The sequence below is a fragment of the Streptococcus marmotae genome, from assembly GCF_001623565.1.
Classification (GTDB): Bacteria; Bacillota; Bacilli; order Lactobacillales; family Streptococcaceae; genus Streptococcus; species Streptococcus marmotae.
Map to the genome: position 1 here is coordinate 57672 of NZ_CP015196.1, position 57671 is coordinate 115342.

Annotated in this window: 56 protein-coding genes and 1 pseudogene (2 of these 57 cut by a window edge); 9 read left to right on the top strand and 48 right to left on the bottom strand. The window is 40.2% G+C overall.

Annotated features, from left to right (window positions below; all coding sequences use genetic code 11):
- The 14 genes from A4H00_RS00265 to A4H00_RS00330 form a co-directional block, all read right to left on the bottom strand.
- A protein-coding gene (locus tag A4H00_RS00265; protein ID WP_067085868.1) for a branched-chain amino acid ABC transporter permease crosses the window boundary here: on the bottom strand, positions 1-838 show its 5' portion. It extends 113 nt beyond the left edge of the window; 838 of the gene's 951 nt are visible here — the first part of the coding sequence; it begins with the start codon at positions 836-838; its stop codon lies off the left edge, out of view.
- 2 nt (positions 839-840) lie between these two features.
- Entirely contained in the window at positions 841-1728 is an 888-nt protein-coding gene (locus A4H00_RS00270; RefSeq protein ID WP_067085871.1) for a branched-chain amino acid ABC transporter permease, read from the bottom strand.
- A 146-nt stretch (positions 1729-1874) separates the two neighbouring features.
- Positions 1875-3059 carry an ABC transporter substrate-binding protein gene (locus A4H00_RS00275; RefSeq protein WP_067085881.1) on the bottom strand — a complete coding sequence of 395 codons (1185 nt, stop codon included), beginning with the start codon at positions 3057-3059 and terminating at the stop codon, positions 1875-1877.
- Between the two features lie 88 nt (positions 3060-3147).
- A complete protein-coding gene (locus tag A4H00_RS00280; RefSeq protein ID WP_067085883.1) occupies positions 3148-3423 on the bottom strand; it encodes a YlbG family protein in 276 nt (91 codons plus the stop codon).
- Between the two features lie 177 nt (positions 3424-3600).
- Positions 3601-4209, bottom strand: a complete 609-nt coding sequence (locus tag A4H00_RS00285) for an ATP-dependent Clp protease proteolytic subunit (RefSeq protein WP_082815563.1) — start codon at positions 4207-4209, stop codon at positions 3601-3603.
- A 155-nt stretch (positions 4210-4364) separates the two neighbouring features.
- Positions 4365-6023 carry a KAP family P-loop NTPase fold protein gene (locus A4H00_RS00290; protein ID WP_067085888.1) on the bottom strand — a complete coding sequence of 553 codons (1659 nt, stop codon included), beginning with the start codon at positions 6021-6023 and terminating at the stop codon, positions 4365-4367.
- 439 nt (positions 6024-6462) lie between these two features.
- Positions 6463-7092, bottom strand: coding sequence for a uracil phosphoribosyltransferase (upp, locus tag A4H00_RS00295; protein ID WP_067085890.1), 630 nt, complete (start codon positions 7090-7092; stop codon positions 6463-6465).
- Between the two features lie 99 nt (positions 7093-7191).
- The gene (locus A4H00_RS00300) at positions 7192-8802 is read right to left on the bottom strand and encodes a glycoside hydrolase family 13 protein (protein WP_067085893.1); all 1611 of its coding nucleotides are present in this window, start codon (positions 8800-8802) and stop codon (positions 7192-7194) included.
- A gap of 28 nt (positions 8803-8830) precedes the next feature.
- The gene (locus A4H00_RS12395; protein WP_418080449.1) at positions 8831-9034 is read right to left on the bottom strand and encodes a DapH/DapD/GlmU-related protein; all 204 of its coding nucleotides are present in this window, start codon (positions 9032-9034) and stop codon (positions 8831-8833) included.
- Between the two features lie 362 nt (positions 9035-9396).
- Positions 9397-10845 carry a sucrose phosphorylase gene (gene gtfA, locus A4H00_RS00310; RefSeq protein ID WP_067085896.1) on the bottom strand — a complete coding sequence of 483 codons (1449 nt, stop codon included), beginning with the start codon at positions 10843-10845 and terminating at the stop codon, positions 9397-9399.
- Between the two features lie 28 nt (positions 10846-10873).
- Positions 10874-11704 carry a carbohydrate ABC transporter permease gene (locus tag A4H00_RS00315; protein ID WP_067085899.1) on the bottom strand — a complete coding sequence of 277 codons (831 nt, stop codon included), beginning with the start codon at positions 11702-11704 and terminating at the stop codon, positions 10874-10876.
- 11 nt (positions 11705-11715) lie between these two features.
- The gene (locus tag A4H00_RS00320) at positions 11716-12588 is read right to left on the bottom strand and encodes a carbohydrate ABC transporter permease (protein WP_067085902.1); all 873 of its coding nucleotides are present in this window, start codon (positions 12586-12588) and stop codon (positions 11716-11718) included.
- A gap of 225 nt (positions 12589-12813) precedes the next feature.
- Positions 12814-14049, bottom strand: a complete 1236-nt coding sequence (locus A4H00_RS00325) for an extracellular solute-binding protein (protein ID WP_067085905.1) — start codon at positions 14047-14049, stop codon at positions 12814-12816.
- 14 nt (positions 14050-14063) lie between these two features.
- Positions 14064-16232, bottom strand: coding sequence for an alpha-galactosidase (locus tag A4H00_RS00330; RefSeq protein ID WP_067085908.1), 2169 nt, complete (start codon positions 16230-16232; stop codon positions 14064-14066).
- A 111-nt stretch (positions 16233-16343) separates the two neighbouring features.
- Between A4H00_RS00330 and A4H00_RS00335 the strand changes: the two genes are divergently transcribed.
- On the top strand, positions 16344-17183 hold the full coding sequence (locus A4H00_RS00335; protein WP_067085911.1) for an AraC family transcriptional regulator: 840 nt from the start codon (positions 16344-16346) through the stop codon (positions 17181-17183).
- Positions 17184-17244: 61 nt separating this feature from the next.
- Here A4H00_RS00335 and A4H00_RS00340 read toward each other — a convergent pair whose 3' ends face one another.
- From A4H00_RS00340 to A4H00_RS00360, 5 genes are all read right to left on the bottom strand, one after another.
- Entirely contained in the window at positions 17245-23031 is a 5787-nt protein-coding gene (locus A4H00_RS00340; protein ID WP_067085916.1) for a ZmpA/ZmpB/ZmpC family metallo-endopeptidase, read from the bottom strand.
- A gap of 168 nt (positions 23032-23199) precedes the next feature.
- Positions 23200-23469 carry a chorismate mutase gene (locus tag A4H00_RS00345; protein WP_067085919.1) on the bottom strand — a complete coding sequence of 90 codons (270 nt, stop codon included), beginning with the start codon at positions 23467-23469 and terminating at the stop codon, positions 23200-23202.
- A 12-nt stretch (positions 23470-23481) separates the two neighbouring features.
- Positions 23482-24945 carry an SLC13 family permease gene (locus A4H00_RS00350; RefSeq protein ID WP_067085922.1) on the bottom strand — a complete coding sequence of 488 codons (1464 nt, stop codon included), beginning with the start codon at positions 24943-24945 and terminating at the stop codon, positions 23482-23484.
- A gap of 11 nt (positions 24946-24956) precedes the next feature.
- Positions 24957-26132 carry a MalY/PatB family protein gene (locus A4H00_RS00355; protein WP_067085924.1) on the bottom strand — a complete coding sequence of 392 codons (1176 nt, stop codon included), beginning with the start codon at positions 26130-26132 and terminating at the stop codon, positions 24957-24959.
- Positions 26132-27226, bottom strand: a complete 1095-nt coding sequence (locus A4H00_RS00360; RefSeq protein WP_067085926.1) for a cystathionine gamma-synthase — start codon at positions 27224-27226, stop codon at positions 26132-26134. Before A4H00_RS00360 ends, A4H00_RS00355 begins: the two co-directional genes overlap by 1 nt.
- 165 nt (positions 27227-27391) lie before the next feature.
- Between A4H00_RS00360 and A4H00_RS00365 the strand changes: the two genes are divergently transcribed.
- Entirely contained in the window at positions 27392-28843 is a 1452-nt protein-coding gene (locus A4H00_RS00365; protein WP_067085929.1) for a UDP-N-acetylmuramoyl-L-alanyl-D-glutamate--L-lysine ligase, read from the top strand.
- Positions 28844-29405: 562 nt separating this feature from the next.
- Here the strand turns inward: A4H00_RS00365 and A4H00_RS00370 are convergent.
- From A4H00_RS00370 to A4H00_RS00480, 22 genes are all read right to left on the bottom strand, one after another.
- Positions 29406-30125, bottom strand: a complete 720-nt coding sequence (locus A4H00_RS00370) for a 16S rRNA pseudouridine(516) synthase (protein ID WP_067085933.1) — start codon at positions 30123-30125, stop codon at positions 29406-29408.
- A gap of 126 nt (positions 30126-30251) precedes the next feature.
- Positions 30252-30956 carry a glucosamine-6-phosphate deaminase gene (locus tag A4H00_RS00375; RefSeq protein ID WP_067085936.1) on the bottom strand — a complete coding sequence of 235 codons (705 nt, stop codon included), beginning with the start codon at positions 30954-30956 and terminating at the stop codon, positions 30252-30254.
- 630 nt (positions 30957-31586) lie between these two features.
- Complete coding sequence (locus A4H00_RS00385; protein ID WP_067085942.1) at positions 31587-31934, bottom strand: type II toxin-antitoxin system RelE/ParE family toxin; 348 nt, start codon at positions 31932-31934, stop codon at positions 31587-31589.
- Positions 31924-32211: a type II toxin-antitoxin system RelB/ParD family antitoxin gene (relB, locus tag A4H00_RS00390; protein ID WP_067085945.1), complete on the bottom strand. Its 288-nt coding sequence runs from the start codon at positions 32209-32211 to the stop codon at positions 31924-31926. The genes A4H00_RS00385 and relB overlap by 11 nt, the downstream gene beginning before the upstream one ends.
- A 99-nt stretch (positions 32212-32310) precedes the next feature.
- Positions 32311-32760, bottom strand: coding sequence for a type II toxin-antitoxin system HicB family antitoxin (locus tag A4H00_RS00395; RefSeq protein ID WP_067085947.1), 450 nt, complete (start codon positions 32758-32760; stop codon positions 32311-32313).
- A gap of 37 nt (positions 32761-32797) precedes the next feature.
- A complete protein-coding gene (locus A4H00_RS00400) occupies positions 32798-32977 on the bottom strand; it encodes a type II toxin-antitoxin system HicA family toxin (RefSeq protein ID WP_067085951.1) in 180 nt (59 codons plus the stop codon).
- Between the two features lie 185 nt (positions 32978-33162).
- Positions 33163-33576, bottom strand: a complete 414-nt coding sequence (locus A4H00_RS00405) for an ArpU family phage packaging/lysis transcriptional regulator (protein WP_067085954.1) — start codon at positions 33574-33576, stop codon at positions 33163-33165.
- The gene (locus A4H00_RS00410) at positions 33557-33979 is read right to left on the bottom strand and encodes a hypothetical protein (RefSeq protein WP_067085956.1); all 423 of its coding nucleotides are present in this window, start codon (positions 33977-33979) and stop codon (positions 33557-33559) included. Before A4H00_RS00410 ends, A4H00_RS00405 begins: the two co-directional genes overlap by 20 nt.
- Positions 33980-34024: 45 nt before the next feature.
- Positions 34025-34303 (bottom strand): hypothetical protein, encoded by a 279-nt coding sequence (locus tag A4H00_RS00415; protein WP_067085959.1) that lies wholly within the window; start codon positions 34301-34303, stop codon positions 34025-34027.
- Positions 34293-34631 (bottom strand): replication protein, encoded by a 339-nt coding sequence (locus A4H00_RS00420; protein WP_067085961.1) that lies wholly within the window; start codon positions 34629-34631, stop codon positions 34293-34295. The genes A4H00_RS00415 and A4H00_RS00420 overlap by 11 nt, the downstream gene beginning before the upstream one ends.
- A gap of 32 nt (positions 34632-34663) precedes the next feature.
- Positions 34664-35242, bottom strand: coding sequence for a hypothetical protein (locus tag A4H00_RS00425; RefSeq protein ID WP_157770960.1), 579 nt, complete (start codon positions 35240-35242; stop codon positions 34664-34666).
- A gap of 249 nt (positions 35243-35491) precedes the next feature.
- Complete coding sequence (locus A4H00_RS00430) at positions 35492-36748, bottom strand: ISL3 family transposase (RefSeq protein WP_067085967.1); 1257 nt, start codon at positions 36746-36748, stop codon at positions 35492-35494.
- 182 nt (positions 36749-36930) lie between these two features.
- Positions 36931-37182, bottom strand: a complete 252-nt coding sequence (locus A4H00_RS00435) for a hypothetical protein (protein WP_067085970.1) — start codon at positions 37180-37182, stop codon at positions 36931-36933.
- On the bottom strand, positions 37179-37430 hold the full coding sequence (locus A4H00_RS00440) for a hypothetical protein (RefSeq protein ID WP_067085973.1): 252 nt from the start codon (positions 37428-37430) through the stop codon (positions 37179-37181). Before A4H00_RS00440 ends, A4H00_RS00435 begins: the two co-directional genes overlap by 4 nt.
- 307 nt (positions 37431-37737) lie before the next feature.
- Positions 37738-39162 carry a virulence-associated E family protein gene (locus A4H00_RS00445; protein WP_237334203.1) on the bottom strand — a complete coding sequence of 475 codons (1425 nt, stop codon included), beginning with the start codon at positions 39160-39162 and terminating at the stop codon, positions 37738-37740.
- Complete coding sequence (locus tag A4H00_RS00450) at positions 39155-39670, bottom strand: hypothetical protein (protein ID WP_067085974.1); 516 nt, start codon at positions 39668-39670, stop codon at positions 39155-39157. The genes A4H00_RS00445 and A4H00_RS00450 overlap by 8 nt, the downstream gene beginning before the upstream one ends.
- Complete coding sequence (locus A4H00_RS00455; RefSeq protein WP_067085977.1) at positions 39663-39944, bottom strand: MerR family transcriptional regulator; 282 nt, start codon at positions 39942-39944, stop codon at positions 39663-39665. Before A4H00_RS00455 ends, A4H00_RS00450 begins: the two co-directional genes overlap by 8 nt.
- A gap of 9 nt (positions 39945-39953) precedes the next feature.
- The gene (locus tag A4H00_RS00460) at positions 39954-40172 is read right to left on the bottom strand and encodes a hypothetical protein (RefSeq protein ID WP_067085980.1); all 219 of its coding nucleotides are present in this window, start codon (positions 40170-40172) and stop codon (positions 39954-39956) included.
- 174 nt (positions 40173-40346) lie between these two features.
- Entirely contained in the window at positions 40347-40586 is a 240-nt protein-coding gene (locus tag A4H00_RS00470) for a hypothetical protein (protein ID WP_067085985.1), read from the bottom strand.
- 255 nt (positions 40587-40841) lie between these two features.
- Entirely contained in the window at positions 40842-41006 is a 165-nt protein-coding gene (locus tag A4H00_RS11740) for a hypothetical protein (RefSeq protein WP_157770961.1), read from the bottom strand.
- Complete coding sequence (locus A4H00_RS00475; protein ID WP_067085987.1) at positions 40999-41463, bottom strand: hypothetical protein; 465 nt, start codon at positions 41461-41463, stop codon at positions 40999-41001. Before A4H00_RS00475 ends, A4H00_RS11740 begins: the two co-directional genes overlap by 8 nt.
- Before the next feature lie 59 nt (positions 41464-41522).
- A complete protein-coding gene (locus tag A4H00_RS00480; RefSeq protein ID WP_067085989.1) occupies positions 41523-41723 on the bottom strand; it encodes a helix-turn-helix transcriptional regulator in 201 nt (66 codons plus the stop codon).
- Between the two features lie 156 nt (positions 41724-41879).
- Here A4H00_RS00480 and A4H00_RS00485 point away from each other — a divergent pair, with 156 nt between their 5' ends.
- The 6 genes from A4H00_RS00485 to queA all read left to right on the top strand — a co-directional run bounded on the left by A4H00_RS00485 (position 41880) and on the right by queA (position 47382).
- Positions 41880-42644, top strand: a complete 765-nt coding sequence (locus A4H00_RS00485; RefSeq protein WP_067085991.1) for an XRE family transcriptional regulator — start codon at positions 41880-41882, stop codon at positions 42642-42644.
- Positions 42645-42686: 42 nt separating this feature from the next.
- Positions 42687-43508, top strand: a complete 822-nt coding sequence (locus A4H00_RS00490; protein ID WP_067085994.1) for an EbhA — start codon at positions 42687-42689, stop codon at positions 43506-43508.
- Positions 43509-43550: 42 nt separating this feature from the next.
- Positions 43551-44108, top strand: a complete 558-nt coding sequence (locus A4H00_RS00495; RefSeq protein WP_067085997.1) for a nucleotidyltransferase family protein — start codon at positions 43551-43553, stop codon at positions 44106-44108.
- Positions 44109-44269: 161 nt separating this feature from the next.
- Entirely contained in the window at positions 44270-44938 is a 669-nt protein-coding gene (locus tag A4H00_RS00500) for a Fic family protein (RefSeq protein WP_067086000.1), read from the top strand.
- 172 nt (positions 44939-45110) lie between these two features.
- Positions 45111-46256, top strand: a complete 1146-nt coding sequence (locus A4H00_RS00505; RefSeq protein WP_067091309.1) for a tyrosine-type recombinase/integrase — start codon at positions 45111-45113, stop codon at positions 46254-46256.
- Positions 46257-46353: 97 nt separating this feature from the next.
- A complete protein-coding gene (queA, locus tag A4H00_RS00510; RefSeq protein ID WP_067086002.1) occupies positions 46354-47382 on the top strand; it encodes a tRNA preQ1(34) S-adenosylmethionine ribosyltransferase-isomerase QueA in 1029 nt (342 codons plus the stop codon).
- Between the two features lie 67 nt (positions 47383-47449).
- Here the strand turns inward: queA and A4H00_RS00515 are convergent, their stop codons facing one another.
- From A4H00_RS00515 to A4H00_RS00540, 5 genes are all read right to left on the bottom strand, one after another.
- On the bottom strand, positions 47450-48568 hold the full coding sequence (locus A4H00_RS00515) for an aminotransferase (protein ID WP_067086005.1): 1119 nt from the start codon (positions 48566-48568) through the stop codon (positions 47450-47452).
- Between the two features lie 103 nt (positions 48569-48671).
- Positions 48672-49277, bottom strand: coding sequence for a superoxide dismutase SodA (sodA, locus tag A4H00_RS00520; RefSeq protein ID WP_067086007.1), 606 nt, complete (start codon positions 49275-49277; stop codon positions 48672-48674).
- Between the two features lie 75 nt (positions 49278-49352).
- The gene (gene holA, locus A4H00_RS00525; RefSeq protein WP_067086010.1) at positions 49353-50384 is read right to left on the bottom strand and encodes a DNA polymerase III subunit delta; all 1032 of its coding nucleotides are present in this window, start codon (positions 50382-50384) and stop codon (positions 49353-49355) included.
- A 1028-nt stretch (positions 50385-51412) separates the two neighbouring features.
- The gene (locus A4H00_RS00535; RefSeq protein WP_067086015.1) at positions 51413-52894 is read right to left on the bottom strand and encodes a hypothetical protein; all 1482 of its coding nucleotides are present in this window, start codon (positions 52892-52894) and stop codon (positions 51413-51415) included.
- On the bottom strand, positions 52878-53771 hold the full coding sequence (locus A4H00_RS00540; RefSeq protein ID WP_067086017.1) for an ABC transporter ATP-binding protein: 894 nt from the start codon (positions 53769-53771) through the stop codon (positions 52878-52880). The genes A4H00_RS00535 and A4H00_RS00540 overlap by 17 nt, the downstream gene beginning before the upstream one ends.
- Before the next feature lie 405 nt (positions 53772-54176).
- Here A4H00_RS00540 and A4H00_RS12470 point away from each other — a divergent pair.
- Positions 54177-54464, top strand: a pseudogene (locus A4H00_RS12470) (transposase); the annotation flags it as partial.
- A 151-nt stretch (positions 54465-54615) separates the two neighbouring features.
- On the opposite strand, the gene A4H00_RS00550 reads toward A4H00_RS12470, so the two are convergent.
- Both A4H00_RS00550 and A4H00_RS00555 read right to left on the bottom strand, forming a co-directional pair.
- The gene (locus A4H00_RS00550; RefSeq protein ID WP_067086021.1) at positions 54616-56139 is read right to left on the bottom strand and encodes a class I adenylate-forming enzyme family protein; all 1524 of its coding nucleotides are present in this window, start codon (positions 56137-56139) and stop codon (positions 54616-54618) included.
- Between the two features lie 637 nt (positions 56140-56776).
- Positions 56777-57671, bottom strand: partial view of a DNA internalization-related competence protein ComEC/Rec2 gene (locus A4H00_RS00555; protein WP_067086023.1) — the 3' end only. 1343 nt of this gene lie beyond the right edge of the window; 895 of the gene's 2238 nt are visible here — the last part of the coding sequence; its start codon lies off the right edge, out of view; the stop codon is at positions 56777-56779.

A 57671-nucleotide genomic window follows, 5' to 3' on the forward strand; every position in this document is an offset into this window, starting at 1 on the left:
TCATGCTGACACTTGCATAGCTCTTGAGGTAAACATTTAAGACGCCTAGGACAATCGCTGCAACAAAGGTTCCCGTAATAGAGCCAAGTCCCCCCAATACGATGATAATCAAAATATTGACAGAGGTCATGAACGCAAAGTCTTTTGGTACAATCGTACCAACATAGCCTGCATGGAGACCACCCGCAATAGCTGCTGTCATGGCACCAAAGACAAAGGCAATGACCTTCATTTTAGTAGGATTCACCCCGACAGATTCTGCTGCAATTTCGTCTTCACGGACAGAAATAACCGTCCGTCCCATAGGACTACGTAGGAAGTTCACAGTGAAAATCGTTGTAATCACCACAAAAGCATAGACTAATTGCCAGTTGGTAAAGAGAGGAATTCCCATAATCCCAGCTGCGCCGTTCGTTACTTTTCCACCATTGATAATAAAAATACGGATAATCTCTGCCACACCAAGCGTTGCGATTGCTAGATAATCTCCTTTCAAACGGAGAGTTGGCAAACCAACCAAGAGGGCTACTCCACCTGCAAGTACCATTCCAACGAGTAGCGAAATAGCAAAACCTGCATAGCTAGGCATCATTTTCCCGAGAACACCAACTGAGTAAGCACCAATAGCCATAAAACCAGCATGCCCAAGTGAGAATTGACCTGAAAAGCCAACAATCAAGTTCAAACCGACTGCCATGATGATGTTAATCCCAATTTGTTGTACTACTTGGATATAGTAGAAGTTCAAGATACCTGTTGCAACGAGTCCTTGAATGACTCCAAAACCAGCTAGTAAAACAGCTAGCCAAATTGCATTTACTTTTAGATTTCTTGCCATGATTACACCTTCTCTTTCACGTTTTTGCCAAGAATACCACTTGGTCTTACCAATAAAATGATAATCAAGACAATGTAGACAATCGCATCACGGAAGGTATCTAAGCCAATAACATAGGTAAAGGTTTCAATGACTCCGATAACAAAGCCACCTAGCGCAGCACCAGGAATAATTCCGATTCCGCCTAGAACCGCAGCAACGAAGGCTTTCAAACCAGGTGTCATCCCCATAAGTGGCTCAATCTGGTTGTAGTATAAACCGAGTAAGACCCCTGCTGCTCCTGCCAAGGCTGACCCTAACGCAAAAGTAAAGCTAATCGTACGATTGACATTGATTCCCATTAGCTGTGCTGCATCGCTATCAACAGAAACAGCACGCATGGCTTTCCCCATCTTTGTTTTCTGAACAATCAACTGCAAGGCTACCATCAAGAAGAGAGACACTCCCAAGATAATCAATTGGATACTGTCCACGGTAATAGGGCCAAGGTTAAATTTTGTTGCATCTAAGACCTGCGGAAAAGGCTTGACATCCGCGGTGAAGAAATAAACCATGATGTATTCCAAGAAGAAGGAAACGCCAATCGCTGTAATCAAGGCTGCGATACGAGTTGAATTCCGTAACGGTCGATAGGCTAAAAATTCAATTACAACGCCTAAAATTGCTGTTCCAATCATGGTAGCAATCAAGGCAACGAACAAGCGGAGACCACCATTTGAAATAAAGGTTAGCTTATTTAAAAAATAATATCCCATAAAGGCTCCCATCATGTAGAGATCCCCGTGGGCGAAGTTAATCAGTTTGATAATTCCATATACCATTGTATACCCCAAGGCCAACAAGGCATACACAGAACCTAAAATCAAACCATTGACCAGTTGTTGAAGCATGTGTTCACCAAACTTTCTAAAAAATTGATACTAGCTCCTGTCCTAATACAGGGCTATTCTTTGACTGTCTATACATGGCAATGGAGTCTGGGACAATCGTCCTAGACTCCTTGCTTGTATCAGTAAATAATAATGACTATTATTGATTATTTAGCGGTTTCTGCTAGAGATACTGTATCAACTGTGTCTGCTTTACCGTCTTTCAAGCTCACCACGTAAACAGATTTTACAACGTTGTGGTCTTTGTCGATAGACATTTTACCAGTTACACCGTCAAAGTCTTTCAAAGCAGCCAATTTATCTTTTACTTCTACAGAGTTTTTAGTTCCTTTTGATGCTTCTGCTGCCATATAAACTGAGTCATAAGCAAGTGCTGAGAACATTGAAGGCTCTTCACCGTATTCTTTCATATACGCATCGTGGAATCCTTTGGCACGGTCGCTTGCTGACGGAACAAAGGCAGAAAGGTAGTAAACTTTGTTGGCTGCTGAAGCTGTTGCCAATTCTGCAAACAATGGTGAGTCAAAACCGTCTGAACCAAGGATTGGTTTGTCAATACCAAGACCACGTGCTTGTTTGACGATTGTCCCTGTTTCATTGTAGTAACCTGGCATGATAATGGCATCAAAGTCAAGACCTTTTAATTTTGTAAGGGCTGCTTGGAAATCTTTATCACCTGAAGCAAAGGTAATAGTTGAGACAATCTCACCCTTGTAAGCATTTTGGAAGGATTCTGCAACACCTTTACCATAATCTGAAGAGTTATCATAGTAAAGAACAACTTTCTTAGCGTTCAAGTTCTTTGTCGCATATTCTGCCATGATTTCACCTTGGTATCCATCCGTAAAGGTTGTACGGAAGAAGAAATCTTGTACTTTTCCTTCGCTGTTCACAACGAGGTCTGTTTGCGTTCCTGAAGGAGTAATCATTGGTACACCTGCAGCTGTTACGTTTGCGATAGAAGCGCCTGACGCACCTGAAGTTGCAGGGCCGATGATAATATTTACACCTTCACTAGCAAGGCTGGTTGCAACAGTCGCTGCTTCAGCAGTTTCTGATTTGTTGTCTTTCGCAACTACTTCGATTTTTTTACCGTCAACACCACCTGCTGCATTGATTTCTTTTACAGCAAGGTCAGCACCATTTTTTTCTGTTTGACCATAAGATGAAACAGCACCTGACAATTCTAAGTTATAACCGATTTTCAATGTATCTTCTTTTAATTCCGTACCAGTCGCAGATGAGTTGGTGCTCGATACATTTCCGCAGGCAGCAAGAAGCGCTGCAGAAGCAAAGCTAAGCAATGCTAATTTGAATTTACTTGTTTTCATAAAAACTCCTTAAAACTTTCTTAATTTTTGCGATGTATCTAATATACTGAATTATCTGAAAATTGTCAACAAAAAAAGAAAAATAATTTTACAAACTATTTTTCTCTTCTTCTTGACGCCATAAACTGCCGACAAAATCCCTATCCATTTCTTTAAAATGCGACGGAACAACTTTTTTCACAAACCGTTCTTTTTTTAATGTGGCCATCAAAGTTTCAACGCTCTCCTGAGGAACATATAACAGTAAATAGCGCAAACGCCTAGAATGATAGATAATATCTCCATATTGACTCAATTTTCGCGCATCGCGGTTGTAATGTAGATAAACTGCTAAACTCACTCGTTCTTGTTTTTCAAATACCATACGTTTCCTCTTTCACTTCTTCTATTTGCTATTATATCAAAAAATAGGCCATTTGATAATGATGAGCTTTATTTGTTTTGGGTAATCTTTCAAGAATGGCTGTATAGCTTAAAACAAACAAAAATGACAAATTCGCCAAGCTGGTTTGTCATTTCCAACGTGAGACAATCTCACCTCTTATTTTAACTGATTATTTTCCATAATCTGGTCAATAAAGCCATATTCAAGGGTTTCTTTAGCACTCATCCAGTAATCACGTTCTGCATCTTTGTGGATTTGTTTGATACTTTTTCCTGAATTGTCTGCTAGAATTTTTTCTAGTGTGTTACGGGTTTTTAATAGGTGCTCAGCTGCAATCGCCATATCAGTCTGTTGCGTACCACCACCAGTACCACCCATTGGTTGGTGAATCATGTACTCTGCATGTGGCAACATGAAGCGTTTGCCCTTAGCACCACTCGACGCAATAATGGTTCCCATGCTAGCTGCCATCCCCATAACAATGGTTTGGACATCTGCCTTGATAAAGTTCATGGTGTCCACAATAGCAAGACCTGCTGAGACAGAACCACCAGGAGTATTGACATAGAGATAAATATCCTTGGTTGGATCTTGCGCATCAAGGAAGAGCAACTGGGCAATGACAGAATTTGCCATATTGTCTTCAACTGGGCCTGTCAACATGATAATACGATCTTTTAAGAGGCGTGAGTAAATATCATACGAGCGTTCCCCACGGCTAGTTTGTTCAATAACTACAGGAATCATAGTATTCTCCTTTTCGATTTTGAGATTATTATACTTAAATAGTCAAAAAAGGTCAAATAAAAAACTTGGGAGAACTGAAATCCAACTCTAAAAAGGAAAATTGATGAACTGGCTTATACAGTTAGAGACTATCAGTCCAAAGAAGTAACCGCCCATTACATCATATCAGGTGGTCAATTTTTATTATCTTTATCAATAACTTCTTTAATTTTTTCCATTAGTTTTTCATAAAACGCTTCAAACTTGTCTTCATTATCTCGTAATTCTGCTGCAGGAAAGTCCTTTAATTCACTGGACTGAATATCCACTCCATCGAGCATTGGTCCTGTCCAGTTACCGTATGTATCTCCAGAAAAATAAATAGCTTGCTTCTTATCAGAACCTCTAAAATATATATAAATTCCCTGCCCCTTACCTCTCGTTAATTCAAGTTTAGAAATATTTTCAATCTCCACTTTATTAGAGATTCGATCTTCTTTTTTTTCAGTCCCAAACAGAGTTGGTTCATCTAGCGAAAATCCCTGACCGGTAGTCATTTTATTGAATAATTTTCTGATTACATATTGAACATCCTCATTAGGCGAATGATTTTGCTTTTTATTTAAATTGCCAGTAGAAACTGTCTCGGACATATCAAATAATTGAATAAAAGTAGTATCATCTGTATCGTTGCTAATGAGTTCCTCTAAAATTTGCATAAAATTTTGAAATTCATCTACTAAATCATTCCCCTCTTGTTTATATTTTTTAATTATACCCTTAATGACATCCTTTCTGGGAGGAAAATCTTCTTTTAGACTTTCTACCAGCTGTAGATATTGATTTTCATACGCATATTGCATGCATACAAGTGCAAAAAGCATCAATTCTCTATTTGATTTATCTTTAGTCGCATCTTCAAAAATGTTTAACAGAAGACTAAAAGAATTCAATAAGCGATTGATACTCCTAGGATTTGTTCCAATTGAGTATTTAATCAATGGAATAATCTGTCGCTTTATTGTTGCTTCATCCCATTTCGTATTCGTCAAATTAAGATTATTAATCGAATCTCTAATGTAATTCTCAATATTATAATGTGCAACCGGAACAGTAAAAGGTACTTGTATTAATTTATCAAAAAAGGCTCTACCTTTTGCTGAATCAACATCATCTCCATATTTATTTTTAACCCCAGTAACAATTACATCATAATCTATCGCCAGGACAAAAACACAATTCTTCGATTCAAGGAACAACTTGAGCACTTCAAGTATTTCAACAGCTCTTGATGGGACTAGCCTATCTAAGTCATCTATAAAAATCACTATTTTTTTATATTTTTCATTCTTCAAACTATCTTCTACAATTTTATTCCAATTCTCTACTAATGATTTAATATTATCATTCTTTTCGAATGTATCTTTGACTTTGTCTGTCAAATCATCAGAAATTTTCTCCATATTTAAATAAGGCAGATCAGAATAGGCAACGCTTCTTGTAAGTAATGAAGCTATATTGGCAAGAAATTCTTTTACACTCTTATCTTTTTCTGATGAAATTTCCCTCGTTAAATCATAAATCAACGAAATTGGCAAGTGAGTATCCATATCAAATTGAGAATACTGCCAGGTATTAAAAAATATAGATTTAATTCCCTCCCTTTCCAGAATATTTCTAACTTGATAAATAATACTTGTTTTACCCGTACCCCAATCACCTTGAACAGCGATAGTTAATGGTGCTTCACACTTCTTAATAAAATTAGAAAGACCAGTGATATATTTCCCTATCCCAAATTTATCTTGAGCTGTAGGACTATCTGTAAAAGATATTTGCTTCTTTTTGAACATTATACTTCCTCCAATCGGTTCTTCATTGGTGCCATCTGAGCAGTAATTACCGTAAATTCAATTTTTTCTTTATAATTTCATTATAACATGAAAACGGTCTCATTAAACAGTGAAATACAACGTTTGCACCTAGCTTTTCAACATTTTATATATTCTACATATGGTAGCTATTAAAAATATGATACATCAATCGAAATCTGTTAATAGACTCACAGCAATTATAGAAAACACCTATAGAGGTTGCTTTAGTTTCGTCTCTAAAATAGTCAAGTAAGGTCAAATAAATTTAAAGCACGAAAAATTCTACTTTTCGCAAATGGAACTCAGACCAGCTTTATTCTAAACCTATCTTTATATGCAAATGAATAAACTCCCAATGTAAAAAGAGTGAGCACAAGTGATTTTTGCGAATCACAATTGAGCTTCACTCTTATGTTTCTTATTTTGTACCGAACAATCGGTCTCCTGCATCTCCCAATCCTGGAACGATATAGCCTTTTTCATTTAATTTTTCATCTAGGGCTGCGGTGAAAATATCCACATCTGGATGAGCTTCTTGAAGAGCTTTGACACCTTCTGGTGCTGCAACAAGGCAGACAAATTTGATATTAGTTGCTCCGCGGTTTTTAAGTGAATCAATTGCCAAAATAGCAGAGCCTCCAGTTGCAAGCATTGGGTCTACTACAAAAATTTGACGTTGGTCGATGTCCTCTGGTAATTTGACCAAATATTCAACTGGTTGCAGGGTTTCTTCATCGCGGTACATTCCGATATGACCAACTTTGGCCGCGGGTACCAGACTAAGTAGACCATCTACCATCCCAATTCCGGCACGTAAGATTGGAACAATCGCTAATTTTTTCCCTGCGATTTGTTTTTGAACTGTTTTGGTAATCGGTGTTTCAATTTCAACATCTTCTAATGGCAAATCACGTAGCACTTCATATCCCATCAACATAGCAATTTCATCAACTAACTCACGGAAAGCCTTTGTTGACGTATCTGTACGACGTAAGATAGACAATTTATGCTGAATAAGTGGATGTGCAATAACTTGGAATTTCTCCATGATGTAACCTCTTCTATTTGTTTTTTCTATTTTACCAAAAAATATGAAAAAAAGCTTGCCAAAATGGCAAACTTTTCGTTAGAAATAAGATGTCGGACATTACTTTTTCTTGAAAACCAAGGCTTCATAAGGTCGAAGAACTTGGTGGATGCCGTCAGATTCCTCTTTATAGTTTCCAATGAAAATCGTACCTCGCTCCCCATCGTTCAGGCGATAATGTTGAAATTGCTCGCTAAAGTTCACCAAGACAATAAATTCATTTTGTTCATCATATTTACGATAGGCAAGAACAGCATCATTCCTCGTATCAAGTGCCTCATATTGTCCCTGTGCCAAACAAGGATAGTTTTTTCTCGCCTGAATGAGATGCTGATAGGTATAAAAAATTGAATCCACCTGAACGAGGGCTGATTCGACATTGATTTCTGGATAATTTTGATTCAGAGAAAGCCAAGGCTGACCAGTAGTAAATCCAGCTTCTGCCTGATTCGTCCATTGCATTGGTCTTCGAGCATTGTCACGCCCTTTGGCATTTATGGAGCGAATAATATCTTCATGAGTGTAGCCTTGCTCTATCCGTTCAGCATACATCCTTCTTGTCTCAATATCATCTACTTCGTCAATTGATGCAATTGGAGTGTTGACCATTCCAATTTCTTCACCTTGATAGATGTAAGGCGTACCAGACATAAAATGAAGATAGATAGCAAGCATTTTCCCACTGATTTCACGGAATTCTGGCAGATCATTTCCAAATCGTGAAATCGCTCTTGGTAAATCATGGTTATTCCAAAAAAGCGAATTCCAACCTTTCCCAATCAATTCTGTTTGCCATTTAGACATGACTTGATGGAGCTTAGCAGGTTCTAGCGGTGCCAAATCCCATTTTTCCTTTCCTTCTTGCTGGTCAAGACAGACATGCTCGAATTGGAAAATCATAGAAAACTCCTGTCGCTCTGGATGGGAATAAAGCATCGCACGCTCCGGCGTTGCACTCCAAGTCTCTCCTACCGTGACAATGTCATGCTTGCCAAATGTTTTGTCATTTAACTCCTGGATCAAAGGATGTAGAGTTGGACCTTCAGCTGTGATCAATTTTTCTGGTTCTTTACCAATCAGATCAATGACATCCAAGCGGAAACCGCCCACGCCCTTATCTAACCAAAAATTAATCATATCCCAGATTTCTTGTTTGACAGCTGGATTTTGCCAATTGAGATCTGGCTGTTTGACTGAAAATTGGTGAAGATAATACTTACCTAAGTGAGGAACATACTCCCAAGCACTTCCTGAAAAGCTGGATTTCAGCTGGTTTGGTTCATCCGCCCAGATGTAATAATCATGATACGGATTATCTGGTCCTTTTAGAGCTTCTTGAAACCAGATATGTTCATCAGAAGTATGATTTAACACCAAATCCATGATAATTTTAATTCCATGTTTACCACCGACCGCAATTAATTCCTCCATATCCTCCATCGTTCCAAACTCCGGCGCAATCGCTTGATAATCACTGATATCATAGCCGTTATCATCCATCGGAGATTGATAAACTGGACTGAGCCATATTGCATCGATTCCCAACTTTTCCAAATAAGGTAATCGGCTCGTAATCCCTTTTATATCACCAATCCCATCTCCATTTGAGTCTTGAAAACTTCGAGGATACACTTGATAAATGACCGCGTTTTTCCACCAATCTGTTTTCATTATTCCACTGTTCCTTTCTTTAACTCCTTTATGATGTGCGCTGGTTTGCTACGATAACATTATCTCCAAAAGACTTCGTGACAACGGAACCTGGTCCAACTACGGCATTGCCGCCTAAGACAACTCCTACCAAGATCATTGCTCCTTCACCAATCCATATATTATCTCCAATTGTAATCGGTTCTCCGTATTCTAGGCCTACACTCCTATTCTCTGCCTCAAGCAAATGCATGGCTGTATAGGTCCTAGCATAGTATTATTACCGATTGTCCCCAAGCAGGTATCTAAGACTACCCAGCCAGAATTAGCAAAAAAATCCTCTCCAACAGAGACATTTGAACCATAAGGCGTTTCGACAGCATTACGTTTACCAGTCCCACCTAAGATTCTTTCGTCATTTGCAAACGCTTTAAACATATAACTACTGATTTACTCGTTCGCACATTTTACAAGCCTGCAAACGAAGATAATCAATTCGTCATCAGCTGCATTATAAAGCAGACCGTTAACATCTTTTCTTTTTCTGTCATGACGACCTCCTACTTAAAAGATCGAGGAATATAACTATTTTCACTCACTCTTTCATTCTATCAGTTATAGTAAAATTTGAATGTTTTTACCCTCAACTATTTCAAGAATTTCAAAGTTTTTTGCTTGTAGATTAGCTGTCATCTGAGCAGAAATTCCTGCATCAAAATTATTCCAAACAATCTGTAGTGTATACTCATCTAACATCTGAACAGAAAATTCTCCATCAAAGGCTGGGCTAGTGTTACGGAATTTTAAAAGTTTAAAGAGAGATTGTACGACTGGACGTTCTACTTCTCGCTCAATTTCTTCTAAGTCATAATAATGGCGGTTGATATTGCGCCCTTCTTTAGAAGATTCTAGTAATTCAATATCATTTTCTCCGGCCAATAACCCAACGTAATAAATTTGTGGAATCCCTGGGGCAAAGCATTGCAAGACACGCGCTAAAAGATAGGCTTGGTCATTATTTCCTAAAGCTGAATAATAAGTACAATTAATCTGATAAATATCCAAGTTATTATAAGCTTCTGTACTGTAAACCTTTTTTACATTTGCACCTTGTGCATAGAGTGCTTCACGTGTCTCTTCTATCTCTTCATCGGTCAGTAAGTCCTTGACATCCACCACTCCAATTCCATCATGAGTATCCAATGTCGTAAATTGCTTACGAGGACAAATTTTCATCCAGTGGACCAAGCGATTAACATGACCAGAATACAGAGCATGAAGAACCAGCATCGGCAAAGCGAAGTCATAAACATAGTAGTCTTTCTCTGCAATCTTCTGCTGAATCGTATAGTGCTCGTGAATTTCCGGTAGAATCTCAATTCCTTGTGGTGCGAGGAGACGACGTGGAAAATGAAGCATCTCCCAGATATCTGGTTCTACAAAGAAACAGTTCGTCCCTATTTTCTTATTGGCATAGGCAAAGGCATCCAAGCGAATAATCGAAGCACCATGTTTGGCTAGACTCTCCAGATTTTCCTCAATAAACTGACGCGTCGTTTCTGTAGTCACATCAAGATCAATCTGTTGTTCATCAAAGGTACACCAAACTTTTTCCTCACTACCATCAGCAAACTTAGCAATACGATAAGGAGCACGAGGTTTGCGCTTGTAAATCAAGTCAATATCTTCTTGACTTGGTTCTCCATTTGGCCAAAAATTTTTGTAACGAATAAATAAGTCAGCGTACGGTGACTTATCTTTTTTCTCTAAAAAATCCAGGAAGTGCGGTGATTGAGCTGAAATATGATTAATCATGAAGTCAAACATGAGATAATATTCTTTGCTAAGAGCTTCCACATCATCCCAATCTCCGAAGGCTGAATCGACTTTCGTGTAATCCATCGGGGCAAATCCGCGGTCGCCTGATGATGGGAAGAAGGGTAGAATATGGATCCCTCCGACCGTATCCTTAAGCGGACCTTCCAACACTTTTTTCAGCTCCTTAAGATTTTTTCCTAAACTATCTGAATAAGTAATCAACATAGCTTGGTTTTTAATTTTCATAGATTCCTCCTTTTTGATGTTTGCATCTCTATTTCACCGATCCGCTGGTCATTCCTGAGATAATGTGTTTTTGGAATACCAGATAAACAATCAAGATAGGGATAATACCTACAACGTAAGACGCAAAGGATGGTCCGTAATCACTGAAATACATCCCCTTGTAATTATACTGGAAGAGAGGTAATGTCCACATCCTTTGGTCACGGTTCAAGACTAAGAGTGGTAAAAGAAAATCATTCCATACCCAAAGAGCATTAATGATGAGGACAGTGGCATGCATTGGCTTCATCAGGGGAAAAATAATTTTCCAGTACATCGTAAATTTATCACATCCATCAATCGCCGCCGCTTCGTCCATTTCCTCTGGTACAATTGTCTTGATATAGCCTACGTACAGAAAGAGAGCTTGCGGTACAGCATAAGTCAAATATAGAATGATAAGCCCAATGATATTGTTTAATCCAATGCTAGACATCAACTTAGTCATCGGTAGCATAATCACTTGAAAGGGAACAAAAATCCCGATAATTAAGAAAAAATAAATCATGTTAAAGGCAGTTCTACGATTCATGTGACGGGCAACCGCAAAAGCTGCCATCGGAATAACCAGAATCATCAAAGCTACTGCAACAATCGTGATAATCGCTGAATTCCCAAAATATTGGACAACTCCGTCTTCAAAAAGGCGGGCGTAATTAGCTAAAGTAAACTGTTTTGGTAAGCCAAAGAAATTACTGGTAATTTCTTTGGTTGGCTTGAAAGAACTCATTACTGTCACAAGAAGGGGAATAAACATAAAAAGGATGCCAGTACAGAGAATCAGATATACCCACCAATTTTTTTGTTTTGCTTTCTTCATAAGAGACCACCTTATACTTCAAACTTTTTAGAAATCTTCATCTGTACAAGTGAAATGACAATGATGAAGAGGAACAGAATAACTGCAAGGGCATTCGCATTTGAGAATTTATTATGCACAAAAGCGTAATTGTAAACTAGCAGACCGAGCGATTCTGTCTTCCCATCTGGCCCGCCACTGGTAAGAGCAAAAATTAAGTCAAAAGCGGTTAACCCTGATTTCATTGCAAGGATAAAGACTATACTAATTGACGGAAGCAAGTAGGGTAATTCGATTTGAAAGAACTGTTGAGTACGATTTGCTCCGTCAATTGCTGCTGCCTCTTTGACATCTTCAGGAATACTTTGAAGACCTGATAAAAAGATAATCACCGGCATAGCAAGCCCCTGCCATAAAGCAACAAAGAGAACAGATGGAATAACTGTATTTTCTTTCACCAATAGGTTTTCTTGTAGCCACTCAATCTGCAATAGTTCTCCAACTTGAGTAAAACCATAGTTAAATAATTGGACAAAAATCAAGCCTAGCGTCACTGTGGATAGAACTGCTGGAAAAAAATACCAGGTTCTGAAAAAACCAACTGCTTTGATTTTCCGATTGAGCAAGGTCGCAAGCCAAATTCCTATCGCAATTTCACCAACAATTAAGCCAATTGTAAAAATGACTGTAAATGCCAAACTCGTATAAAAATCAGGATTGTTTAAAATATCAATATAATTTTGAATCCCAATAACTTGGTAATTTCTAGAAATACCATTCCAGTTCGTTAAACTGTAAAAAATACCTGTAAACAACGGATAAAAGAAAAAGATGAGCTGTAAGGTAATTGGAATTGCCACAAACAAATATGCCCAATATTTTGCGATAAAACCTTTTTGATTCATTTTTGCTCCTCCTTAAAATAGTAGTAATAAAAGCGATGAAAGGTCCAGTCTTTCGCCTTTTTAAGCTGGTTTTTAGCAAACCAGTTTTAAGAGACCAAAAATCAGTCCTATGTGTACTATAGATGACATAAGATGTCCTCGTGTCACATCTATACAATGATAATACTACCAGCTGGTACCAGTCTGACTGCCTACTAATACCAGCTAGATAGATTTATCAACTCATTATTTCTTCATTGGATCAAAGAAGGCATTGAGATCTTTGACAAGTTCTGCTGAATCTGGTTTTTTCACCGTTTCAACTGTGATATTCCAAAATTCGTCTTCTGATTGCCATTCGCTTTGAAGCCATACAACATGCTTATCTGTAAAGGCATATTTTGTAACACCCTCTGTTTCCATGAATTTACCTTCTGTTTTCACTCCTTCAACAGAAACAGGTGAACCATCTACATCATAATATTTTTGAAGAACTTCTGGCCGAGAAAGGTATTCAAGAAATTTTTTCGATTCTTCTGGATGCTTTGAACTTGCGCTGACTGATAGAGCAAGGTCCGCTGCTCCGACAGTGAAATCACCGCCTTCTTTCTCACCAGGAAAGGCAAACATACCATATTCAAATTCTGGGTCCTGTTGATTTACAGCAGTAGCTGCCCATGTACCTTGTGGAAGCATGAGTGCATCTCCAGCTGCAAACGAAGCGACAGCATCTGCATAAAGAGCTCCTGCAAATCCTTTTTGACCGTTATCTGTTAAAAGGGCTAGCCGTTTGGTAACGGCTTTGGCATTATCGTCGTCTTTTACACCACCTTTTGGAGTACGAATCAATAAATCTTCTGCTCCATCAAATCCTCCAGCAACTGTCACCCAAGCTAATTGATGATAACCATTTAACGACCAAGCATCATTCAGAGAGAGGGCAAAAGGTGCTGCCTTGCCATCAGACTTAATTTTGGCCACAAGTGCTTCAAACTCTGCATATGTTTTTGGAACTTCTAGGCCTAATTCTTTGAATTTATCTTTGTTATAGTAGATACCATAGGCATTAGCCGTGAGCGGTAAAGTATAGTTTTTACCATCTACTTCATATGGAGTCACTGCTCCGCTTTTTAAGTGCTCTAAACCAGCTTCCTTGTCTACTTCTAGGAAACGACCATCTGCTGCATATTCTTTAAAATCAGCATTTTGAGGATAAATATTGATAACATCTGGTGCTTCGTTGTTAGCCATACGTGTCTTCAAGACAGTTCCTGCGTCTGGCACGTTGGTGAATTTTACTTTGATATCTGGATTTTCCTTTTCAAAATCATTGATAATCTCCTGCAACACTTTTTGCATTTCAGGTTTTTGAGAGAAGTACTCAATCTCAACTTGATCGCTACCACCTGCACTACCGCAAGCTGCTAAGAAGGTGGCAAATGTACAAAGGGTTGCACTTTTGAGAAATGTTTTCATTTTCATACAATAAAATCCTCCTAAATTTTATTAAAAATATATTGTACACTAAAATAATCTTTTTGAACAGATGGCATCGTCAAACCAATGTTCATGAGTTCATCTCCATAGAAAGTCTCATTCAACTGCGAGCAGCTATATTGAACTTCTGGGTCTAGTCCTTTCAAGCGTACTTGTATAAGCGGTGCTTCTGGCTGTGCTAAAATTTTAACAAAGGTAAAGACTGCCTGACTTCGATCCTCATTGACATAAATCGTCGACTGAGTATTGCTCGTTCTTGCTAGACGATAAAATTGTCCGTTTTGAATCGTTTGGCGAATAGATTTATAGGTCGCTACCTGCTCAGTAATTTCCTCAATTTCTTCTTTTTCTAAACTCGTCAAATCCAATTCATAGCCAAATGCTCCCCCCATCATCGCAATGTTGCCACGTGTTTCCAATGGTGTTACTCGACCAACTTGATGATTAGGTACAGCAGATACATGTGCTCCGATAGAGTTTACTGGATAAATCAAACTCGTTCCTTCTTGGATAGATAATCGACCAATAGCATCGGTATTGTCACTAGCCCAGGCTTGTGGCATGTAGTACATCATGCCCAAATCATTGCGACCACCTCCACCTGAACAACTTTCAAATAAAATGTGCGGAAAACGTGTGGTTAACTCTTCTAAAATCCGATACAGCCCTAACATATAGCGATGATGAAATTCATATCGTTCATTATTTGCCAATCTTTCTGGCATGCTAGTAATATTTCGATTCATGTCCCATTTAACATAGGTAATAGGTGCTGACTCTAAAATTGATCCAACTGACTCAATAATATAATCACAGACCTGTTCCTGTGATAAATCCAGAACTAGCTGCTCACGGCTATAAATCGGATCACGACCGGTTATCCCAATTGCCCAATCAGGATGTTTACGATACAAGTCACTATTAATTGAAATCATCTCTGGTTCAAACCATAGACCAAATTCCATTCCTAAATCATTAATCGATTGAGCAAGGCCACCTAGACCATTTGGCAATTTTTGCCGATTAACAAACCAATCCCCTAGAGAAGATTCATCATCATTTCGACGACCAAACCACCCATCGTCTAATACAAAGAGCTCAATCCCCGTTTGGCTAGCTACTTTAGCTAATTCAAGAATTTTTTCTTCTGTAAAATCAAAGTAGGTTGCTTCCCAGTTATTAATTAGGATTGGTCTAACTTTATCAACAAAAGGACTTCTCACTAGGTGATACTTGATAAAATTATGACTATCTTGAGTCATGGCAGCCAGTCCTTGATCTGTATAGGAGATCAAGGCTTCTGGAGTTTGAAAACTTTGATGCTCTTCCAATCGCCAGCTAAATGCCTGGTCATTCAAGCCAATTCCCCAACGAGTATAATGAAGAGGACTCGTTTCAGCAAATGCCTTAAAATTCCCACTATAGACAAGATGCCCACTATATATTTCACCACTATCTTCTGTAATCCTTTCATCTGCCAAGGCAAGAAATGGGGTTTGTGCATGACCTGAAGCGCCCCTAACACTACTGATTTCATAACGTCCACTTGTTAACGGTGTCTGTGTCCACTCTTTCTCATAAGCATAGCGTCCCATCAGACTGTGCACAACAAAATCTTTTCGCGGCATATCTAACGTAAACGACAAGCATTTTTCAATAGTCGTCGCATGTTCCCCTGCTGTGATTTTCACTGATCGAGCAAGAAAATTCGCACTTTCAAACACGCTATAAAGCAAGGTGACCGTCACATCTGTCAACGCATCGTAGAGATCAATTTCTAGTGTCTCCACCTCATCTTCACTACCAAAACTACTTGGAAGCCCTTCCAAAGCAAACTTACCTTTGTAGATCCGATATGTTTGAAACTTCAAATCAAGCCCTACTCCAAATTCATTTCGGAGTTCCACACTAGCCATACGAAAATCACCAAGGCCATTACCACTATATTCCAAGGAGAGAGCTTCAAGTGAGAAGGTTCTATCTCCTGAAATTGGACTTGGAGCAAAAGCACGATCCAAATATGTTATTTTGTTACCTGTACCAAAATGATTTACTTTTTTTCCAAAATAGCGATGAACCAATTGTTCGTTCTCAAGGACTTGCATCACGTAGGAAAATTCCCTTGTCTGTAAGTGAAATAGTCGATTTTCGGCGAAAAATTTAATCACTTTTTATCTCCTTTATCTTTCTTATAGTAACAATTATAACAATTGTAAGCGTTTTTAAGAATGGATTTTTGTTACTAAGACATGGTATAATGTTTCCTGAGAGGTTAAGCAATGAATATCTTAAATACATACTATGAACTTGAGGGCCACAATGTGGATTTAAATGTAGACCACTATGGGGCTGAACAATGCGACATCAACTATTCTTTTGGACCATCTGTCCGTGATAATTATGTCCTCCATTTTATTCTATCAGGCAAGGGACGGTTTACAGTTAAGGGAAATACAACTGAATTGCAAGCAGGGGATCTATTTGTTCTCCCTCAAAACGAAGTAACCTTTTATCAAGCAGATAGCAAGGAGCCTTGGTCTTATATATGGGTCGGTTTCAGTGGGTCTCGTGCTCAAGCAATCCTCCAACAAACCCAATTATTGGAAGAATATTTCCTCCATTCAACTCTTTCCTCGCCCATTTTAAAAACAATGCAAACTATTACAAAAATTCCCATTCATAAACTAAATATCGTCACCGAACTCCAATTAGTAGGACAACTACAAACTTTACTGGCACAACTAATTGATGAATTTCCAAATAAGCAACTTTACGAAGCAACTAATTTAGCTCAAAACTATGTCCAACAAGCAATAAAGATGATCCATAGTCTCTACGATAAGCCCCTAAAGGTTACTGAAATAGCGGGAAAATTATCCCTAAGTCGTAGCTACCTGTATAAAATTTTCAAAAAAGAGACGGGGTATTCCATCAAAGATTATATCATCCGAGTGAAAATGAATCGTTGCTGTGAGCTCCTTCTCCATTCTGAGTTGACAATTACAGAGGTAGCTTTTTCTGTTGGTTACTTGGATCCTCTGACTTTTAGTTCTGTTTTCAAGCATCACTTTCATATGAGTCCCAGTGACTATCGAAAACAACATATTTCTTCAGATTAATACTTTTCAAAAATCATGCAAAAAGCATTATTTGCCTAGCTGCAAATAATGCTTTTTCAATCTATTGATAAATCGAATTTCTAAAGTCATCTGTCTCAAGTAAATAAGCACGGTAAATGGCTTCTTTCAGTGCAAAGAGATTTGGTGTTGCTTTCTTCGCCTTAAAGGCCGCAAGGTCTGCCTGAATAGCCTCGTTTATCAAACGTTTCAGCGTTTCTGGAGTTGCTGTATAGGTCTGCTTATTATAAGTAAAGGTGACAGGCTTCAACTGTGCGACCTTATCTAAGCGACGTTTGTACATGGCTTTTTTAAAGTCATGGAAGTTTGAAAACTCATCGTTGGTAATTTTCTTGAGAATATACTCATCGTTAAAAGCTTTTCCTGCTGCCAACGCTTCGGCACGATATTGGTTGGATAAATAAGCTATCAATCCATCATATCCTGTTTCAGCTAGCACTTCATAAGCTAAGCGTTTGATGCTCAAGCTGTCTGAAGAGCCATTTGGATTGGTCAAGCCACTATAATTCGCTGCGAATAAAGGTGCGGTTTCGTAACCATTTTTGCCAATCTTGTTTTTATTGCTATGAAGGACATGCGTACCCAGAAGAATATCATTATCCACCAGATCGTTCACACTTGTAAAGGACAGCTGGTTCATCTCTTCCGCAGTTATTTGACGAAGTTTCGACTCACCTAGCTCATTTAAGCGTTCCAACTTCTTGTAGAACAGAGCTTGCTCTTCTTTTGGTAATTTAACCAAGGCGTTGCCTTCTAAGGCTTCTAAGGTATAGAGAACATCCATACGACCTTGGACGTATTCTTTTAAGTCGTTTGGAGTTTGGAAGCGATCCACCGACAAATTATGAACACGATTATTCACGAATTGACCTCCGCCAACTGTTGAAAAGTCTACGTGAGTGTTGAGTGCAAAAATAGCATTAGTAGCTGAAGTTGTCGATTGCAAGAGACCTTGAGCATAGATTTCTGCTCCAAATGCTTCTCGACGGCCATTTCCTCCAAGATAAATCGTCCCATCTAAATTATGGGTCATTTCATGAGTAAACACAGATTGCCCGTAGACATTTAGCATCGTATCAATGACAAAATGCACTAAGTTACCTGTCGCATACGCCCCTAAACCATTTGAAGTATAGTATTTTCCAATTGGCGCAAAGAAATCGGTCATACGGCTTGAGGCTTTTTCTCCAAAGCTCGGCATCCAATAAGCTGGCTTGTCTCCGAACCTCGGTATAGAATAACCATCCCAAGATGGAATCGGCATATCATTTCGACTAAATAACCGGTCTTTAACAGCAGGTTTTGCCATTCGATACCAGAAATCAAAATGATCTCGTTGCACCTTCGCATAGTAATCGACTACTTTATTGACACGCTCTAATTCACTTGCATACTTCTCAGGATTCGTTTCTTTGAGCGACATATCCATGTATCGGTCATACATCCCAAATGACAAAGTTGTCATATTACTCATGATGTAGATGCCTTCAGTGGTCAAGTTCAAAAGTGGTAAGATCATGCGAGGGTGGTCAATACGATTTAGTTGATCATAAATTTGATAAGGCTGGTCAGGTCGTTCCTTAGACTGTTCTTCTGCTATATGAGCTTTGGTTGCTGACTTAAACCAATCATTTTCGCTAAGAGTGGTAAATCTTGTACGGTAGGCGCTCAAATAATCACGGAGTTTCGCATAGCCAGATACTGGGGCAATCCATTTCTCATAGGTAGCTGGGTTGTTTTTTATCAATAATGAATCATTGCCCATACGACCGAGATTTGCTAGCCATTCAAGACTGTTGACTTGCTTACCAAAGAAGTTTTGATAGAAGGTAGCGAGTTCCCCAACATTCATATCACCAAATTGAATCTTATAGAGGCGGTTGAGATAGCTTGCTCCCACAAGTATCGCAACAGCATTCTTTTTCATGTAGTCCTTCATCTGCTCTTTGAGCGGTGTTGTTGTAAAGTCTCCTGCGACACTTTGGGCAAGCGCTGCTTCAAAGACTTCCTTGGCACGGCTATGAACTTCTTTAAAGGAATCCTTGAGATAAAGAACTTCTAAAATTTCTTTCTGATAAGTTTCAATTGGTGAGTGATTCGGAGTATCTATTTCCGCCTCAGGATGACCTTGGGTGACCTTCCAGACATCTTCTGAAAAGTACTCCAATCCTTCTACTCGCTTCATCGCTGTTGCAATAACTTCTGCCGGATCTGACATAAATTGTTCTGGCGTGTAGAGCAGGTCTGTTCCCGTCAGTTTATACTCTTGAATAGTATCAGAAGCGAAGGTTGATCCTGGAGTGACGGCTACGTATTCTACTGTACCGTCTCCGTAGTTTAAGAGCAGACGATTGATAGCAGACTTGTCCTTGTAGAAATCAGCCACAACTTGCTTGTCTTTCATCGGAACAACTGAGACGAGCTTGGTGGTGTATAACTTACTTGAAGAGTCAATCTTATTCCCTTGCTTGACAATATATTCACGATTGTAGAACGGCAAGAGTTTTTCCGTATTGCGATAAGCCATCTCACGCGCTGCCTCATAGTTTGGCAAGCTACTGTAATCAATGGTTTTCGATGTTTGACCAACAGATGATTCTTTGTCTGCTAAGGTAGCGGTTAGCCCCATGGCTTTGATTGTTTCAGCAGCAACTTCTGCCGTCACTTCGGAAATCTTATTGGACTTCACATTAGCCGTGGCTTTTCCTGCAACGCCATAAACTTCTGTTGCATTGAAACCGTCCCCCGTACCATTTAAGGTTGAACCGTTTGTGACAGGAAGAGCAGATACGATGCGATTAAAGACTGATCGTCCTGCATTTCCACTGACAGCACCGACTCGGCCTCCACCTTTATTTGCTAATAGACCTTCCACATAAACATCGGATACTGTGACCTTTCCTGTAGCAGTTCCGAGAACTCCACCAAATTCTTGTCCTGCCTTGACCTTAGTATCAATCATCACATGTGCATGTACTTTTTCGAGAGTACTATTGCCAATTTGCCCTACGACACCACCCGATTTCATTTCTGTATCGCTTGCTGTGGTAGCAATTTTCATATTGACATCAACATTACGAATACTTGTATTTGATTGAGCAGAATACACTAAACCAGCAATATTATTTGGAGCTGTAATACTGCCTTCAATCGCTACATTCTCAATCTTGGTTCCTGTCGCTTGATTCACAAGTGAAGCGACATTGGGTCTTGTCGACTGAATAGCCACATCAGCTAGATTGAGATTGGACAAAGTTGCTCCATTTGTACTTTCAAAGAGCGGGGCTTGCAAACCATAAATTGTGTAATTTTTTCCATCATGCAGACCATTTAGGGTTCCTGTAAACAGAGCGGTTACATAGCTCGCCTCTGGCTTGTCCATCTCTCCTGCACTCAAGTCAGCTCCCAAAGTGAATGTTCCACTTGGATTTGCATTGATCGAATTGATCAAATCTTTGAAAGAAGTATAGACACCATTTTGTGCTGGAGCAATCCGGCCAATCCTAAAGCTGTAGTCATCATCATAGTCGCCCGCTGTGTTTCGCTGAACGAGTTCAGGATGAGTAGCAACTACTTTAAAGCCATTGCCGTCAGCCACGATTGCCTTGATAGGCAGTTGAACTTCCTTGCCCGTTTCAGAAACAAAACTTGCAAAATAATCACCGACAGCACCAACTTCTGATAAACTGATAACCTTTGTCTTCACTCCATTTTTGTATGTGTAAAGCGCAAGATCACGTAGATTTTTCAGTTCAATCTGCTTGCGCTCCAAGACAAACGGTTCCACACGTTCTAGCATTTCACGCGCTTGCTCAGCTCCTGTATGATACTCAAAAATCGTTTTGAGCTGGTAGTCTACATCATAATCCAATCCTGGAATCACTGTTCCAGCCAATTTTTCCTTGGTCAAGATGACTTCTTTAACCAAGGTATCTCCTGAATAAATCTGAGCAGTAGCAGAAATAAAGGTATTGTCAGGATCAGTCAATTGATAGGTTACTCGAACTGATTTGTCCTTGTCTTGCTTTTCTAGGCTTTGCAACTCCAAGGTCGGCTTGGTGAAAGCTTTGTTTTGCAGAGCAGCTTCTGCTGCTTCTAAATTTTTCAGAGCCTCTTCTACCTTCTGCTTAGCTTCAGTAATAGCTTCTGGACTTGCAGTTTGGTCTACAATTGTAGCATTCGCCTCTGCTAGAATCGCAAGGGCTTTTTCTTTCGCTGCTTGATAGGCTGCCACACTTTCTGGTGTTTTGTTGGTCGTATCAACTTCTTTTTGTGAACCTTGATCTAATTTATCAGCCGCTACCATCAGCTCAAGTGGAGCAAGTGGTTTCGTTACAGTCAACACCTCTTCTCCCAAGACATCAACATGTTTTTCTGGTTCTGGAGTAACTGGAACGACTGGTTCAGATGTAGACGGAACTTCAGCCTCTGGCTCCGCAGGAGTAACTGGAACAACTGGTTCAGATGTGGACGGAGCTTCAACCTCTGGTTCCGCAGGAACAACTGGAACAACTGGTTCGGATGTGGACGGAGCTTCAACCTCTGGTTCCGCAGGAACAACTGGAACAACTGGTTCGGATGTGGACGGAGCTTCAACCTCTGGTTCCGCAGGAATAACTGGAACAACTGGTTCGGATGTGGACGGAGCTTCAACCTCTGGTTCCGCAGGAACAACTGGAACGACTGGTTCGGATGTGAACGGAGCTTCAACCTCTGGTTCCGCAGGAGTAACTGGAAGTTCTGACGAAGAGCCAACATCAGGAGTTGGTTGCTCTTCTGGACTGGATTCAACTGGGACTTCCTCTAATCGTAAATCAGGTTTATCAACTGTTGGAACATTTTCACGCGGGACTTCATAGTGCGGAACTTCGTCTACTGGTAAATCAGGTTTATCAACTGTCGGAATATCTTCACGCGGAACTTCATGGCGTGGAACTTCGTCTACTGGTAAGACCGGTTTATCGACCATCGGAATATTTTCACGCGGGACTTCATAGTTCTTTTCTGGTGTTGGAATAACAGGTTTGGTCGGAACAGCTGGTGAGACCGGATTAGTGGGAACGACTGGCGATGGGTTAGATGGCAGTTCCTCTACTGGAGAACTTGGTTCAACTGGCACCTCTTTGTTTGGCAATTCTGATGAGGAAGGTGCCTCTTGCGGTATAGCTGGATCTACCAATTCCTTTAACGTCTCTGTTCCCATATTTTGGACAGAAGATACTGGTGACTCTGTTCCCTTTCCTGTATCCATTTTAGGCGCATGTTCGACAATATAACCAACGAAGCGATATCCTTCAATATCACGTACCGTTTCTGGTAAAATCGTTCCATTTGCCACTGCAAATTCTTGCGTATAATTAGCAAAGAGAGTATGTGTAATAGCTGATACTTCTGCCACAGGTAGAACCTGGCCAAGACTGGTTACGACAAAAGCGGTCGCAAGCCAAGCTTTCTTTTTCTTATGAAAACTCACCGCACACACCAACAAGGCAGCTCCAGCAATAATTGTGAGGATTGAACGTTCTCTCATTCCCGTAGCTGGCAAGGCTTGCTGATCATTTGATACAGGGCGGTAAACCATGTAATAGGTTGTATCTCCAGAGACAACATCCGATGGCAAGGAACTAGTGATCAGCTTTTTCTCATCTTCTGTCAATTCTTCTTCACTAACATAGTGATAGGTAAGATGTGCTGTTTCTCCTTGCTCTTCAGCTCGTACAAGCGTTGGTGACAAGGCACCAACCAGACTCATTCCCAATAAAACAGAAGCTGCTCCAATTGAGAATTTTCGTATCGAAAAACGACTAATCTGTCGATATAATTCTTTCATTGCTTCTCCTCTTCCAGCATATTTCATAAAAGACTCTAATGAGTCGAGCTATACTTATTATCATACCATAGATTAGCACAATTAACACTTATTATTGTTTGACTACGCTAGTTCTTGGCCAACATTTCTACAGAAAGCAAAAAGGACTTTTTAAAAGCCCTTTCTTCTTTATTCATCATCCAATTGTTTTTGTTGATAGGCACGAGATAACCGCATCATCTCCGTATATAATTCTGTCAACGGCTGACGCAATGTCTCGTCATTGAGATAGCTACAAACTTTTTCAATGACTTGTGCTTCACGTCCACTATCCAAAACAGGAAGACCGTGTCCTTTCTTAATGGCTACAACTTCTAAAGCTGTCTGCATTCGCTCTTCAAACAAACGCACCAATTCTTTGTCAATCTGATCAATTTTTTCTCTTTGTTTTGATAACATGTTAACATTCTCCTATTTCTGTAAAATGACTACCCCAAGTGGATAGAAAATAGCGATGGCTGACAAGATAGACCAGATGAGCATCCAACAGCCAAATAGAAACGTATCGCGACTATTCGTCCAACCTGACCCAATCGAAATCGCTACATAGGGCATGGCTGGAGCTGTCACAAAGGCAAGTGAAGCCATAAAACCAATCGCACAGCAGATAACTGCAATATTGGCTGAAAATTGAGTTCCTGCCGATTGGAAAATCGTCAGAGCCATGGTTGTCACGACAGAAACTGTCACCAGATTAGAGGTAAAGTTGGTCTGAATACCTGCCCAAACGACAAAGAACACCACCATTGAAACTGAACTAAGCCCTACCACAAATGGTGATAATTGCTCATTCAAAAGAGCAACCACGCCTATTTTTTCGTTTGATAAAACCGTCCCCAAAGCCAAAGTTGCTCCGACTAAGAGCATACTTGGCCAGTGCACACCTTTTGAAATGGCTTCTGAAATATTCAATAGCGGCTTACCTTCTACATGCAATAAGGCCAGCACAGCTGTCATCAGTAGCGGTGGGAACATAATGCCAGCTTGTTTAAAGAAACTAGCAAATGCAGGAAAAGCACCTACTAAAATTTCAGGAACTAGCCACATAACGACCATGCCTAAAAAGAGTCCAACAATCCAGCTTTCTTGTTTATCAATTGGAGCCAAATCTCTCAAGCTATTCAGCTCCTTCAATTGAATCTCCTTGGTATCGATTTTGAACAAGAAGCGAATAGATAAGAGCAAGATGAGAAAGATAGCTAGACCTGCTGGCACAGCAAATTGCATATATTGTAAATTGCTAATGACTACCTTAGACATGGCAGCATACAGCCCCATAGCTGTTATAGCAAAGACATGGTTAATTGGCGTCATCGCTGTCCCAATCGCAATAGTAACAAACATGGCAATCAAGAGATGGGAAGCTGACTTGTCTCCTTTTTTCCAGCCAAATTGCAGGCAAATTTCCTCAAAAAGAGGTAGCAGGAACATAAAGATAACTGTCGGTGAAATCACGCTACTCAAGATAAGAACAACTCCTAAAAAAGCAGTGATGAAGCGTGATGGACGGCTCATTGCGAATCGACTGTGCACTACTTTTGACGTGACTCGTTTTAAAAACGAAGTCTGATTCAGGGCATAGGTCATCACAAAGGTAAACAGTAAAAATACAAATGTTGTATTCCCAAAAGACCACTGTGAAACCTGTCCATAAGTGATTTCTGGAATCAGTCCGAGACTAACTAATGTTAGTAAACTCGGCCAATCTGTTGCCACAAACAACCATAAAATCAAACTTCCAACTAAGGTTGCAAGAGCCGCAAAAGTCGGGCTTGGTAAACCAAATAACTGCCAATTCAAAGCTGTATTGAGAAAGGAGACTATGAGGACTCCCAATCCCAACATCGTACTCCATTCTTTCTTTTTCCACTGCATATCCCTATCTCCTATTTCGCTGTCTTATGCCCAAAGGCTGTAGCAATTCGCTCGCAGGCTTCTTGAACCGTTTCAAATGGTGCCGCTGCGTTAAAGCGAGCATGGTATAGGCCTTCTTTACCAAAGGTGATGCCGTCATTTAAGACCACACGCGCTTCCTTTCTCAACTTGTCCTGAATTTCTTCATGACTGAGAGTATAGGCTGAGAAATCGAGCCATAAGAGATAAGTACCTTCTGGCTTCATCACCTCAATCTTAGTATGACTTGATAAATAATCAGCGACAAAGCGAATATTTCGCTCCAAGACAGACCTCAATTCTATCAACCAGGGCTTGCCATAGCGAAAAGCTGCTTCTGTTGTTAAAAGACCTATCGCTGGGATTTCATGTTGATTATTGCGCAACTGCTGCTTGGTAAATTGCTTTCGCAAGCCCGCATTTGGAATCAAGGCAAAGCTGTTTTTTGTTCCAGCAATATTAAACGTTTTGGTCGCCGATGATAAAATGATGCTAAAGTCTTTAAAGGTTTCATCAACAGTATGGAAAGGGGTATGACGGTGTCCAAACAGAACTAAATCTTGATGAATTTCATCTGAAATCAGCAAAACGCCATGTTTTTGACACAAGTAACCAATTTGTGCCAATTCCTCCTTGGTCCACACACGCCCACCAGGATTGTGCGGACTACAAAAAATATACAATTTTACCTGATGCTCGATAAAGTCTTTTTCTAATTGGTCAATATCCAATTCAAACCGGCCATTTTTCTTAATTAGAGGATGAGTTACCAGCTGACGTTGATTGAGCTTGACTGTACGAGCAAAAGGAGGATAGACAGGCGTATTGATGAGAACAGCATCGCCTTCCTTTGTAAACGCCTGAAGTGCAACTGAAATCGCGGGAACTACGCCATCAATTAAAACAATATCATCTCGCTCGACCTCATAACCATGCTCCATCTTCTCCCAGTCCATAATGCTCTGATAGAGGGTATCGCTAGCATAAGTATAACCAAAGATATAGTTGGTGGCGTATTGCGTAACTGCTTCTTGAATCTCTGGAAAAGGAAGAAAATCCATATCGGCTACCCACATCTGAAGAAGATCTGGATCTTGCTCGCTGCTTTTCCATTTTACCGAATGCTGGGCTAAGCGGTTCGGCCGTGTTGTAAAATCAAATCTTCCCATTAGTCGTCCTCCAATGCCTGTTTCAAATCATCAATTAAATCTTCTGCATCTTCAATACCAATGGACAAACGGAGCAGATCATCTGTCAAGCCGTAGGAATGACGAACTTCTGCAGGAATGTCTGCATGAGTTTGGGTTGCTGGATAGGTAATTAAACTTTCTACACCACCTAGACTTTCTGCAAAAGTAAAGACTTTTAGTTGATTTAAAATAATAGGAATTTTCTGCTCATCTAAGACCTTAACAGACACCATGCCACCTTTTCCTGTATAGTAAACCTCGCGAACGGCTGGTGATTGCCGTAAATAATCTACTATTTTCTGAGCATTTTTGGTAGAGCGCTCCATTCGCAAGGAAAGTGTTTTAAGACCTCTCATGAGCAAATAAGCATCAAAAGGAGACAGAGTTGGACCCGTTGTATTTTGGTCATAAAAGAGCTTGTCATATAAGGATTGGTCATTGGTTACTAGCACACCCGCTAGGACATCATTGTGACCAGACAGATACTTGGTAGCTGAATGAAGCACCACATCCGCTCCTAGGGGGATTGGATTTTGATAAATAGGACTATAAAAGGTATTGTCTACGATGAATTTTGCCCCGTGGGCATGCGCTACTTCCGCTACTCTGGTAATGTCAAATTCTACCATTAAGGGATTGGTCGGTGTTTCAATAAACACATAGTCCGTTTCATCTGTAATCTGATTTAGTAATTCCTCCTCGTTCGTTGCATAGGTAAAGCTAAAGCGCCCGTTTGCTTCCTGCTCATTGAACCAACGGAAACTACCCCCGTACAAATCTCTAGCAGCTACAATCCGACTCCCAACTGGAAAACCACTAAACAGCAAGACTAAGGCAGCCATACCAGAACTTGTCACCAAGGCATAATCCGCCTGTTCAATAGCCGCCAGTGTCTTCTCCAAATTGGCCCGTGTTGGATTTTTCGTCCGTGTATAGTCAAAGCCAGTCGATTGACCAAATTCAGGATGTTGATAAGTCGTTGATAAATGAATCGGTGATACCAAGGCACCTGTCTTTTCATCTGCATTGATTCCAACATGCGCCAATAGCGTGTCTACTTTATAATCTGCCATGTCTTCCCTCCCTTTATGAATATACTAGTTATTTTAGCATTTATTCGGAAAATTTTCACCAAAAGCTGAAAAAATGCTATAGTCTTTTCCACCCTATAGCTATAGTTTCTTCTTATATCCTCTCTTTTGCTTGTCAATCTTTCCTAATCAGTTTACAATAGAACTATGATAAAACTAGAAACCGTATTACGTATTTTAAAAAACGATCAGAATTTCCGCCAAATCCTACACCAAGGGCATTATTTCTATAACTGGCCTGATGAGGAAGTCTTTCATCAAATCAGTTATGATAGCCGCAAAGTGGATGAAAAGACTCTCTTTTTTGTCAAGGGAGCTCAATTTAAGCGAGAATTTTTGGAAACTGCCATCACACAGGGCCTCCGCTTTTACATTGCTGAAACGGACTATGAAGTCGGCATTCCAGCCATTGTAGTAACGGACATCAAACAAGCTATGAGTTTGATTGCCATGGAATTTTACGGTAATCCGCAGGACAAGTTAAAACTCCTCGCCTTTACTGGTACAAAAGGGAAGACGACTGCTGCCTACTTTGCCTATTCCATCCTCACCCAAAGCCATAAGCCTGCTATGTTGTCCACGATGAATACGACTTTAGATGGACAAACCTTTTTTAAGTCGACTCTGACTACGCCTGAGAGCATTGATTTATTTGCCATGATGGCAGAAGCTGTTGCAAATGGCCGTACTCATTTAATTATGGAAGTTTCTAGCCAAGCCTATTTGGTCAAGCGGGTCTACGGTCTAACATTTGATGTCGGTGTCTTTCTCAACATCAGCCCGGATCATATTGGTCCTATTGAACATCCTAGTTTTGAAGATTACTTTTACCATAAGCGGCTGTTAATGAAGCATAGCAGGGCTGTCATTTTAAATAGCGGTATGGATCATTTTCAAGTAGTGAAAGACCAAGTTCTGGATATGCCACATGACATCTATGGTCCACATTCTGATAATCGCATCTTGAACTCTCATGCCTTTTCATTTGAAGCGAGCGGTATTCTCGCTGGGCACTACGACATTCAGCTGATTGGTCAGTTTAACCAAGAAAATGCCATCGCAGCTGGTCTTGCCTGCCTGCGTTTAGGAGCAAGCCTAGCGGATGTTCACACAGGAATTGCTGCAACCAGCGTTCCAGGACGAATGGAAGTGCTCACACAAACAAACGGAGCCAAGGTTTTTGTCGACTATGCCCACAATGGCGATAGTGTTCGTAAACTGCTTGATGTTGTCCTGAGCTATCAAACAGGACAAGTGATTCTTGTCCTCGGTGCGCCTGGAAATAAAGGAGAAAGCCGTCGCAAAGACTTTGGTCTTCTCCTTAATCACTATCCTAATCTGCAGGTCATTCTCACAGCAGACGATCCTAATCGCGAAGATCCTACAGCTATTGCACAGGAAATTCAATCCTATATGGAGCGACCAAGCCAAATTATTATTGAGCGTGAAAAAGCTATTCACACTGCCATGTCCATGACTAGAAGCGTAGCAGATGCTGTTATCATCGCAGGAAAAGGTGCGGATTGCTACCAGATTATCAATGAGGCCAAAGCCCCCTACGATGGTGACTTAACCATTGCCAAACGGTATTTATCCTAAATGCTACTTCTTATCAAGAATACAATACAAAGTAAGCCCCCACTAGGATTTCTCACCTAATGGGGGCTTTGTATAGTAAATTGAATAAAAATTAGGACATCGTTATACTCTATAAAAATCAAAATCTGACTAGGCAACGAAATCGTAGCTAGAACTGAAGTTCAGCAAGGTGAGTTAACGACGTCAGACTTTGATTTTTGACGAGTATAAGTCGCTTTGCTTCAATAGTCCAGTAGACTGTTGACGGTTGGAAATAGGGATTATGGAGTAATCCTCAATTAACGCTAGTCCTATTTGCAACTCCTTGCCTTGCCCTATTCCTTCATAAGATATGAGGGCGTATAAAGCACAAAGTGTACCCCTAGGGCATCCGTATCTGTAAGACGAGCAAGTTCGTAACAGCTACGGCAAAATAGGAAGTCTGACGAAGAGCCAGCAGACTCTAGGAAGACTTATCCCTAAAGGGAGCCTCAGCTGTAACCAACTGAAGTTGGAACACCTGCGTCTCTTTTTCACACAGTGCTTAGCCCGAGTTCAGTTCTCAATCCACTACACTATTTTACTAATCCAGAAATTCTTTCAAGGCTTCTTTTTCCTTGCTGGTTAATTCCCGATAAGAACCCGCTTCAAGGTCATCTTCTAAGACAAACGGCCCAAAAGCTATTCGTTTGAGGTAGGTTACCTTGACTCCATAGGCTAAAAACATCTTTTTAACCTGATGAAATTTTCCTTCTGAAATCTGAATTCTTGCACGGCTAAAGGAAACGTCTGCTGACAAAATCTCTAGAATCGCAGGTTGACAAACCGTTCCATCTAAAAATTCTACCCCATTGTTGAAAAAGGCTACCGCATCAGGAGCTAAAAAGCCATTCACCTCCACCTCATAGACCTTGTCCACATGATACTTGGGGTGGAGCATCCGAAAGCCCAAGGGACCATTATTGGTAATGAGCAACAGCCCTTCTGTATCCCTGTCCAGACGCCCAATTGGATAGAGTCCCGCTCGTCTGTCTTTTTCTGCAATGAGGTCAATCACCGTCTTGTGTGTGGCATCTGATACGGCAGAGACGACTCCAGCGGGTTTATGGAGCAAGTAATAAACAGCTGACTCAAGTTCCACCTTTTTCCCACCCACCTCTATGACCTGCAAACCAGCGTCCACAATTTGATTACCGGCCGTCGCAAACATGCCATCCACCGTCACTTGCCTACTTTTGAGCAAAGTTTTAATCTGCTTACGCGAACCCAAGCCCGCCTTTTCTAAACACTTATCTAACCGCATAATCTTATTGTACCATATCATACTCGTCAAAAATCAAAAACAGAGTAAAAAAGGAGTGGGACAAACCAGGATGAGCATGTTGCACTCATCCTGGTTTATCCCAGCCCCCTTATTTCTATTTTCCATTTATTTTAGCTGTGAAGCTGCTTCCTCATCAACAATCACATAGACGTTTGCATGGTTTTGTAAGACGCTTGCAGGAACTGCTTCTGTCACCGGTCCTTCCACCATCTGATGAACTGCTTCTGCCTTGCTTTCTCCATAAGCCATCAGCACAACTGTCTTAGCAGACATGATAGAGGCAATTCCCATCGAAATAGCTTGTGTTGGTACATCTTCTGCTTTTTCAAAGAAACGGCTGTTGGCCTCAATCGTTGACGGTGTCAAATCCACTACACGTGTCAAGCCATCAAATGATGAACCAGGCTCATTGAAGCCAATATGACCATTACGACCGATTCCCAAAATTTGGAAATCAACTGGATTTTCTGCGAGTAAAGCATTATAGCGCGCCACTTCCGTATCCAAATCTTCTGCTAAGCCATTTGGTAAGTAAGATACCTTAAATGGTTTTTTATCAAATAAATGTTCCTTCATAAAGTAAACATACGACTGATCGCTTTCAACTCCAAGACCCACATATTCGTCTAAATTGACGGACACGAGATTTGAAAAGTCAAGGTCACTTGCGACTACTTGCTTATAAAATTCAATCGGAGTTGATCCTGTTGCAAGCCCTAAAACCTTAGCTCCTGCTTTCAACTCTTCTTGGAGTAACTCAAAGGCTACAACACCACCTTCAACCTGATCTTTGACACGAATAACTTTCATGTGGATCTCCTTTTCTCTATCATTTTTTGGTATATACCATTTTCTTTTATTATATTGTATAGACCAATTTTTGTCAAGACCTAGCCTTCAATTTGTGTTATAATAAAACCATGTTTACCTTGATTATCTTTATTCTATTTATCATTGGAATTCTTTTGGATATCCTTGCCTATTTAATTAAGGAGAGAACCATCCTGTGGATTCCGTTATTTGTGATTGGAAGCCTGCTGATTGTCCTTCCGATATTCGTATTGATTTATTTCTTAACCCTACCCTCAATGAACTAAGGAAATATATGAACACTGCTGATTTTAACTAGGCATATTCTTAAATGTCCTTACACGCCCTAAACCCTTGACATTGCTGACTTTTTGAAAAATCGTATATTTTTAAATATCCTTAGATTTTCCTAGAAAGTCCACAAAAAGGTGAACAAATTTTCAATAAAAAAAGCTTATCAAATCAACGCTGATAAGCCCAAAATCAGAAAAAAGGTGAACAATTTTATGAGTTCAGCAGGCAAGACTAGCGTAGTGATCAGCTACGCTTTTTTAATTGCTGATAAGTCCATTATACCAAATTCCACTAGATTTTACTGGATACAAGAAAAAACGCCCTTTTTAAAGGCGCTTATTTTTTCTTGAACAGTCTAATGTAATCTTGTTTGCTATGGATAATATCAGATACGAAGACGGTTTTCTTATCTTCCAAAATGTGATAAAAGGCTAGGTAGTCCCCTAAAACAATGCAACGGGTATTGTAGGGCGGGTAAATAGCTTCCCCTACTCTCTCATCTGCGTTAAAACCTGCTTCTGGAAAAAGTTCAAGCCGTTCTAGCCCGTAAAGAATATTGTTTACAGTGTTAGCTCCTGCCTGATCTGAAAAGTATGTAGTTTCAATATAGCTTTTTATCGCCCGTAACTGTTCCTGCACTTTTTCAGAAATAAGAAGGCTATAAGATTTGTTATCAGATACCAAGGTTAGCCCTCACTTCGTTAGTACTGTACACTCTTCCAGCTTCTAAATCTGCAAAACTTTTGGCAATTTCAGCCCGTAAGCCTGCAAGTAGTTCCGCCCGTTCTTTATCGGTATCAGTTTCAAAAGGTAAGGCTTTATTTTGTACAATATTTTCTAAAAATAAATTAAAAGTAGCTGTCATATCAAGATTTTGGGCTGTGATAATAGCTTTGGCTTTCTCTAGTAAATCACTATTCGTCTTAAAATTGACTTGTGTATTTTTCTCTAAAACATGCATAGTAGCGCCTCCTTAACGATATTATAACACTTTAAACTATACTTGTATAGTTATATATAGTCATTTATATTCTACTGTATCAGAAAAGCCCAGCGGGTGCTAGGCTTGTATTTTTTTATCTGCAATGGCTTCGGTGAGTGTTTGAGAGAAGTTCAAACCTAACTCACGCCCCAATTTGTCTGCCCAACGCGGGATTGTTAAAGTCTTTTTTATCGGCTCTTGGCTTCCTAGATACTCCGCAACATCAACCATAACAAGGGAGACGAAAGATTTTCCAGGGTCATAAGATAAAAAATCGGGCTCATCTTTAAACGGGTTATTTTCCATTAGTGATAGGTTGTTAATTTCTGATGGTTTGGGAAGCTCTCTATTGCTTTCAATGTAGTAAGCGACCATAATACCAAGATATTCCGACGCCATAGCCATAGCGTCCGAAAGGCTTGTGCCTTGAGTACCTGAACCATCAATGTCTGGAAAATGTACAAAGTAAGGCACGTTAGTCCCATTTGTATCATCATAATAAAATAAGGCTGGATAAGTAACTAACATCTGTTTACCTCCGTTACTCTCAAAAAGCAGGGGCGGACTAAATGCCCGCTTGCTTTCTTATCCCGCGTTCGGTGTACTTGTTCAGCTCACCATGCGGGACTGTGATAGGTCTTTCTCCTTGCTTTTCCATTTTGATGTGGGAGCCTTTACCGCCCTTGGTCTTCGTCCAACCATTAGCGATTAGGAGTTTTACCATCTCTTTTTGTGTCATCGGCATAGCGCTCTACCTCCTGACAAAATTATTATATCATACGTGTTACACGTATTCAAGTAAAAAAACAAGATTTTTATCTAAAAAGTTAATCAGTAAAAAGCCCCCTAAAATCGCTTCTACGGGCTTTTAGTTTATATACGGTTAATTTATCGGACAAGCTAAAACAATGATTAAAACCTAGCAAAATTTCAATCTGGCAACGTCTCAAGTACTCCGCTTCTGTATTGCTTGGCAAAGGCAAGTAAAGCAAGGTTCTTTAAATTGTGATACTGCCTTTCTTTGATAGGCTCAAAAGGCTTGTACTTGCTTTTTATACTCTGGCGTACCTGTTCAACTGGCTTGCCTTCCAGATAGTTCAAAATAAGCACTTGGCGTTGTCTGATGTCGCTAATAGCGTTGATAGCTGACTTAATGGCGTTCAGCTCTTGCCGTGCCGTCTCTTGGTTCATCTCCAACCGCTCCACGGGTTGAAAGTCGTTTCCGTCTGCCTGTAAGATATAATCATCAGAATAGACCACGCTTCCGTCCCTTGCGATTCTCTGCCACCGTCCAAACTCTTTTAGTTTTCGGTTGGCGTATATTCTAATTTGTTTTTGTTCCATGCCTTCTCACGTCATCAAAGCTAGAACAGTCTATATAATTCTTTTTCGCTCTAGCAACGGCCTTTCTATGTTTTGCTAGTAAGTCCTTTTCTATCACTGCATACTTATCCAAAATAGCAAGCCAATTTTCAATATCAATCGCCCTTAATTTCCCACCTTCTAAAATGATATGATGATACAACTGCTGTTCAGGTTCTGACAACTCATCAAGCAACCGCTTGACTAATTTGTCTTCTAAGTTAGTAGCTTGTAACTGCTCAGCTAGTAAAACCCTTAAATGTCCTAAATGCCTAACCTGTTTCATCTTTTTTTTCCCCGTTTGTGATATAATATTAATATGGTTATTATTCACAAGGGTCAGCACTAGCTGGCTTTTTTCGTGTCCAAAAAATAACCCTGCCATAGCAAGGTTATTCTAACAAAGCTAACTTTTGGGCTTAACTGATTATCATATTCCACTATTTCCGCCCCATTCGTCTACAATCGTTATAACGTCTTTTGTTTCTCTGTGGTGATAAAAAATATCACTGACTTTGTCCAGCGACTGCGCAAACTCTAACGCTTTTTCTACAGTTGGGAAGTTGTCGCGCCTGCTTGTCGTTTTACTATCGTTCCATTCAACGTACCATGCGCCTTTACCGTTCGGAAAAACAAAACAAATAACTTCATCTTGTCCAACATGTTTCACTAGCTTTTCCAGTCGTTTCTTCAATGCTCTAGGTTTCATCTTCAAACCTCGCTTCTAGTTCCTCAATCACTTCAAGAACATTCTCGTTCTCATGTGCCTTGTAGCCAAATTCTAAAATAGTACGGGCTGACTGCTGGCGGGCATAAGGGCTAACAGATTCATCCAGCATAATTTCCCGCAAGACCTCAACCGCTTCAGTGCTTGCGGATTGTAAAAGCGCCGTAGCCTGTTGCATAACATTGTTTCTAGCTTCACGGTAAGCCCTGCGAAAAGTAAGGGACTTTAGATAACCATGCCCCGTAGTCCGTCCGATACCAGCTTTTTTTGCCGCTTCCTCAACGCTTTTAGATTCCAACAAGGCTAGCATGAACTTATGTTGTCTTGGCGTTAGTTTATCCGTCACTCAATCGGTGCCCCTAATTTACGACCCGCTTCAAACAAAGCTTGATAGATTTCGAAACCAAACGGCAAAGCATTTGTCAAAGACGAAGGAGAAGCTCCCAAAAAGTGCATCTGTCCCGCAAAAGCCTGTTTAAATTCTGGCGTTATCACTTCACTCATCGCTTGTTTTGTGATCGCTTCAGGCTTTTTCATGTATTGATTCATGAGTGTAACAGTTTCCTTAAAACTAGCAACAAGGCGTGCTTCTAGGTTTTGAACTTCTGCATCTGTTTCCCATTTTTCAGCCACAAAAAAGTCGAACAACTTTTCTAGTTCCCTCAAATTTTCGGGCAGTTTTGCCGAAAAAGCTTGTTCGGTAGTTGTATAATTGTGTTTCGAACGGCTAACAAAATTCTCTAGCTCGATGACTTTCTTGTCATTCTCAAAACTAAAAGCCTTTTGTAGTTCGTTTTTTGCTTGTTCTAGCTCCTGTTCAGCATTTGTCAGTTTCTCCTTATAGTCTGCTAGTGCCTTGCGCTCTCGTTGAATATTGACAATGATTTCAGTAATTTGCGGTAACACCTTCGAATTAACCATATTTTTTTCCTCCTTGAAAATAGAAAAAACACCTAGACAAAAACCATCCCGCATTGGGTTATTGTTTCGTCTAGGTGCTTCCTCTTTATGACTTAAATGTTTTTAGTTTTTGAGTAACTTCTGCGCCGTATGGTTCCCCTGATTTGAATTTTAGGACAAGTTCACCATATTCCGGACGCTTTACTTTATTTATTTTACCATGATCTAAGAAAAAAAGGCTCTTTGTCAACTGTAGTGGGTAGATGTCAGCTAACATCTAGAGAGGACCAAGTTGGTCTTCTCTTTTTTGATATTGATGGCAATCAAAATCCGCTTTTTGAAGTTTTCAAAGTTCCGAAATCCAAAGGCATTACGCTTGATGACTTTGATAAGATTATTGGTAGCTTCCAATTTAGCGTTGGAATAAGGCAATTCCAAGGCGTTTAAAACCTTGTCCTTATCCTTTAGAAACGTCTTAAATACCGTCTGGAAAATAGGGTTAACAGTGGCTATTTCTTGCTCAATTAGGTCAAAGAAATGATCTGAGTTTTTCTCTTGGAAATGGAATAAAAGAAGTTGATAGAGTTCATAATGTTGTCGTAACTCATCTGAGTAGGATAGGAGCTTGTCTAAGATTTCCTTATTGGTCAAATGCATGCGAAAAGTAGGGCGATAAAACCGCTTGTCACTGAGTTTACGGCTATCTTGTTGTACCAGTTTCCAGTAGCGTTTGAGCGTCTTGTATTCATGCGATTTGCGGTCAAAAGCATTCATGATTTGGGTACGGACACGGTTCATAGCACGGCTGAGATGTTGCACAACGTGGAAGCGATCCAGCACGATTTTAGCATGAGGAAAAAGTTGTTTGGCTAGTTGATAGTAAGGGCTAAACATGTCCATAGTGATGATTTTAACGCGGTTTCTGACCTTTCTAGGGTATCTCAGAAAGTGATTTCGGATGGTTGCTTGCGTTCTTCCATCAAGGATAGCGATGATGTTATTTGTGTCAAAATCTTGAGCGATAAAGCTCATTTTCCCTTTCTTGAAGGCATACTCATCCCAGGACATGACTTCTGGAAGCTTATCCCAATCCGTTTCAAATTTAAACTCATTGAGTTTTCGAATAACTGTAGATGTAGAAATGGAGAGTCTGTGTGCGATATGTGTCATTGCTTGCTTTTCGATGAGTAATTGTGCGATTTTCTGGTTGACAGCGACAGAGATTTGATGGTTCTTCTTAACAATAGGAGTTTCAGCGACCGCTATTTTCCCACAGTCTTTGCACTTGAAACGACGCTTTCGAAGGCGGATAAGTAGCGGGTAGCCAGCAGTTTCTAAGTAGGGGATTTTAGAGGCTTTCTGGAAGTCGTACTTAGCCATTTGTCCCTTGCAGGAAGGGCATTTAGGGGCTGTGTAATCCAAGTGACCGTGGAGTTCTAAGTGTGTTCCCATGTCGCATTCATTAGTGATAGTGATATTTTTGTCTTTCATTTTGAGAAAATTTGTGATAAGATTTAGTTGTTCCATATGAGTCTTTCTAAATGATAGTTTTGTCGCTTTTCATTATAGGTCATATGGAACTTTTTTTCTACACTGAAAAAGGCTCCATAATCTCTGTGGCGGGCGTACCCACTACAGATATTATAGAGCCGAAAAAAATCCAGCCTTCTTGCAATAATTCGTAAAATGATTCTACAGCCTTCACGCCCTCACCTCCTCCCATCTGTTCCATTTTGTTTAATTTTGTTCATCTTTGCTGTGTCGCATGCTTCGGCTATTCGCTCAAAAATGCTGTTCAAGTTTCGGCTGTGCTGATAGGTTACACAAAGTTCTCCCTTGCGATAGTCAATTCGATAATGTGGACGCTTAAACGTGCCAACCAAGTAGCCAATGATGGCGTGCTTACATGCTAGCATATCCGCCACGAATTGAAAGTGCCTATAATAGTGCCGTACGGTCATACTGCTCCTTTCTTGTATGTATTTGCGATCCGCTCTAGGTTCTCAGTCAAATCCCTGTCCGCTTCATATTCTGCCACCAGTCGCCAACCTGTCTCTAATTTGGTCAAGCTGGTTTCGATGTCTGGCTGTGCATACAAGCCAATAATATAGCCCTGTATCCCTAGCTTGATTCTATCAATCGTGTCAAAGCGTGTCGCCCCTGTTTGATAGTGGTAACGGTTCATCAAAACATGGCTAAATTGTTTCATTTCTCTCCTCCTAGGTTATTTTTCTCCTTTTTGTAGCTTTTGGAGCATTAAGCGTGCATTAGAAGCGGGGAATTGCTACAATGCCTCCGCCTTACTCTCCCAAGGGTTTAGGGCATTTTTGTAGCTATTGTAGCATGAAATTCAGTAAAAAACTTTTTATAGATATATCCCCACTTCTAGCCCCCTTCTCTTATATATTATTTATATTATTATATTGCTACAAATAGCTACAATAGGGTTAAACCCTTGATATACCTGACTTTTTCGCTGTAGCATATCTGTAGCATCTCTGTAGCAATTAGTAGCATTAACGCCTTATTTTAAAATAGTAGTGAGTTGGTTTCCCATTCTTCCATAGTCTTTTTTTGGCTTCTGACCGTTCCCAGTCCTTGTGATTATCTAGTACATCCCTCGCTTTTTGGCTATAGCGTCCCCCTCGTCCCTTGGTTGGATTTTCGTTAAAGACAACATAGGCAACTTCGTTAGGCGTTGTCAGCTCAAGCTGAGCAGACCCAAATGCAAGCGGGTATTCCTTGTATTGCTGGTTATCGTCTAAAGGCTCTTGCAGATGTTTTAGAAAATACTGACGGCGTTCATGTGGTGATAGCTCGTACCAGTCTATCGGCGGATAAAAATAGCCCAAATACTCTAAAATCGCTTCTTTTTCTGGATCTTCCACCTTGTAAGCTTCTTGAATTTGCTCTAGCTCCTTATCTAGTTCCGTTGAGACGGTCAGGGGTTGCCCTTTATCGTACCACGCTTTAGCCTCTGCCAACACTTGCAAGAAGTAGCCTTCTTCCTTCTCCATCGGGTGACAAGCGACATCATTAACTCCGCATTGGAGAGGATAAAAACGTCGCTCCTTGCCCTCGTCCTTTAGAAAGCCTTTGGCGTTTGATGTCCCGATGAAAACGCAATGGCGCTCCACCTTTTCAGGCTTTCTGCCATATAGCGCCCGAATATCATCACTAGAAGCGCTGATGAAGTTCTTAACAGCTTCAATAGCCGTCTTTTTAAAGCCCTTCAGCTCTCCGAATTCAATCACCGCATTTGTCTGTAAAATACGATAGTCTTCTGTATGGTCGCCAAATTTCCGGACGCTATCCGAATGAAAGTCAGGCAACAAGCGCTTGGTAGCTGTACTTTTCCCCAAACCTTGCCCGCCGGTCAAAATCGGCACAATTTCAAACTTAATTCCAGGCTGATAAATGCGGGCAACTAAACCCGTCAACCATAATCTTGTGACCTCACGGGCGTAGCTTGTATCGGGACAACCTAGCAAGTCTATAAAATACCGTTCCGCCCGTTCTACTCCGTCCCATCGTTGCGACTCTATACGGTCTTTTACGGGGTGATAAGTGTTTTCTTTTGCGACTTTCAAAATCGCTATTTCTACATTCTCCCTAGTTGGCGCAAAGCCGTATTTTTCATCGATGAAAGCAATGGCTAATTTTGTATCCTCGTCACTCCATAAGCCCTTGTTTGTCCCCCACGGGGTTAACTCAGTCTTTTCAATTGCCTTTGAAAAATCGTTGTATCTAACGCCCTTGAAAATACTTTTATGCTGTTCAAAAACCAAAATAACATTATAGGGGCTTCTGGCTGGTATCTTTGATTTTCCATACGTCCGAAAGGCGGGGATCACTTCTTGATAGGCTGTTTCTGTTTCGCCTTGTGTCGTTTCCTTTTCGTCTTGCTGGATAATAGTGTCTACGATTTCTTTTTTATCCAAACTCTACCCCCTTATAGATTTTTCTTGCGGTTGTTAGAAAATAGCTTGCCAATTCTATCCGCTTCACAATAGCGCTAAATAAGCTGGTCAACTGCTCAAAATCGTAACCATGTAGAAACATCAGGCGGATAAAATAGGCCGTGTCCTGCTCTGTATATAAGCCGTTTGCGATGGTGTCAAATATCCACCCGCCAAGCTCCAGCCCAAGGCCCTGCCGTGCTTGCTCCAGTCTATGGCGTTCCAAATCCTCCAACACCTCTACAAGGTCAGCACCTGCCATAGCAAGCGGTAGATCTCTGACCAGTTGCCAATGGTTTTCTGTGACCGCGTCCGCTAGGTGAACGATAATACCCTTATAACTAAAATCCATCAGCCCAACGCCTGACGGCAACAAGTATACAAATTTATAATAGTTCCCCTTTTTTAATGCTCTGGTCGGATTCTTCTTCAAAAAGCCAAAAAATGATAACTTGTCACGGTGTAAGGTTAATTCTAGTAAGTCATACATTATCTACCCCCAAAAAAATCAAAACATCAGCGATTTTATAGAATACCTTACGTGTATCATCTATCGGCGGTTCATAGCGTTTTAAGCCTGCGCGTTCCCAACGTTGCAAGGTTTTCCATTTTATCCCTAATTCGTCCTGCACCTCTTGGGCTGTCATCAATCCCAATATTTTAGGCTTTGGCTTGTTGTAGTGTTCCAGAAAGGCACTAACGGCCTTTAGGTTCTGTTCTAGTAGTCTTTGTTCATAGCCTGTACTAAAAATACCTTCGTCCATGTTACCCCCCTAGTTGTATCTTTTACCCGCTAATTGAATATACGCCCCATAGTTGGGATTTTGTAGCTTCCTAGTATCTTTAGCGTCTTCTTCCACCGGCTTCTTTTTAGGCTCTACATCAATCTCAAAATGCCCCAAATCACGCCATAAAAAGATGTTCACAATACCTAGGATAATCACAAGGGCTAATAGTTGTTCGATCGGCAAATCAAGCTCATATATTATCATTTTTACGTTTCCTTTCTTGTCTGATTCCTGCTAGCTTTCCCATCTGGAAAACATGCAAGACGGCGAACGCTACACTATTTGTTCGCTTGCGGCATTCGTGGTAGAAGTCTATAACTTCAAAGTCTTCGGTGTTTACTTCTTGTCTATCTGCTATATCATTCAACTCTTGAAAATTCATTCTTTTATCACCTCTTCAATAATTTTATAGTGTTCACTGGCCAACCGTTGCAAGTCGTTCATGGCTAGATTGATAATATTCGCATAACTCTCTTTTAAGGCGATAAAACCATAATAGCCTTCATCGCTCTTCTTGGCGTTTTCTAGCCAACGTCTGACAATATCCAAGGCACTGACCGCCGTCATCATGTCACTTGTTAAACTTTCATAGTTGTCTGCAATTTGTTCTGTTGTCATTTTGCTTTTTCCCTCTCTTTTCGACATTCTTGTCGTAAAGTCGCTAAACAAGGCCGTAGAATGGCAATGTCAGCGTCTGTTTTTTCCGTTTTTTTACTGTTTACTATCCGATTTTTTTACCGCCGTTTTTAAGGTTGGCGCTCCCTGTATTTTTGTGATATAATGGAAATACTAAAACCCCTTTAACAACGGCTTGCCTGCTGTGTTAAATTGTATTTTAGTTAGTTCCTGAAGGCTAGTAAGTTTGGTCGCTCGCTAGGCCTTTTTTTGTTGCCAATTTTTTACGGCTACTTCGTGATGTATTCTGTTTTCTAAGCGGTGAAAATCCTTGATAAACGTTTCTTTGTCTAGCTCTCCGTGCCAATATTTGCTAATAAGCATCACTGACCGCTGATATAGTCTTGGTAGATGTTCAACCATTGCTACTTACCTCCTGCCATGGTAGTGTAAAGCCTATTTGTTCCTCGTAAAGTTTGGCAAAATTAACAGCAGACTTTTGTAGACTGTTCAAAATCTTATAGCGCAATTGCCTAGCCTTTACTTTGTCGCTTGCCTTGAGTTGTCCAGACTGTAGATCATCTTCTAAGCCGTACAAGTCACGAACCAAAAACCATGACTGTAAGCGCCCTAGCTCGTTATCTTTAATAACAACATCGTTTTTTATCGTCCTAGGGGCTAAGATTTTGATATTTGTATATTTTTTTCCATAGTAGATTTGACCGGCTCGCCGTTTTTGGTTTAGCTTTTGCGTGATGTCTCGTCTGGATAAAAAATCAAACTCCTCCATAATGGCCGAAAGTGTCAGCTCGCCATGAATATCTTGGATCTCGTAAAGACGGTCAATCGTGAAAAATCTTTCTCTGTGTTTTTTCGTCATCTGTTTCCCTCCTGTTTGTTTGGTCGCTCGTGGTGGTTTATATTCGCCTTAAGTCTCTTTTAAAGCGACTTTCTAGGTAAAAAAATATCGTTTATAGGTTTATCAAACAATTGTCCAAGTAAAAACATTTCATCTTGAGTGAATTCTTTTTTACTTCGTTCTTTATCACCATACGAAGTTACAGAAATTCCTAAATATTTGGCTACTTGGTTTTGTGATAAACCTTTTTCTTTTCTTAATACCAAAAGTTTTCCCTGCATTCGGTGCCCTCCTTTATTTTCTAGTCGCTTATCAGGCGACAAAATATAATATCGCTTTTTAAGCGACTTGTCAACAACTTTTTTTGACAAAAAGCAAAAAAAGTTGCTTTTTAGGCAACTTCTGTTATAATTGGATTATAGAAAGGCGGTGTTTTTATGGAGCATTTAGCGTTATTCATCGGCTCAAAAATAAGACAATACAGAAAACAAAGCGGCATGACTCAAACGGATCTCGCTGACAAATTGCACACAAGTAAACAAACTATCAGCAAATATGAAAAAGGGATAATAAAAGCTAATCAAGATGTACTTTTTAAATTAGTGACTATATTCAATGTATCCGTTGATGATTTTTTTCCAACAGAAACATCTTTAGCCACCACCTCACCAGACGCAAAAAATGGCACCGTACAAGCGATAAATGATAAGGTAGTACAATTACACCCCGAACGCCAAGAAATCGTTCTGGAGGTCGCCACGGAGCAACTAAAGGAGCAAGAAGAGGAAGCAAGAGAAATACATGAACCCCTTGCCCTGTATTCAACCAAGGCAATAACCGAACTAGCGGCGGGGCTTGGCTATTCCTACGATGACAACGATATAAGGACGGTACAAGTAGAAGAGGAACCCCCGCGACATGACATCGCTAGCATCGTCAACGGTGATAGCATGTTACCAGATTATGAAAATGGCGACATTGTCTATTTAAAAGATACGGGCTTTTCTAGCTACTCTGGCCAAGTCTGCGCCGTAGCGATTAATGATAAGTCTTATCTAAAAAAAGTCTATACAGAAGATAATTGCTTGCGCTTAGTTTCCATCAATCCAAAATATGATGATATTATTATTGATTTTCCACCATCAGCAGATACCCATATCAAAATATATGCCGTCGTTGGATCTGGTAAGGTGGTAGACTGACCAAGTGCAACCATTTAAATATACAAAAAAGGAGAAAAAACAATGAAAAATAAAAAAATCTGGCTTGTTGCCACATCAGTGATTATAGTCTTAGCTGCAGTTGCTTATTATTTATATATCTTTACCCCTCACCAGAATGCGGTAAACACTTTTGAAGTAGCTAAAGAAATGGTTAGCAATAAAAACAAAAAACTAGAAAGCTCAATTGCCGAAGCTCAAGAACTCGTAAAAGCTGACGAAAAGCCGTTAGAGGATAAGACCCTAGACAATTTAAAAGCAACCTTGGAAGCAGCAAACAAAGAAAAAAGAAAAATCCCTGAAATAGCAAAGAAAACAGAAGATATTTTAGAGCAAGCAAAGGAACTAGAACAGCCGTTAGACTATACGGAAACCGAAACCAAAATCACTGACGCTATAAAAGAATACCAGAACAGCATTACCCAACTAAAACAAATTACAAATCCTTCCCAAGCGTTCATCGAAGAGCGCTTAAAAGAAGTTGATACCGTTACAGAAGTTCAATCTGTTACAGAAGCCAATGATCCAAACGGTAAATTAAATAAACAAGGAGGATATACAGCTTCCGTTTATTTTGCAGATAACCAAGTCAACATACCTGTTGATGGCGCTGATATTGTAGCTAAAGGAAATGACGTTGGAGGGAATATTGAAGTTTACAACACAACCGAAGACGCCGAAAAACGTAACACATATCTCAGTGCTTTTGACGGTCAAGGATTTTTAGATCCAGGTTCGCATTATGTTTACGGCTCTATTATAATTCGTACATCAAGGCACCTAACAGCAAGTCAACAAAAAGAACTAACGGACAAAATTTATAACAAACTAATTGAACTGAAATAAACTTTTCCACCTGCCATAACCCACGAAAAAGGAAAGACCAGCATGCTAGAAAAAGTAGAACGCTTAATCGCTGAAATTAACCGAATCCATCTCGCTTACTCGCAAGATTATTTTGAGACGGGAAAAGTTGAAAAAGTAAATTTAAAACACACCTTTTCAAAAGTACCAGTAAAGGCAATTCTGGATTATCGCCTAAACCTACACGAATCCATCAATGACTATTTAATGAAAGCAGATGTAAAAGATATCGCCTATGTTTACCGCGTCAAGACCTCCGAAAGTATCGTAGACAAGATAGAACGCTTTTCAGAAAGACAAGACGGCTACCCAGTCAACTCCATTCTCAACGATATTTTCGGCGCTCGTATCATTCTTTCATCGGCAGATATTGCGCTAGTCATGGAAAAGCTAGACGACTGGAAAGAACAGTTCGGGCTAAAAAATTGGTACTTACGGGACAAAGACAACTATACTGGTATCCACGTCTACTTCAAAAATAAAAGCAATCACTATTACCCGTGGGAGTTACAAATTTGGGACGAAAAAGACGTTGATAGAAACATTGAAAGCCATAGACTATATAAACGCAATTTTGTATAACCTATTAGCCCGTTGTGCATAGACAACACAAAAAGGCGTAGCAAACGCCACGCCTTCGGTATAGTAGAAAAACCAATCATCGGAATTGCTCCCAATAACTATAGTATAGCATAAATTTTTAAACTGTACCAGTACAGAAGACGCAAACAGAAAGAAAAAACATGACGTATAAACCCGATTACCTAGACGACATACTTGTCCGCATGGCTTATCACTCAAGCGGTATAGAAGGGAATACCATCTCACTCCCTGAAACGGTCAGCATCATCATTGAAAATAGCCTACCAGGCAACCATAAAAGTATTCGGGAGTTCTATGAGATTGAAAATCACAAGCAAGCATTTAACTTTCTTCTGGATCAGCTAGACGTCCTACCACCGCTTACCGTTGGCTTGATACAAGACTTTCATGCACTTCTAACAGATAGGCTACAGCATGACCGCGGACGCTTTAAAACGGCGCAAAACGCCATTATCGGGGCAGAATTTAAGACCGCAACCCCAGCAGAAACACCCTACTTGATGACCCAGTGGGCAGACAATACAAGCTACCGCCTAGAAAGCGCCAAAAGTATCCCCGAATTGCTCAACGTGCTAGCAGATACCCATATCCAGCTGGAGCGTATCCACCCATTTTCAGACGGAAACGGACGAACAGGGCGCCTAATTCTGATGTATCTGGCCATGAGATACTTAAAAGCTCCCATAATCATCAGCAAAGACGACCGCGCAAAGTATATGGTGCTTCTAGCTGATCAAGACACCGGTGGACTAGCCGACCTACTCAAACAGTCGCTAGACTATGAGAAAGAAAGAATGAACCAGTTTTAATCGATATTTTCAAGCCCTCTACGGCGTTTTAATGCTTTACGGTATAATCTACCACCCAACACAAAACAAACGAAAATAGGGGCATTCTCGTAACGCTCAGCGTGATATAAACCTTATTCAATCTAAAACCCCTTTAACAACGGCTTGCCTGCTGATGGAAAGGTTTATGATCATGAAAATAACAGAAGTAAAAAAGAAAGACGGCAGCATCGTCTACCGTGCCAATATCTATCTAGGAGTAGATAACATAACGGGTAAAAAGGTAAAAACCAGCGTCACGGGACGAACAAAAAAAGAAGTTAGCAGAAAAGCCCAGAATGCGCAACTGGATTTCAAAATAAACGGCTCAACAGTCTACAAGACGGTACAAATTGAAAGTTATAAAGAATTGGCGGAACTTTGGCTAGAAAGTTACAAGTTGACCGTAAAGCCCCAAACCTACCGTAACACAACACTATTCTTGAAAAATCACCTACTACCAATGTTTGGCGACATGAGACTTGAAAAAATAACCCCTCACATCGTCCAACGTTTCATCAATCGCTTGGCGGTAACGTTAGCAAATTTTAGGGTTCCTGTTTCCATCAATAGCCGTATACTCCAATACGCGGTAACGTTGCAACTTATCCCCTATAATCCCGCTCGTGATGTCATTTTACCACCCAAACCAGCGAAAGACCCTCAAAAAATAACATTCATCGATAAACAAGACCTAAAAAAATTGTTGGATTACGTAGAAAAAATAAGTATTCAGCATTATACCGGTTATTTCGATATGGTTCTTTATAAAACCTTGCTAGCTACTGGGTGCCGTATCGGGGAACTGCTCGCCCTTAATTGGTCTGATATTGATTTCAAAGAAAAAACACTTAACATTTCAAAGACCTATAATGGTGAAATGGGGCTAATTGGCACCACAAAAAGCAAAGCGGGAAACAGAACTATCAGCGTTGATACAAATACCCTCAACATGCTACGACTGTATAACGCCCGCCAACGGCAAATGTTTTCAGAAATTGGGGCGCCACGCCCTAGCGTTGTATTTTCTGCCCCTACTAGGCTGTATCAGTTAAGGACTACCATACAACGTAGATTAGACGACTATTGTCATACGATTGACATTCCACGCTTCACCTTGCACGCCTTCCGCCATACTCACGCTAGTTTATTGCTGAACGCTGGCATTAGTTACAAAGAACTTCAATACCGCCTAGGCCATGCGAATATCTCCATGACATTAGACGTATATTCCCACCTATCCAAAGACAAAGAAAAAGAAGCCGTTACATATTATGAAAAGGCCATCAATAACTTGTAGGTGAACAAAAAGGTGAACAAATTTATTTTTTTTAAAATCACAAAACACTCAAAAAGCCTATAACAAAGGCTTTCTAGGCACAAAAGAAAGGAAATATATGAACACTGCTGATTTTGATTTTCACTTGCCTGAACACCTGATCGCTCAGGTTCCTCTGAAACAACGAGATGCTTCTCGTTTATTGATTCTTGACCGTAAAAAGCAAACGATGGTCGATACCCATTTCGACCACATTATCGATGAATTAGAGCCTGGTGATGCGCTCGTCATGAACAACACCCGCGTTTTACCAGCCCGTCTATATGGCGAAAAACCAGAAACTGGTGGACATGTTGAATTGTTGCTCCTAAAAAATACCCAAGGTGATCAATGGGAAGTTCTTGCAAAACCTGCTAAACGATTGAAAGTTGGAAGCAAAATCTCCTTTGGCGATGGTCGCTTGATGGCAACAATTATTGAAGAATTAGAACACGGTGGGCGTATTGTAGAGTTTGCCTATACCGGCATTTTCCTTGAAGTGCTAGAAAGTCTTGGAGAAATGCCACTTCCACCCTACATTCATGAAAAATTGGACGATCGTGAGCGCTATCAGACTGTTTATGCGAAAGAAAATGGCTCTGCTGCTGCACCGACTGCCGGACTTCATTTTACCCAAGAATTGCTAAAAAAAATAGAAGCAAAAGGCGTTAAACTTGTTTATTTGACCCTTCATGTCGGTCTGGGAACTTTCCGCCCTGTATCTGTTGATAATCTAGACAAACACGAAATGCATTCTGAATTTTACACCTTATCAGAAGAAGCTGCGGCTACTTTACGAGAAGTAAAATCATCTGGTCACCGAATCATTGCAGTAGGTACAACTTCGATTCGCACCCTAGAGACGATTGGAAATAAATTTGATGGAGAGATTCAAGCAGACTCAGGCTGGACCAACATTTTTATCAAACCAGGCTATCAATTCAAACTGGTTGATGCCTTTTCAACCAACTTCCATCTACCGAAATCAACCTTGGTTATGCTAGTATCTGCCTTTGCTGGACGTGAATTTGTCCTTGAGGCCTATCACCATGCTATTTTAGAAGAATACCGCTTCTTTAGCTTTGGCGATGCTATGTTTATCAAATAAGCAAAATCTCCCTCGCACATTTGCAAGGGAGGTTCATTTTTTCTTACCAACTAGCTAACTTAGAACGCTAATCATATTGTCGTAAGAAATCTGATAATAGAGCTAGGCCTGTTTTCAAGGTATTAGCCTGCGTACAGTAGCCTAAGCGAGCATAGCCAGGCCGATCAAAGCGATTGCCAGGTACTAACAAGACACCTTTTTCCTGCAATAAGCGCAGGCAGAACGATTCGATTTCCTCAGGAACATCTAGCTTAATAAAGGAAACTGGCACGGCACTTGGATATACCAAACTGACACGCGGCTCTTCTTCCACCCAATCTCTGACTAGCTGTAAATTTTCTGCTACAATGGCTTGATTTCTCGCTAATACTGCATCTTTATGCTGTAACACATAGCTTGCAAGAGCATCATCCACCACCCCTGCACAAATCATGGTATAATCGCGGTATTTCCTGAACAAATTGGACAAGTCATCACTTGCCACAATCCAACCAACTCGCACCCCAGCCACAGAATAAGTCTTTGACATGCTGTTAACTGAGATACCTTTTTCATATAAATCCACAATAGCTGGCACATCATAACGCGAATCCAAGGGTTTATAGACTTCATCAGACAAAATATAAGCTCCCACTTCTTGAGCAATGGATACTAGCTCCTCTAAAAATGGGCGTTCCATAACAGCACCGGTTGGATTATTGGCATTATTGATGCAAATCATCTTGGTATTTGGACGAATCATGCTCCGTAGCTCATCCAAAGAGGGTAACCAGCCTTCCTCCTCATGAATCTGCCAGAGAGAAACTTCTGCTCCTAGCGATTTCGGAATATCATACAACTGCTGATAACTAGGATACAGCGAAATGACATGATCCCCTTTTTCAATCAAGGCATAAAGGGCCAAATGATTGGCTCCTGTTGCTCCATTTGTCTGAAGAATTTGACTCATTGCCACATGTTGATATAGTTTTGCCACCTCCTTCTTAAAGGTAGGCGACCCCTCAATCCAACCATAATTCAGTTTCTTCTGTAGCAAATCTTCCAGAAATTCTTCCTGAGAAATTCCGCCCAAGGCCAGAACTTCTGTTACTGTCAGCGAGTCAATCGAACTCCCAGCAATATCATAGACTGCCTGCTTTTCCCAATCATTTAACCATTCTTCTACACCAAATGCCGCAATCTCCATACGAACTCTCCTCTCCAAAAAACTTACTATTCTAGTGTATCATATTTATGCAGAAAAATGATTAAAAAAACAGTCCACCGGACTGTTTTTTATGATTCACATCTTATTTTGCTGCTTGGTATAATTCGTTTACCTTATTCCAGTTGATGATTTCAAAGAATGCTTTGATATAATTTGGACGAACATTACGGTAGTTTAAGTAGTAAGCATGTTCCCATACATCAAGCGCTAAGATTGGTGTCAAACCATTCATGATTGGCGTATCTTGGTTTGCAGTTGAAACAATTTCTAATTTACCTTCTTTATTGACAACCAAGAAAGCCCATCCTGATCCAAAACGAGTTGTTGCGGCTGTTGTAAAGGCTGCTTGGAATTCATCAAATGAACCAAATGTAGCGGCAATCTCTGCTGCCAATTCAGCTGGAACTTCTGTTTTTTCTGGTGACAATAATTCCCAGAAAAGAGCATGGTTCAAATGACCACCACCATTGTTAATCAAGGCTTGACGAATATCTGCTGGGATGTTTTCCACATTTGACAGCAAAGCTACCAAGTCTTCACCAATTTCTGGGTGTTTTTCAAGGGCTGCATTTGCATTCGCAACATAGGTTGCATGGTGCTTATCATGGTGCAATGTCATTGTTTCTGCATCAATATGCGGTTCAAGAGCGTCATAAGCGTATGGTAAATCTGGTAAAATAATTGCCATATTCGGCCTCCTTTAATCTTCTATACTGCTCATTTTACCGAAATTTAAGAGTCATTTCAATTTTTTTGTCTGAAATCATGCGCTGGCAATTTTTAATAAAGCAAGATCAAAAAGATACTCCTTCTCAAATAGTCCTTGCTTAATCTGGTAGTCCGTTTCAATCAAGACTTGGATTACTCTTTTAAGGAAAGAAAGAGTGAGCGAACGCGAATCGCGCAGGGCAAATTTTACTTGAAAAGGATTGATTTTCCGGCCTGCTATCTCTGATAATGTTGCAACAATCTGCTGTTCTCCTTGTCCTTCTTTTTGCAATAACTGTACCTGCAAAAAAAGCCGAAATTGGTTGAGCAAAATCGCAATTAATTTAATTTCATCCTCGCCTTGCAAGCGCAAATCACGAACTAATTGCCTAGCTGAATCAATCTTACCTTGCAGAAGAAGTTGACTCATATCGAATATATTATCCTGTAAGGTCTTAGGAATAGCTTGCTCAATATCATCTAAACCAATCTGACTACTGCCCTTATAGGACTGCAAAAAAGCAAGATTTTTGTGCATCTCAGCAAAATCAAGATTTGACTTCATCAGGAGCTGTTCAAAAACGTGATTCTCCATGCTAAGTCCCATTTCTTTCGTTTTTTGCATGAAAAATTGTCGAAATTCTACTTCTTTGAGAACCGTTGCTTCCAACACAAGACCATCTCGTTTTAAGAGTTTTACTAGACGGCGTTTGCTATCTAATTTTCCTGTGGCAATAATAATCAAGCGGGTTGTTTCAACTGGCTGAACAAGATACGCCTCAAATTGCTTGAGTTCTTCATCACTTAAATAGCGTTTCTTATCTGTCGTTACGTCTGCAAAATAATCTAATATGACAATTTTTTCATCCGAGAAAAAAGGCAAGGATACCAAATCAAGTTCCACCTGAGGATAGGCTATCTCTGACATATCAAAATAAGCATAGCTCAAATCACTACTGTCAAAACCAATTTGTTTCAGTAGCGCTTCTTTGGCCAATTGAAACTGGCCAACATCTTCTCCCGTTAGGACTGTCACTAAACCTAATCTTTCCTTACTTAATTTCTGAATCTCATCAATAATGGTCATAGCTTCCTCGCATTTCTTCTTTTTATTATACCAGAAAAAACGCCCATTGGACGTTTTTTCACAAGCCTAAGAACTAGAGCGAGAAAAGATAAAAGAAGTAAAAAGGCTATTTTTCTTAATCACGACTGCCACTATTACATTTTAATGGAATCTCTTTCATAAAATGAGAATAGATTGTAAGTAGTTATCCCCAAAAATAGAATTTACGAAACATATCAATTCCATTAAAAACGAAATCATGGAAAAGTAGCCTATCAGCCACAACCAAACCGGTCGAAACCAGCAAGAAGACAAAAATTCGATTCGGCAAAAAAGCTTGCATAAGATGGTTGATAGAAATAAGCACTATTTCTAAACCTATCATTCCTAAAAACATCCAGCACAGATAGTCAAGATTCGGTACAAACTGTACCCAAATATTTTCCTCTTTTAGAAAATGTAAAAAAAGCCCCTGTTCTTGGCGTGACAACGCAATAATGCCATCCTGCCAAGCTCCAATCCCATGAACTATAGATTGAACGATAAAAATTATCATACTGAATAAAACCGTTGTCGCACAAGCAATCAATAGTCCTTGTAACCATTTTTGAAGCAAAATCCCTCGTAATGGCACTGGTTGCGTACGGTGAAAAAACCATGTTTTTCTTTCCACCTCAACTGCTTTTCCGCGACTGCCTAGCCAAACTGCCAACAATACAATACAAAGATAAACAGGTCCGTCTACAACGGTTCTCAAAATTCCTATTCCCGAAAAATCTCTCGAAACTCCCCAAGCAACATCTTCTACTGGAAAGTTTGCATTATTGGTAGCAAACCGATTTTCTAAGTCTTCAATAATGATTTCCTTCCCTCTTCTACTTGCAGGAGCCCCCGCTTTTTCCAACTGCTCCCAATAGTAGCGACTTATCTCATACCTAGTCTGATAGCGCCGTAAATTCTCCAAGGTTTGAGTCGCGCCAATATCTCCCTCATAAAAGGCTGTTTCCTCTCCTTTTAGCAACGTTTTCTGAACAAACTGTAGATAACCCTTATAAATACTTGGTAGCTTTGTCTGATCTTGATAATAAGCCTGATAGATACGGTTGGAAAATTCCTGCTCTTTCTTGCATCTTACGACTAGTAACCAGCCTATTCCATTCCTTTTTATACGAATCATCTGTTTGTGCTAACTGTTGGTACTGGTCGATTTTTGCATCTATTTCTCGATAAACGAACTGTTCTCTCTTACTAAGTGTCGCAACTAGCTCTAGACTTTCCCTTTCTTCCTTTACTACCTGATTTTTCTGAAAAGTTGTCACAATGGAAAAAAGCACAGCAAGTAGAAAAATCCCCAGTCCCCAATAAGATAGAGAAGACGTTCGCAGATACTGTAACCATTCAAAAGACCAGGAATGAGACAATTCGGGAGTTTCAAACTGGTGTTGCTGAGACATTGAGAGCTTGAATCGCCTCTTATCTGCAAATAGATAAAAAAAGATGAAACTAAGTAATTCTATGAATACCAAGCCATCAAATTGCAACCAAACTGTCCGCAAATCAGACCGTTGCAAAAAAGCAGGACCGGATAGAATCATTGAAAAACCGCTACTACCTTCTGACCCTCTTGCTAGGAGAAAGACTAGAAAACTAGTACAAACTAAAAAAATTATATCTTTGCTACAAGCATATGCTAAAATAGCAATCATTAATCTTAGGCCAACCATTATCATGAACCATATGGCACATAGGCCGAGGAGGTAGAGCCAACGGGGGATAAGTTTCTCTTGTCCAACTAGTTTCACTGGTGCCAAAAAATCGGACCACTGAAAATAGCTGTTCACTAAACCATGTCCTATCATAATCAGCCCATTTGTCGCTAACACCACAGTTACCAAGAAAATACTGGCTAGTATCCTGCGAATCTCCTGTAGGCCACAACTGTCTATTTGCACAAGCTGCCACCGTTTGTAGCCCTCCCTGCGGTCAAGCATCTGAAAAATGAGAAAGAACATTCCAACGAAGCAGATTCCCCCAAACGAAAAGAGTTGTTCAACAGATTTTTGAAGCATTCTTCCTATAGACCAGCCTTTTTGTTCGGGTTCATCGGCTAGACTGTGTTTTACCAACCAATCATTCCAAACCTTCTTCTCCTGCACTTCTTCCTTGGTCAACGAACCAAACTGGAGAAAGCTCTCTTCATATTTCTCAACTAGTCGTTCCAAATCCTGATACATCTGCGTACGGTGACGCGGAATTCTATCGAATCTCTTGCCTTTTAAGGCATCTTTAAGCGTCTCAAAGTCGCTCAAAATTCCGACTTTTAGCATCTGTTCTTCTGACTGTTCAACCATTTTTAGATTTGTGAGAACCGTACCGATATTTTCCAGCTCTGTTGTATAAGTTGAAATGTAATCATTTCTGTTTTTCTCCCTCTGAAAAATAGGAGAAAGCAGTAGAACCATACTAAGAAAAACGAAAAACCAGCAAATACTAGAGGAAAGGATTTTTTTCATCTCAAACCATAGTTTCATCAGAACTCCTCCTCTCTGCTACATAGAGAGTTCGATATAAACTCTCCATATATTCCGATGTTTTTGATAAGGATTTAACCTTAGAAACAGGAATTTTCTGTAAAAATGGTAGTATATTTTCTTCTGCAAGAAAGACTTCCCTCGTCGTCTGGTCTACTTGTTGGACTAACATCGTTGGAAATAGATTCAAAGCTTGCATCAACTCAGGGCAATCCTCCACCAGTAGCTGATAATCATAGGCCATCGTTCGCACTTCTTTTTCAATCAACTGAGTATCCTTTAAAAAATAAATCTGATGAGTTAATTTCTCAATTTCAGACAAATGGTGTGATGACAGTAAGATAGCCGTTCCTTTTTCTTGCAGTTCTAGTAACATCTCTCGCTGTTGAATAATATTTGTTGGATCAAGACCTACATGTGGCTCATCTAATAGCAAAAGTTTCGGTCTTGGTAAAATCGCCATGGTAAATAAGAGCTTTTGCTTCATCCCCATGGAATAGCTAGCAACTCGTTTTTTGACATAATGACCAATCCCTACTCGTTCAACCAACTCTTTCATTTTTTGCTTAGGAATCTGGTGCAATTTTGCCACATAACTGAGGTGATCATAACCTGTTAATTGGGGATAGAGAGATTCTGCACTCAGCATAAAGGTTAGATCCTGAAAAATCTCTTGTGATTGGTTAGATAGGCCATTGATAGCCACATGTCCCGTATCTGGTTTTTCCAAGTTCGCTAGAATATTCAGTAGTGTCGATTTTCCTGCACCATTTGGCCCCACCAAGGCAGCCAATTCCCCAGCCTTCACCTCAAAAGAAACATAAGACAGAACCTGATGATTACCATAACGCTTTGAAATATCTCGAACTTCTAACATACAAGCCTCCCTCTCCCTATCTACTAAATAAATTAGAGATTACCACTGCTATGTTTACTAAAATAAAATAATTCCATTTTAATCATTATGTATAATTTTTTACTCCAGTTTATTCATATCATCCTTCAAATATTAGTATACTACAAAAAGAAGGCGCTTTCAATGTGTGGTGTTGCTATTTTTGCATATTTCTTGATGAGAATTTTTCAAACAAAAGTTCTAAAATGAAGTTAGCCACTTAAGGGGATGAAAAACATCTCAGAGAGATATATTTGTAATCAGTACAACAACAATTAGAAAAACCTGGGAGGCAAAACTATTATACGCCAATAAGAAAACAGTTGACACTAGCTGAACGTAGAATGATTGAACGTTAGCTGCAAAGAAGGACTCGCAAATAAGGGAATCAGGGTCTATTATGCAGTTCTTCCTGATGGAGCCCCACAGAAAGGACTTTACATCAATGAGCGATACCAGCAGTTAAATAAGGAAGAAAGCAAGGCGCTTTTATCAGAAGAAGGCAGTCGCCTATTCGCCCAGCGCAAGGTGGATGCGGAATCTGTCTTTGGATAGATAAAGGATTGTTTGAGATGCAGACGATGTAACTTGAGAGGAAATCGGCAGGTCAAAATCGATATGGGATTAGTCCTCATAGCCAACAATCTCCTCAAATATAACCGAAAAAGAGCATAAGACAAAAAACCAGAAGTTCTACTGACGGAACTTCTGGTTTTAAGAAATTTTTGGCCTAGCCTCTTTTTACAACCCTAACAAGTAGAGTGAGAAAGAAGGTTCTCCTAAATCATGCCTTACTGCGGCTCTCTCTTTAATAAGAAAAATGGTATTAAAGATTTTCCATTTTCATTTCTTCTTCCATTTTCAAGCGCTGTACCTTCATCGTTGCAGTTCGCGGAATATCCTCATATGCCATTATGATTGGCTCTTTTAGAAGTGGTAAATCTGCCACCTGATGCCACCAAGCTTCCCAATTCATTTCTCGTCCATCTGTCAGAGCAACAATTGGCTGTGGTGCCCCATTAGCATCACGAATAATAACAATTTCAGATAAAAAGTCCAGCTGATCCAGCAAGAAATCTTCCAAGGCTAGATTGCTATCAATCGATTCAATCATATCTACCTGACGATCTTTTAAAAGTAGGGTTCCCTCTTGTGTCATACAGCCGTAATCACCACTGTCCCACCAATCACCATAGACATTTTCTTGGAAGCGCGCATCTTCCTTATAATAAGTCACTGCACGTCCACGGGATAAGAGTTGAATATGTCCATTTTGACCAGCTGGCAGAGGACATCCTTTTTCGTCTGTAATCCGTGCTGCTGTATAACCTGAAAGACCTATCCCCATATCACGAGCATTTGTTGTACCAAGAGTTTCCAACCGGTGATAGCGTAAAATCATCGGTCCACATTCACTCTGTCCATAAACCTGCATAAAGACAGGATGATTTGCTTTAGAAGCCTCTAGGAAAGCACGTAAAGTCCCAATATTGATTGCATCAAAGGTCGAATGGTAGTATCGAATACTAGAAAAGACAGTAGGATTTTCCCTAGCAAACTGTGCCCACTGTACAAAATGATTCGGGTGTGTTTCCAAGGCCATCGGTCGATAACGTTCTAAGCTAGTAGCCACATCTTGCGCCTTGGCAGATGACAAGGGAAGTAAAGGAAAACCGAGGCCAATAGCTGAAGAAATCCCAATATTATAACGTGAATGAACAGGAGAAATATGAAAAGCTAAGGTTTTTTTCTCCGCCATTTTTTCAAAAATAGTCTGCTGCCAAGCAACACGCCATCCCATTGTCTGTGCTGTGTGGCAGATTAATTTTGGAATCCCTGTCGTACCAGATGTATGCGTCATATACTGAATCACCTCTTCTGGCAGGAGATTCTCACGAACAAGATTAGCTGGTAGGCCTACTAAGTCTGCGACCGCAAGCTCTGTGACCAGATGTTTTTGCTCCATCGCTGCAACTCGCTCTTTTGTTTCCTTATCAAAAAGGATAAAGGATCGCTCTAGACGTTCTGCAAAGACATCGATCACACTAGTCGGCAAGTGATACGATACCATAACCGGTACTGCTCCTATGGCTGTTACAGCAACTGCTAGTAGATAGGTATCAAAGCCTGGACTTTTGTAAAGCATGACCTTATCATCAGCAGAAACTCCTGCAGCAGATAGTTGAGCAGCTCTTTGTTGAATAGCAGCAAAAACCTGGGTGTAGGTATTTTCAAATCCTAATTCAGGAAAGGCCTGATAGGATGTATCCAGTACAATGGCAACTTCTGGAAAACGCTCTGCAGCTTCCTTAAATTGACGGTATAAATTTAACGGTTGATAGGAAATCATTTCGCATCCCTATCCTTTCTAAGTTTGTGAAAAACTAAACATGATTATCCCTATTATACCATGATGTACCCCCCTCGTACAAATGAAAGTAGATTGCAAAATACTACCTCAAACAATAAATCTTACGAAATAGCTCTATTCTATAAAAAATGAACTCTCTAAAAATATGACACCAAAGGCAATTAATGCTCTATAAAAGCAATCAGAAGACCAACATTCGATTTAACAACACAACTTAAAGGTAAACCACGACAGACGCATGAAGAAAATCATTCATTGAAAAAGTTGTGAAAACAGCAAAACACTTACTTTGATAACCTTATTTTAAAAAATTCGAAGGATTTTCGAGAAATTCTCTAGTTTTTCATCCTTTAACACTACATGAAAGTTTTGCTTTCAGCAATTACAGGTCTTGGTTTTCAATATTTCAGAATAAAAAATCATATTTTAGAAATAATTTGGAAAAATTTTCTTCATGCGTTTGTCGTGAAGGTGAACAAGAACTAGGTAGACCGAAACTCCTGAAAATATCTACCACAGACTGTGGCCATTCGGTACAAATTTCACCCAATCTTTCCCACTCCCTTGTACACTTGTTCATACTGAAGTAATAGTTCCCTGACTCCTACTCATCTACTTACCTCACCGTTTCAATCCGCCATTTTTTCCAGCCCCTAAAACGAATAGCGCCTTGCTCATCGGTCCGAAATAGCTGTACCTTCCTTTCCTCAAATCGATCTATTGTCTCCTGATGAGGATGTTTGTAACGATTATTTTTACCAGCTGAAATCAAAGCTATCTTTGGTGAAATGTGATCCAGAAATTCGGGATAGGATGAGCCTTTGGAGCCATGGTGTCCTGCCTTCAATACATCAACTGGTAACTGCGGATAGGTTTTAACCAGGTCCAACTCCCCATCTTCTAAATCCCCTGTAAAAAGAAAACGCGTCTGCAATACATTTCCATACAAAATCACTGAATCATTATTTCCCCCATCTCCTACTGTAGGGGGATAAAGCACTTCTAAAAAACGGTCAAAAATCGGAATCCTACCTCCTACTCGTACAACATGAACAGGAACCCGTAGCCCTCTCAGGGTCTCTATAAAATCAGGAACCGTCAAGCTTCCTTCAGACACGTAAATGCACCCAATGTCTACAGCTTGTGCAACTTCTACCAGATCTCCCACGTGGTCTGTATCAGTATGCGTTAACACAAGTGTGTCAATCCGACTCACGCCACGGCTATAAAGGTAGGGAATCAAGGTGCGCTCTGCATTTGCTTGTGCACTCTTCTCCTGCCAACTTTCTTTAGCAGTAAAACTCACCTTTCCTCCAACATCAATCAAAACTGTTCGACCACGAATATCCCGCAAAAAGATGCTATCGCCTTGTCCAATATCCACTATTGTGATCTCATTTTCCAAAGGATGTTTGACGACAAAAAATAGCAGAGCTGCTAAGCTGATGAGAACGAAACGCCATTTACGGTTCTGATAGACATCATACGTAAGAAGCAAAACGGCCAGCAAG

Excerpts from the sequence above, each read along its gene's own strand:
- A4H00_RS00270 (WP_067085871.1), bottom strand. The coding sequence starts at position 1,728 with ATGCTTCAACAACTGGTCAATGGTTTGATTTTAGGTTCTGTGTATGCC.
- A4H00_RS00275 (WP_067085881.1), bottom strand. The coding sequence starts at position 3,059 with ATGAAAACAAGTAAATTCAAATTAGCATTGCTTAGCTTTGCTTCTGCA.
- A4H00_RS00280 (WP_067085883.1), bottom strand. The coding sequence starts at position 3,423 with ATGGTATTTGAAAAACAAGAACGAGTGAGTTTAGCAGTTTATCTACAT.
- A4H00_RS00290 (WP_067085888.1), bottom strand. The coding sequence starts at position 6,023 with ATGTTCAAAAAGAAGCAAATATCTTTTACAGATAGTCCTACAGCTCAA.
- upp (WP_067085890.1), bottom strand. The coding sequence starts at position 7,092 with ATGGAGAAATTCCAAGTTATTGCACATCCACTTATTCAGCATAAATTG.
- A4H00_RS00300 (WP_067085893.1), bottom strand. The coding sequence starts at position 8,802 with ATGAAAACAGATTGGTGGAAAAACGCGGTCATTTATCAAGTGTATCCT.
- A4H00_RS12395 (WP_418080449.1), bottom strand. The coding sequence starts at position 9,034 with ATGCATTTGCTTGAGGCAGAGAATAGGAGTGTAGGCCTAGAATACGGA.
- gtfA (WP_067085896.1), bottom strand. The coding sequence starts at position 10,845 with ATGAAAATTAAAAACCAAGCTATGTTGATTACTTATTCAGATAGTTTA.
- A4H00_RS00315 (WP_067085899.1), bottom strand. The coding sequence starts at position 11,704 with ATGAAGAAAGCAAAACAAAAAAATTGGTGGGTATATCTGATTCTCTGT.
- A4H00_RS00320 (WP_067085902.1), bottom strand. The coding sequence starts at position 12,588 with ATGAATCAAAAAGGTTTTATCGCAAAATATTGGGCATATTTGTTTGTG.
- A4H00_RS00325 (WP_067085905.1), bottom strand. The coding sequence starts at position 14,049 with ATGAAAATGAAAACATTTCTCAAAAGTGCAACCCTTTGTACATTTGCC.
- A4H00_RS00335 (WP_067085911.1), top strand. The coding sequence starts at position 16,344 with ATGAATATCTTAAATACATACTATGAACTTGAGGGCCACAATGTGGAT.
- A4H00_RS00340 (WP_067085916.1), bottom strand. The coding sequence starts at position 23,031 with ATGAAAGAATTATATCGACAGATTAGTCGTTTTTCGATACGAAAATTC.
- A4H00_RS00345 (WP_067085919.1), bottom strand. The coding sequence starts at position 23,469 with ATGTTATCAAAACAAAGAGAAAAAATTGATCAGATTGACAAAGAATTG.
- A4H00_RS00350 (WP_067085922.1), bottom strand. The coding sequence starts at position 24,945 with ATGCAGTGGAAAAAGAAAGAATGGAGTACGATGTTGGGATTGGGAGTC.
- A4H00_RS00355 (WP_067085924.1), bottom strand. The coding sequence starts at position 26,132 with ATGGGAAGATTTGATTTTACAACACGGCCGAACCGCTTAGCCCAGCAT.
- A4H00_RS00360 (WP_067085926.1), bottom strand. The coding sequence starts at position 27,226 with ATGGCAGATTATAAAGTAGACACGCTATTGGCGCATGTTGGAATCAAT.
- A4H00_RS00365 (WP_067085929.1), top strand. The coding sequence starts at position 27,392 with ATGATAAAACTAGAAACCGTATTACGTATTTTAAAAAACGATCAGAAT.
- A4H00_RS00370 (WP_067085933.1), bottom strand. The coding sequence starts at position 30,125 with ATGCGGTTAGATAAGTGTTTAGAAAAGGCGGGCTTGGGTTCGCGTAAG.
- A4H00_RS00375 (WP_067085936.1), bottom strand. The coding sequence starts at position 30,956 with ATGAAAGTTATTCGTGTCAAAGATCAGGTTGAAGGTGGTGTTGTAGCC.
- relB (WP_067085945.1), bottom strand. The coding sequence starts at position 32,211 with ATGCATGTTTTAGAGAAAAATACACAAGTCAATTTTAAGACGAATAGT.
- A4H00_RS00395 (WP_067085947.1), bottom strand. The coding sequence starts at position 32,760 with ATGTTAGTTACTTATCCAGCCTTATTTTATTATGATGATACAAATGGG.
- A4H00_RS00400 (WP_067085951.1), bottom strand. The coding sequence starts at position 32,977 with ATGCCGATGACACAAAAAGAGATGGTAAAACTCCTAATCGCTAATGGT.
- A4H00_RS00405 (WP_067085954.1), bottom strand. The coding sequence starts at position 33,576 with ATGGAACAAAAACAAATTAGAATATACGCCAACCGAAAACTAAAAGAG.
- A4H00_RS00410 (WP_067085956.1), bottom strand. The coding sequence starts at position 33,979 with ATGGCAGGGTTATTTTTTGGACACGAAAAAAGCCAGCTAGTGCTGACC.
- A4H00_RS00415 (WP_067085959.1), bottom strand. The coding sequence starts at position 34,303 with ATGAAACCTAGAGCATTGAAGAAACGACTGGAAAAGCTAGTGAAACAT.
- A4H00_RS00420 (WP_067085961.1), bottom strand. The coding sequence starts at position 34,631 with ATGCTAGCCTTGTTGGAATCTAAAAGCGTTGAGGAAGCGGCAAAAAAA.
- A4H00_RS00425 (WP_157770960.1), bottom strand. The coding sequence starts at position 35,242 with ATGGTTAATTCGAAGGTGTTACCGCAAATTACTGAAATCATTGTCAAT.
- A4H00_RS00430 (WP_067085967.1), bottom strand. The coding sequence starts at position 36,748 with ATGGAACAACTAAATCTTATCACAAATTTTCTCAAAATGAAAGACAAA.
- A4H00_RS00435 (WP_067085970.1), bottom strand. The coding sequence starts at position 37,182 with ATGACCGTACGGCACTATTATAGGCACTTTCAATTCGTGGCGGATATG.
- A4H00_RS00440 (WP_067085973.1), bottom strand. The coding sequence starts at position 37,430 with ATGAAACAATTTAGCCATGTTTTGATGAACCGTTACCACTATCAAACA.
- A4H00_RS00450 (WP_067085974.1), bottom strand. The coding sequence starts at position 39,670 with ATGTATGACTTACTAGAATTAACCTTACACCGTGACAAGTTATCATTT.
- A4H00_RS00455 (WP_067085977.1), bottom strand. The coding sequence starts at position 39,944 with ATGGACGAAGGTATTTTTAGTACAGGCTATGAACAAAGACTACTAGAA.
- A4H00_RS00460 (WP_067085980.1), bottom strand. The coding sequence starts at position 40,172 with ATGATAATATATGAGCTTGATTTGCCGATCGAACAACTATTAGCCCTT.
- A4H00_RS00470 (WP_067085985.1), bottom strand. The coding sequence starts at position 40,586 with ATGACAACAGAACAAATTGCAGACAACTATGAAAGTTTAACAAGTGAC.
- A4H00_RS11740 (WP_157770961.1), bottom strand. The coding sequence starts at position 41,006 with ATGGTTGAACATCTACCAAGACTATATCAGCGGTCAGTGATGCTTATT.
- A4H00_RS00475 (WP_067085987.1), bottom strand. The coding sequence starts at position 41,463 with ATGACGAAAAAACACAGAGAAAGATTTTTCACGATTGACCGTCTTTAC.
- A4H00_RS00480 (WP_067085989.1), bottom strand. The coding sequence starts at position 41,723 with ATGCAGGGAAAACTTTTGGTATTAAGAAAAGAAAAAGGTTTATCACAA.
- A4H00_RS00485 (WP_067085991.1), top strand. The coding sequence starts at position 41,880 with ATGGAGCATTTAGCGTTATTCATCGGCTCAAAAATAAGACAATACAGA.
- A4H00_RS00490 (WP_067085994.1), top strand. The coding sequence starts at position 42,687 with ATGAAAAATAAAAAAATCTGGCTTGTTGCCACATCAGTGATTATAGTC.
- A4H00_RS00495 (WP_067085997.1), top strand. The coding sequence starts at position 43,551 with ATGCTAGAAAAAGTAGAACGCTTAATCGCTGAAATTAACCGAATCCAT.
- A4H00_RS00500 (WP_067086000.1), top strand. The coding sequence starts at position 44,270 with ATGACGTATAAACCCGATTACCTAGACGACATACTTGTCCGCATGGCT.
- A4H00_RS00505 (WP_067091309.1), top strand. The coding sequence starts at position 45,111 with ATGAAAATAACAGAAGTAAAAAAGAAAGACGGCAGCATCGTCTACCGT.
- queA (WP_067086002.1), top strand. The coding sequence starts at position 46,354 with ATGAACACTGCTGATTTTGATTTTCACTTGCCTGAACACCTGATCGCT.
- A4H00_RS00515 (WP_067086005.1), bottom strand. The coding sequence starts at position 48,568 with ATGGAGATTGCGGCATTTGGTGTAGAAGAATGGTTAAATGATTGGGAA.
- sodA (WP_067086007.1), bottom strand. The coding sequence starts at position 49,277 with ATGGCAATTATTTTACCAGATTTACCATACGCTTATGACGCTCTTGAA.
- holA (WP_067086010.1), bottom strand. The coding sequence starts at position 50,384 with ATGACCATTATTGATGAGATTCAGAAATTAAGTAAGGAAAGATTAGGT.
- A4H00_RS00535 (WP_067086015.1), bottom strand. The coding sequence starts at position 52,894 with ATGAAACTATGGTTTGAGATGAAAAAAATCCTTTCCTCTAGTATTTGC.
- A4H00_RS00540 (WP_067086017.1), bottom strand. The coding sequence starts at position 53,771 with ATGTTAGAAGTTCGAGATATTTCAAAGCGTTATGGTAATCATCAGGTT.
- A4H00_RS00550 (WP_067086021.1), bottom strand. The coding sequence starts at position 56,139 with ATGATTTCCTATCAACCGTTAAATTTATACCGTCAATTTAAGGAAGCT.